General features: G+C 69.2%; 54 protein-coding genes (1 of these 54 running past the window's edge). 29 read left to right on the forward strand and 25 right to left on the reverse strand.

Going from position 1 to position 57,671, the window contains the following annotated elements; translation table 11 throughout:
- From QMG73_RS23195 to QMG73_RS23220, 6 genes are all read left to right on the forward strand, one after another.
- Positions 1–974, forward strand: a 974-nt coding sequence (locus tag QMG73_RS23195) for a carbohydrate-binding protein (RefSeq protein WP_281898942.1), incomplete at its 5' end; no start/stop codon positions are given.
- A 14-nt stretch (positions 975–988) separates the two neighbouring features.
- The gene (locus tag QMG73_RS23200; RefSeq protein WP_281898944.1) at positions 989–3,808 is read left to right on the forward strand and encodes a glycosyl hydrolase family 95 catalytic domain-containing protein; all 2,820 of its coding nucleotides are present in this window, start codon (positions 989–991) and stop codon (positions 3,806–3,808) included.
- A gap of 13 nt (positions 3,809–3,821) precedes the next feature.
- Positions 3,822–5,462 carry a cellulose binding domain-containing protein gene (locus tag QMG73_RS23205; RefSeq protein ID WP_281898946.1) on the forward strand — a complete coding sequence of 547 codons (1,641 nt, stop codon included), beginning with the start codon at positions 3,822–3,824 and terminating at the stop codon, positions 5,460–5,462.
- Between the two features lie 14 nt (positions 5,463–5,476).
- Complete coding sequence (locus QMG73_RS23210; RefSeq protein WP_281898948.1) at positions 5,477–7,507, forward strand: family 43 glycosylhydrolase; 2,031 nt, start codon at positions 5,477–5,479, stop codon at positions 7,505–7,507.
- A gap of 14 nt (positions 7,508–7,521) precedes the next feature.
- Positions 7,522–8,886, forward strand: a complete 1,365-nt coding sequence (locus QMG73_RS23215; protein ID WP_281898950.1) for an endo-1,4-beta-xylanase — start codon at positions 7,522–7,524, stop codon at positions 8,884–8,886.
- Between the two features lie 78 nt (positions 8,887–8,964).
- Positions 8,965–10,269: an extracellular catalytic domain type 1 short-chain-length polyhydroxyalkanoate depolymerase gene (locus QMG73_RS23220; RefSeq protein WP_281898953.1), complete on the forward strand. Its 1,305-nt coding sequence runs from the start codon at positions 8,965–8,967 to the stop codon at positions 10,267–10,269.
- A gap of 32 nt (positions 10,270–10,301) precedes the next feature.
- On the opposite strand, the gene QMG73_RS23225 is transcribed toward QMG73_RS23220, so the two are convergent.
- Positions 10,302–11,084, reverse strand: coding sequence for an MBL fold metallo-hydrolase (locus QMG73_RS23225; RefSeq protein ID WP_281898954.1), 783 nt, complete (start codon positions 11,082–11,084; stop codon positions 10,302–10,304).
- A gap of 143 nt (positions 11,085–11,227) precedes the next feature.
- Here QMG73_RS23225 and QMG73_RS23230 point away from each other — a divergent pair, with 143 nt between their 5' ends.
- Positions 11,228–12,535, forward strand: coding sequence for a glycoside hydrolase family 36 protein (locus QMG73_RS23230; protein WP_281898955.1), 1,308 nt, complete (start codon positions 11,228–11,230; stop codon positions 12,533–12,535).
- Between the two features lie 15 nt (positions 12,536–12,550).
- Here QMG73_RS23230 and QMG73_RS23235 read toward each other — a convergent pair whose 3' ends face one another.
- The 4 genes from QMG73_RS23235 to QMG73_RS23250 form a co-directional block, all read right to left on the reverse strand.
- Positions 12,551–13,390, reverse strand: a complete 840-nt coding sequence (locus tag QMG73_RS23235; RefSeq protein ID WP_281898956.1) for a sugar ABC transporter substrate-binding protein — start codon at positions 13,388–13,390, stop codon at positions 12,551–12,553.
- A 162-nt stretch (positions 13,391–13,552) separates the two neighbouring features.
- Complete coding sequence (locus QMG73_RS23240) at positions 13,553–14,314, reverse strand: ATP-binding cassette domain-containing protein (RefSeq protein ID WP_281898957.1); 762 nt, start codon at positions 14,312–14,314, stop codon at positions 13,553–13,555.
- Positions 14,311–15,336, reverse strand: a complete 1,026-nt coding sequence (locus tag QMG73_RS23245) for an ABC transporter permease (RefSeq protein ID WP_281898958.1) — start codon at positions 15,334–15,336, stop codon at positions 14,311–14,313. The genes QMG73_RS23240 and QMG73_RS23245 overlap by 4 nt, the downstream gene beginning before the upstream one ends.
- A gap of 202 nt (positions 15,337–15,538) precedes the next feature.
- Positions 15,539–15,748 carry a hypothetical protein gene (locus tag QMG73_RS23250; RefSeq protein WP_281898960.1) on the reverse strand — a complete coding sequence of 70 codons (210 nt, stop codon included), beginning with the start codon at positions 15,746–15,748 and terminating at the stop codon, positions 15,539–15,541.
- An 82-nt stretch (positions 15,749–15,830) separates the two neighbouring features.
- On the opposite strand from QMG73_RS23250, the gene QMG73_RS23255 reads away from it, so the two are divergent.
- Positions 15,831–15,974: a hypothetical protein gene (locus QMG73_RS23255; RefSeq protein ID WP_281898962.1), complete on the forward strand. Its 144-nt coding sequence runs from the start codon at positions 15,831–15,833 to the stop codon at positions 15,972–15,974.
- Between the two features lie 88 nt (positions 15,975–16,062).
- Here the strand turns inward: QMG73_RS23255 and QMG73_RS23260 are convergent, their stop codons facing one another.
- From QMG73_RS23260 to QMG73_RS23285, 6 genes are read right to left on the reverse strand one after another with little or no spacing between them, the layout of a single operon-like run.
- Positions 16,063–16,203 (reverse strand): hypothetical protein, encoded by a 141-nt coding sequence (locus tag QMG73_RS23260; protein WP_281898964.1) that lies wholly within the window; start codon positions 16,201–16,203, stop codon positions 16,063–16,065.
- 32 nt (positions 16,204–16,235) lie between these two features.
- A complete protein-coding gene (locus QMG73_RS23265) occupies positions 16,236–17,075 on the reverse strand; it encodes an ABC transporter permease (RefSeq protein ID WP_281898966.1) in 840 nt (279 codons plus the stop codon).
- Positions 17,072–17,965 (reverse strand): ABC transporter permease, encoded by an 894-nt coding sequence (locus QMG73_RS23270; protein ID WP_281898968.1) that lies wholly within the window; start codon positions 17,963–17,965, stop codon positions 17,072–17,074. The genes QMG73_RS23265 and QMG73_RS23270 overlap by 4 nt, the downstream gene beginning before the upstream one ends.
- Complete coding sequence (locus QMG73_RS23275) at positions 17,962–19,083, reverse strand: ABC transporter ATP-binding protein (protein ID WP_281898970.1); 1,122 nt, start codon at positions 19,081–19,083, stop codon at positions 17,962–17,964. The genes QMG73_RS23270 and QMG73_RS23275 overlap by 4 nt, the downstream gene beginning before the upstream one ends.
- Positions 19,080–20,279 (reverse strand): extracellular solute-binding protein, encoded by a 1,200-nt coding sequence (locus QMG73_RS23280; protein ID WP_281898972.1) that lies wholly within the window; start codon positions 20,277–20,279, stop codon positions 19,080–19,082. The genes QMG73_RS23275 and QMG73_RS23280 overlap by 4 nt, the downstream gene beginning before the upstream one ends.
- Positions 20,280–20,300: 21 nt before the next feature.
- Positions 20,301–22,064 carry a hypothetical protein gene (locus tag QMG73_RS23285; protein ID WP_281898975.1) on the reverse strand — a complete coding sequence of 588 codons (1,764 nt, stop codon included), beginning with the start codon at positions 22,062–22,064 and terminating at the stop codon, positions 20,301–20,303.
- 240 nt (positions 22,065–22,304) lie between these two features.
- Here QMG73_RS23285 and QMG73_RS23290 point away from each other — a divergent pair, with 240 nt between their 5' ends.
- The 4 genes from QMG73_RS23290 to QMG73_RS23305 all read left to right on the forward strand — a co-directional run bounded on the left by QMG73_RS23290 (position 22,305) and on the right by QMG73_RS23305 (position 26,429).
- Positions 22,305–23,354: a LacI family DNA-binding transcriptional regulator gene (locus QMG73_RS23290; protein WP_281898977.1), complete on the forward strand. Its 1,050-nt coding sequence runs from the start codon at positions 22,305–22,307 to the stop codon at positions 23,352–23,354.
- An 80-nt stretch (positions 23,355–23,434) separates the two neighbouring features.
- Positions 23,435–24,568, forward strand: coding sequence for a Gfo/Idh/MocA family protein (locus QMG73_RS23295; RefSeq protein ID WP_281898978.1), 1,134 nt, complete (start codon positions 23,435–23,437; stop codon positions 24,566–24,568).
- Positions 24,565–25,512: a DUF6807 domain-containing protein gene (locus tag QMG73_RS23300; protein ID WP_281898979.1), complete on the forward strand. Its 948-nt coding sequence runs from the start codon at positions 24,565–24,567 to the stop codon at positions 25,510–25,512. The genes QMG73_RS23295 and QMG73_RS23300 overlap by 4 nt, the downstream gene beginning before the upstream one ends.
- Entirely contained in the window at positions 25,509–26,429 is a 921-nt protein-coding gene (locus QMG73_RS23305) for an AraC family transcriptional regulator (protein WP_281898980.1), read from the forward strand. Before QMG73_RS23300 ends, QMG73_RS23305 begins: the two co-directional genes overlap by 4 nt.
- A gap of 10 nt (positions 26,430–26,439) precedes the next feature.
- Here the strand turns inward: QMG73_RS23305 and QMG73_RS23310 are convergent, their stop codons facing one another.
- Positions 26,440–27,480 (reverse strand): LacI family DNA-binding transcriptional regulator, encoded by a 1,041-nt coding sequence (locus QMG73_RS23310; RefSeq protein ID WP_281898982.1) that lies wholly within the window; start codon positions 27,478–27,480, stop codon positions 26,440–26,442.
- 141 nt (positions 27,481–27,621) lie between these two features.
- On the opposite strand from QMG73_RS23310, the gene QMG73_RS23315 reads away from it, so the two are divergent.
- Both QMG73_RS23315 and QMG73_RS23320 read left to right on the forward strand, forming a co-directional pair.
- Positions 27,622–29,007 (forward strand): glycoside hydrolase family 43 protein, encoded by a 1,386-nt coding sequence (locus QMG73_RS23315; protein WP_281898984.1) that lies wholly within the window; start codon positions 27,622–27,624, stop codon positions 29,005–29,007.
- Positions 29,008–29,020: 13 nt separating this feature from the next.
- On the forward strand, positions 29,021–30,394 hold the full coding sequence (locus tag QMG73_RS23320) for a glycoside hydrolase family 43 protein (RefSeq protein ID WP_281898985.1): 1,374 nt from the start codon (positions 29,021–29,023) through the stop codon (positions 30,392–30,394).
- On the opposite strand, the gene QMG73_RS23325 is transcribed toward QMG73_RS23320, so the two are convergent.
- A complete protein-coding gene (locus QMG73_RS23325; RefSeq protein WP_281898986.1) occupies positions 30,384–30,743 on the reverse strand; it encodes an STAS domain-containing protein in 360 nt (119 codons plus the stop codon). The genes QMG73_RS23320 and QMG73_RS23325 overlap by 11 nt on opposite strands.
- An 83-nt stretch (positions 30,744–30,826) precedes the next feature.
- The gene (locus QMG73_RS23330) at positions 30,827–31,516 is read right to left on the reverse strand and encodes a FadR/GntR family transcriptional regulator (protein ID WP_281898987.1); all 690 of its coding nucleotides are present in this window, start codon (positions 31,514–31,516) and stop codon (positions 30,827–30,829) included.
- A gap of 172 nt (positions 31,517–31,688) precedes the next feature.
- On the opposite strand from QMG73_RS23330, the gene QMG73_RS23335 reads away from it, so the two are divergent.
- The 3 genes from QMG73_RS23335 to QMG73_RS23345 all read left to right on the forward strand — a co-directional run bounded on the left by QMG73_RS23335 (position 31,689) and on the right by QMG73_RS23345 (position 36,025).
- Positions 31,689–33,674, forward strand: coding sequence for an alpha-L-fucosidase (locus tag QMG73_RS23335; protein ID WP_281898989.1), 1,986 nt, complete (start codon positions 31,689–31,691; stop codon positions 33,672–33,674).
- Positions 33,675–33,914: 240 nt separating this feature from the next.
- Positions 33,915–35,396, forward strand: a complete 1,482-nt coding sequence (locus tag QMG73_RS23340; RefSeq protein WP_281898991.1) for an alpha-L-fucosidase — start codon at positions 33,915–33,917, stop codon at positions 35,394–35,396.
- Between the two features lie 56 nt (positions 35,397–35,452).
- Positions 35,453–36,025 (forward strand): hypothetical protein, encoded by a 573-nt coding sequence (locus QMG73_RS23345; protein WP_281898993.1) that lies wholly within the window; start codon positions 35,453–35,455, stop codon positions 36,023–36,025.
- A gap of 70 nt (positions 36,026–36,095) precedes the next feature.
- Here the strand turns inward: QMG73_RS23345 and QMG73_RS23350 are convergent, their stop codons facing one another.
- Positions 36,096–36,905, reverse strand: a complete 810-nt coding sequence (locus QMG73_RS23350) for a hypothetical protein (RefSeq protein WP_281898995.1) — start codon at positions 36,903–36,905, stop codon at positions 36,096–36,098.
- A 207-nt stretch (positions 36,906–37,112) separates the two neighbouring features.
- Between QMG73_RS23350 and QMG73_RS23355 the strand changes: the two genes are divergently transcribed.
- Positions 37,113–40,112 carry a tetratricopeptide repeat protein gene (locus tag QMG73_RS23355; protein WP_281898997.1) on the forward strand — a complete coding sequence of 1,000 codons (3,000 nt, stop codon included), beginning with the start codon at positions 37,113–37,115 and terminating at the stop codon, positions 40,110–40,112.
- A gap of 4 nt (positions 40,113–40,116) precedes the next feature.
- On the opposite strand, the gene QMG73_RS23360 is transcribed toward QMG73_RS23355, so the two are convergent.
- Genes QMG73_RS23360 through QMG73_RS23380 form a run of 5 tightly spaced genes read right to left on the reverse strand, consistent with a single transcriptional unit; the run spans position 40,117 to position 46,181 of the window.
- A complete protein-coding gene (locus tag QMG73_RS23360) occupies positions 40,117–41,856 on the reverse strand; it encodes a putative bifunctional diguanylate cyclase/phosphodiesterase (protein WP_281898999.1) in 1,740 nt (579 codons plus the stop codon).
- A 29-nt stretch (positions 41,857–41,885) separates the two neighbouring features.
- A complete protein-coding gene (locus QMG73_RS23365; protein ID WP_281899001.1) occupies positions 41,886–42,410 on the reverse strand; it encodes a GAF domain-containing protein in 525 nt (174 codons plus the stop codon).
- Positions 42,411–42,430: 20 nt separating this feature from the next.
- Complete coding sequence (locus QMG73_RS23370) at positions 42,431–43,579, reverse strand: substrate-binding domain-containing protein (protein ID WP_281899003.1); 1,149 nt, start codon at positions 43,577–43,579, stop codon at positions 42,431–42,433.
- Positions 43,580–43,606: 27 nt separating this feature from the next.
- Positions 43,607–45,535, reverse strand: coding sequence for a putative bifunctional diguanylate cyclase/phosphodiesterase (locus tag QMG73_RS23375; RefSeq protein ID WP_281899005.1), 1,929 nt, complete (start codon positions 45,533–45,535; stop codon positions 43,607–43,609).
- 16 nt (positions 45,536–45,551) lie between these two features.
- Positions 45,552–46,181, reverse strand: coding sequence for a GtrA family protein (locus QMG73_RS23380; RefSeq protein ID WP_281899007.1), 630 nt, complete (start codon positions 46,179–46,181; stop codon positions 45,552–45,554).
- Between the two features lie 236 nt (positions 46,182–46,417).
- On the opposite strand from QMG73_RS23380, the gene QMG73_RS23385 reads away from it, so the two are divergent.
- Positions 46,418–46,786, forward strand: coding sequence for a hypothetical protein (locus QMG73_RS23385; protein ID WP_281899009.1), 369 nt, complete (start codon positions 46,418–46,420; stop codon positions 46,784–46,786).
- A gap of 103 nt (positions 46,787–46,889) precedes the next feature.
- Here the strand turns inward: QMG73_RS23385 and QMG73_RS23390 are convergent, their stop codons facing one another.
- Positions 46,890–47,693, reverse strand: coding sequence for a YhjD/YihY/BrkB family envelope integrity protein (locus tag QMG73_RS23390; RefSeq protein WP_281899010.1), 804 nt, complete (start codon positions 47,691–47,693; stop codon positions 46,890–46,892).
- Positions 47,694–47,844: 151 nt separating this feature from the next.
- Between QMG73_RS23390 and QMG73_RS23395 the strand changes: the two genes are divergently transcribed.
- From QMG73_RS23395 to QMG73_RS23420, 6 genes are all read left to right on the forward strand, one after another.
- Positions 47,845–48,570 (forward strand): methyltransferase domain-containing protein, encoded by a 726-nt coding sequence (locus QMG73_RS23395; protein WP_281899012.1) that lies wholly within the window; start codon positions 47,845–47,847, stop codon positions 48,568–48,570.
- A 299-nt stretch (positions 48,571–48,869) separates the two neighbouring features.
- Entirely contained in the window at positions 48,870–49,814 is a 945-nt protein-coding gene (locus QMG73_RS23400; protein ID WP_281899014.1) for an NAD-dependent epimerase/dehydratase family protein, read from the forward strand.
- 24 nt (positions 49,815–49,838) lie between these two features.
- Positions 49,839–50,225, forward strand: coding sequence for a DoxX family protein (locus QMG73_RS23405; protein WP_281899016.1), 387 nt, complete (start codon positions 49,839–49,841; stop codon positions 50,223–50,225).
- A gap of 23 nt (positions 50,226–50,248) precedes the next feature.
- Positions 50,249–50,713 carry a DUF1772 domain-containing protein gene (locus QMG73_RS23410; protein WP_281899018.1) on the forward strand — a complete coding sequence of 155 codons (465 nt, stop codon included), beginning with the start codon at positions 50,249–50,251 and terminating at the stop codon, positions 50,711–50,713.
- Between the two features lie 132 nt (positions 50,714–50,845).
- Positions 50,846–51,430: a type VI secretion system tube protein Hcp gene (locus QMG73_RS23415; protein WP_281899020.1), complete on the forward strand. Its 585-nt coding sequence runs from the start codon at positions 50,846–50,848 to the stop codon at positions 51,428–51,430.
- Positions 51,431–51,711: 281 nt separating this feature from the next.
- Entirely contained in the window at positions 51,712–52,119 is a 408-nt protein-coding gene (locus tag QMG73_RS23420; protein ID WP_281899022.1) for a hypothetical protein, read from the forward strand.
- A gap of 298 nt (positions 52,120–52,417) precedes the next feature.
- Here QMG73_RS23420 and QMG73_RS23425 read toward each other — a convergent pair whose 3' ends face one another.
- Positions 52,418–52,750 (reverse strand): DUF1232 domain-containing protein, encoded by a 333-nt coding sequence (locus tag QMG73_RS23425; RefSeq protein WP_281899023.1) that lies wholly within the window; start codon positions 52,748–52,750, stop codon positions 52,418–52,420.
- Positions 52,751–52,798: 48 nt separating this feature from the next.
- On the opposite strand from QMG73_RS23425, the gene QMG73_RS23430 reads away from it, so the two are divergent.
- Together QMG73_RS23430 and QMG73_RS23435 are read left to right on the forward strand one after the other, a co-directional pair.
- Positions 52,799–53,380, forward strand: a complete 582-nt coding sequence (locus QMG73_RS23430) for a hypothetical protein (protein ID WP_281899025.1) — start codon at positions 52,799–52,801, stop codon at positions 53,378–53,380.
- 17 nt (positions 53,381–53,397) lie between these two features.
- On the forward strand, positions 53,398–54,045 hold the full coding sequence (locus QMG73_RS23435; RefSeq protein WP_281899027.1) for a class I SAM-dependent methyltransferase: 648 nt from the start codon (positions 53,398–53,400) through the stop codon (positions 54,043–54,045).
- On the opposite strand, the gene QMG73_RS23440 is transcribed toward QMG73_RS23435, so the two are convergent.
- Both QMG73_RS23440 and QMG73_RS23445 read right to left on the reverse strand, forming a co-directional pair.
- Positions 54,005–55,213, reverse strand: coding sequence for an epoxide hydrolase family protein (locus QMG73_RS23440; protein WP_281899029.1), 1,209 nt, complete (start codon positions 55,211–55,213; stop codon positions 54,005–54,007). The genes QMG73_RS23435 and QMG73_RS23440 overlap by 41 nt on opposite strands.
- A 203-nt stretch (positions 55,214–55,416) precedes the next feature.
- On the reverse strand, positions 55,417–56,427 hold the full coding sequence (locus QMG73_RS23445; protein WP_281899031.1) for an ArsR/SmtB family transcription factor: 1,011 nt from the start codon (positions 56,425–56,427) through the stop codon (positions 55,417–55,419).
- A gap of 71 nt (positions 56,428–56,498) precedes the next feature.
- Between QMG73_RS23445 and QMG73_RS23450 the strand changes: the two genes are divergently transcribed.
- Together QMG73_RS23450 and QMG73_RS23455 are read left to right on the forward strand one after the other, a co-directional pair.
- Positions 56,499–57,005, forward strand: a complete 507-nt coding sequence (locus tag QMG73_RS23450; protein ID WP_281899033.1) for a hypothetical protein — start codon at positions 56,499–56,501, stop codon at positions 57,003–57,005.
- Between the two features lie 123 nt (positions 57,006–57,128).
- Positions 57,129–57,404, forward strand: a complete 276-nt coding sequence (locus QMG73_RS23455; protein ID WP_281899035.1) for a hypothetical protein — start codon at positions 57,129–57,131, stop codon at positions 57,402–57,404.
- On the opposite strand, the gene QMG73_RS23460 is transcribed toward QMG73_RS23455, so the two are convergent.
- On the reverse strand, positions 57,374–57,671 hold the 3' portion of the coding sequence (locus QMG73_RS23460) for an AfsR/SARP family transcriptional regulator (RefSeq protein ID WP_281899036.1). The gene runs 2,630 nt beyond the window's last position; only the last 298 of its 2,928 coding nucleotides appear in the window; the start codon falls outside the window, past its right edge — the gene reads right to left on this strand; the stop codon is at positions 57,374–57,376. The two genes, QMG73_RS23455 and QMG73_RS23460, sit on opposite strands and share 31 nt — an antisense overlap.

The following is a 57,671-nucleotide window of genomic DNA, read 5'->3' on the forward strand; positions in this document are numbered from 1 at the left end:
CCGGTCCGTGGACGTATCGGGGCACGGTCATGCCCAGGCAGGGCGGTAGCTTCACCAATCACGCGGGGATCGTGGACTTCGCCGGTGGGTCGTACTTCTTCTACCACAACGGCGCGCTACCGGGCGGTGGTGGCTTCACCCGATCGGTGGCGGTGGAGAAGTTCAGTTACAACGCCAACGGCACGATCCCGACGATCAACATGACGACCGCGGGGGCGCCGCAGATCGGCACCTTGAACCCGTTTGTGCGCCAGGAGGCGGAGACGATCGCCTGGGAGTCCGGTGTGGAGACCGAACCCGCCAGCGAAGGTGGCGTGAACGTCGCCCAGATCAGCAACGGCGACTACATCAAGGTCAAGGGTGTCGCTTTCGGCTCCGGCGCCGCGTCGTTCAGCGCCCGGGTGGCCTCGGCCACCAGCGGCGGAAGGATAGAGGTCCGTCTGGACAGTGCCAGCGGCCCTGTTGTTGGCACCTGCACCGTCCCAGGCACCGGTGGCTGGCAGACCTGGACCACCGTCTCCTGCGCGGTGAGCGGCGCGACCGGCACGCACGACCTGTTCCTCCGGTTCGCTGGCGGAAGCGGCAACCTGTTCAACGTCAACTGGTGGCAGTTCAACGAAACCGGTGGGCCCACGACCCCGCCGCCGAGCAGCCCGCCCCCTTCGACGCCGGGGCCAAGCGGTCCCTGTAGCGCGACCTATACCACCACGAGCTCCTGGTCGGGCGGCTTCCAGGGTGAGGTGACGGTGAAGGCCGGCTCCTCGGCGATCAGCGGCTGGACCGTGCGATGGACGCTCGCTAGTGGACAGACGATCGGCCAGGTCTGGAACGGCACAGCCACGACGACCGGATCGGCGGTGACGGTAGCCAACGCGCCATACAACGGCGCACTCGGCGCCGGCGCCTCCACGACGTTCGGCTTCATCGCGGGCGGCGCGCCATCGGCGCCGTCCCTGACCTGTACCAGCCCGTGAACGGAGAACCGACGATGTCCGAGGTGACACGCAGAAGGCTGCTCGGCGCTGGTGCGGCGGGTGCCGGAGCGGCACTGGTGCCGGCCGGGTGGACGGCGATCGCCCGCGCCGGCTCGGCCGCACCGCCACAGGTGCTGGCCGCGGGCGACCTGGCGCTCTGGTACGACGAAGGGGCCGGCGCTGACTGGCTGCGGGCGCTGCCGATCGGCAACGGGCGCCTGGGTGCGATGGTGTTCGGCAACGTCGACACCGAACGGATCCAGCTCAACGAGGACACCGTGTGGGCCGGTGGCCCGTACGACTCCGCCAACACCCGGGGTGCGGCCAACATCGCGGAGATCCGGCGGCGGGTCTTCGCCGACCAGTGGCAGTCGGCGCAGGATCTGATCAACCAGACGATGATGGGCAGCCCCGGCGGGCAGTTGGCCTACCAGCCCGTCGGAAACCTGCGCCTCGCTTTCGGCAGTGCCAGCGGTGCGTCGCAGTACAACCGGACGCTCGACCTGACGACCGCCACGGTCACCACGACGTACGTGCTGAACGGGGCCCGGTATCAGCGTGAGGTGTTCGCCAGCGCGCCGGACCAGGTGATCGTGATCCGGCTGACCGCTGACCGCGCCAACTCGATCACCTTCAACGCCACATTCGACAGTCCACAACGGACGGCGGTGTCCAGCCCTGACGGCGCCACGATCGCGATCGACGGCATCTCCGGCTCCATGGAGGGGATCACCGGGCAGGTGCGGTTCCTCGCACTGGCCAACGCCGCGGTGACCGGCGGCACGGTCAGCAGCTCCGGCGGCACGCTGCGGGTGTCCGGTGCCACCAGCGTGACGGTGCTGATCTCGATCGGCTCCAGCTACGTCAACTACCGGACCGTCAACGGCGACTACCAGGGCATCGCGCGTAGCCGGCTCAACGCGGCCCGGACGGTCGGCGTCGACCAGCTGCGCAGCCGGCACATCGCCGACTATCAGGCGCTGTTCAACCGGGTCTCGATCGACCTGGGGCGCACGGCGGCCGCCGACCAGCCGACCGACGTGCGGATCGCTCAGCACGCCAACGCGAACGACCCGCAGCTGTCCGCCCTGCTGTTCCAGTTCGGCCGGTACCTGCTCATCTCCTCGTCGCGGCCGGGCACCCAGCCGGCGAACCTGCAGGGCATCTGGAACGAGCTGATGGCACCGTCCTGGGACTCGAAATACACCATCAACGCCAACCTGCCGATGAACTACTGGCCGGCCGACACCACGAACCTGTCCGAGTGTTTCCTACCGGTGTTCGACATGATCAGGGACCTGGCGGTGACCGGCGCCCGGGTGGCCCAGGCCCAGTACGGCGCCGGCGGCTGGGTCACCCACCACAACACCGACGCCTGGCGCGGCGCCTCCGTCGTCGACGGCGCGCTGTGGGGGATGTGGCAGACCGGCGGCGCGTGGCTGTCCACATTGATCTGGGAGCACTACCTGTTCACCGGGGACGTCGACTTCCTGCGCGCGAACTACCCGGCGCTGAAGGGCGCCGCCCAGTTCTTCCTCGACACCCTGGTCGCACACCCGACGCTCGGCTACCTCGTCACCAACCCGTCGAACTCGCCGGAGCTGCCGCACCACGCGAACGTCAGCGTGTGCGCGGGACCCACCATGGACAACCAGATTCTGCGCGACCTGTTCGAGGGTGCGGCCCGCGCCAGCGAGGTGCTCGGTGTCGACACCACCTTCCGGGGCCAGGTGCGAGCGGCCAGGGACCGCCTGCCTCCGATGCGGGTCGGCTCGCGCGGCAACATCCAGGAGTGGCTGGCCGACTGGGTCGAGACAGAGCGCACCCACCGGCACGTCTCCCACCTGTACGGGCTGCATCCGAGCAACCAGATCACCAAGCGCGGCACCCCCACGCTGTACGAGGCCGCCCGGCGGACGCTCGAACTGCGCGGTGACGACGGTACGGGATGGTCCCTCGCCTGGAAGATCAACTACTGGGCGCGCCTGGAGGACGGCGCCCGGGCCCACAAGCTCATCCGCGACCTGGTGCGCACCGACCGGCTCGCGCCGAACATGTTCGACCTGCACCCGCCGTTCCAGATCGACGGCAACTTCGGCGCCACCTCCGGTATCGCCGAGATGCTGCTGCAGAGCCACAACGGCGAGCTGCACGTGCTGCCCGCGCTGCCGTCCGCCTGGCCCACCGGGCGCGTGGCGGGTCTGCGCGGCCGCGGCGGATACACCGTCGGCACGGCGTGGACCAGCGGCCAGATCGACGAGATCGTCGTCCGGGCCGACCGCGACGGCACGATGCGGCTCCGCGCCCGCCTGTTCACCGGAAGCCACACGCTCGTCGACGTCACCGACGGGACCACGCCGGCGACGACCCGCCCGGAAACCGACGTCGTGCAACTCGCCGTCCGGGCCGGGCACACGTACCGGGCGGCCCGACCCGGCGTGACCGCGTCACCGACGCTGAGTCCTACCACCTCGCCCACCCAGTCGTTTTCGCCCACACCGACCGCGACCAGCTCGCCGACCCCGCCGCCGGGCGGGGCGCGGGCGACGTACGCCATCACCAACTCGTGGTCCGGCGGCTTCCAGGCCGAGGTGACCGTGACCGCCGGCTCGTCGGCGATCCGCGGCTGGACCGTCGCCTGGACGTTCCCGAACGGGCAGGTCATCAACCAGATCTGGAGCGGTACGCACACGCAGAGCGGCGCGAACGTGACGGTGACCAACGCCGCCTACAACGGCGCCCTCGCCGCCGGCGCCTCCACCACGTTCGGCTTCATCGCCAGCGCGACCGGCGCCAACAACCCACCGGCCAGCATCACCTGCACCACCACCTGAGAGGACCACAGGGATGAGAAACCGGTTGGCGATCGCCTTCGCGGCGGCGCTGCTGGCGGTTACCGGAGCCGCCACGGTGGTGCTGCGGACCTCCGACGCGCAAGCGCTCGAGAACGGGGTGGCCAGGACGCCGCCCATGGGATGGAACAGCTGGAACACATTCGGCTGCAACATCAATGAGACCCTGATCCGCCAGATGACCGACGCGATCGTCAGCTCCGGCATGCGGGACGCCGGCTACCAGTACGTCGTCGTGGACGACTGCTGGATGAACCCGAACCGGGACTCGGCCGGCAACCTGCAAGGCGACCCGGGCCGGTTCCCCAGCGGCATGAAAGCGCTCGGCGACTACATCCACGCCCGGGGCCTGAAGTTCGGCATCTACCAGGCGCCGCTCGATCGCACCTGCGCGCAGTACTTCAACAGCTACCCCGGGCGGACCGGCGCGCAGGGCCACGAAGCCCAAGACGCCCGCCAGTTCGCCGCCTGGGGCGTCGACTACCTCAAGTACGACTGGTGCTCGCCCACCGGATCGATCGACGACCAGGTGCGCACCTTCGCCATCATGCGCGACGCGTTGCGCGCCACCGGCCGCCCGATCGTGTACAGCATCAACTCCAACAGCATCCACGACAAGACCGGTCCGCGGCGCAACTGGGGCGACGTGTCGAACATGTGGCGCACCACAGAGGACATCACCAACGCCTGGAACACCGGGCAGACCAACGGGTACCCGATGGGCATCCAGAACATCGTCAACGTCACCGTGCCACTGGCCGCGTACGCCCGGCCCGGTTCCTTCAACGACATGGACATGATGGAGGTCGGCCGGGGCGGCATGACCGACACCGAGATGCGCAGCCACTTCGCGCTGTGGGCCATCATGGCGTCACCACTGATCGCCGGCAACGACCTGCGGAACATGAACGCGGCCACCCAGACGATCCTGAAGAACGCGAACCTCATCGCCATCAGTCAGGACCCCCTCGCCCTGCAGGCCACCCAGGTGTCATTCGACGGCACCCGGCGGGTACTGGCCAAGCGACTGTCCAATGGGGATGTCGCCGTCGCGCTGTTCAACCAGGGCACCGCCACCACCACGGTCAGCACCACGGCGTCCGCGATCGGCCTGACGGGCGGCTCGTACACCCTGCGGGACGCGTGGACCAACACGATGACCACCTCGTCCGGCACGATCTCGGCCAGCGTGCCCGGTCACGGCACCGTGGTGTACCGGGTCAGCGGGATGCTCAATCCCACCACCCCGGTCACGAGTCCGCCTCCCAGCAGTCCGCCGCCCAGCACGCCGCCCCCGAGTACTCCTCCACCGGCGAGCCCGTGCCAGGTCACGTACGCGATCACCGGCCAGTGGTCGGGTGGCTTCCAGGGTGACGTGACGATCCGCAACAGCGGCACCGCGGCCGTCGACGGTTGGAGCCTGCGCTGGTCCTTCCCCAATGGCCAGCAGATCACCCAGGCGTGGAACGCGGGCTATACGCAGAGCGGCGCGGAGGTGACCGCGACCAACGTGGCGTGGAACGGATCGATAAGCCCGGGCGGGACCGCGACCTTCGGGTTCATCGCCAACTGGACCGGCGGCAATGCCAAGCCGGTGTCGTTCACCCTCAACGGCGCGGCATGCGCCAACGGTTGAGAACGGAGAGTGGCATGTTTCGAGCACGAACCCGAGCGATGCTGGCCGCCAGCGCGGCGGCCGCGCTCGTCGCGGTCGGCCTGACAGTGGCAACCGCGAACGCGGCCGCCGGCTGCCGGGTCACCTACACCGTGACGAACCAGTGGACGGGCGGCTTCGGTGCCAACGTGACCATCGACAACCTCGGTGACCCGGTCAACGGGTGGAATCTGACCTGGACATTCGGCGCCGGGCAAGCCATCACCCAGCTCTGGAACGGCACCTACACCCAGTCGGGCTCGGGCGTGACCGTGACCAACGCGAGCTGGAACGGCAACATCCCGACCAACGGCAACGCGAGCTTCGGCTTCAACGCCTCGATGAGCGGCACGAACAACCCGGTACCGGGCAGCTTCTCGCTCAACGGGACCGTGTGCAACGGCACGACGGGGCCGACGACCGCTCCGCCGACATCGCAACCGCCGGCGTCGCCGACCACGCCGCCGCCCACCACACCGCCACCCACCACACCACCGCCCAGCACGTCGGGCCCGTGGCCGCCGTCGTCGACGTTCAACAACCCGGTGCTGTGGCAGGACTTCGCGGACATCGACATCATCCGGGTCGGCGACGCGTACTACTACTCGGCATCCACGATGCACTACTCGCCGGGTGCGCCGATCCTGCGCTCGTACGACCTGGTGAACTGGGAGTTCGCCGGCCACTCGGTGCCGAACCTCGACTTCGACTCCAATGCCTACAACCTGAGTGGCGGCCGTGCCTACGTGAAGGGCATCTGGGCGTCGGCGTTCACCTACCGGCCCAGCAACCGCACGTTCTACTGGATCGGGTGCACCGAGTTCAACCGCACGTACGTGTACACGGCCACCACTGTGGAGGGTCCGTGGACGAAGCGGGCGCGGCTGAACAACTGCTACTACGACGCCGGCCTCCTGGTCGACGACAACGACACGATGTACGTGGCGTACGGCAACGGGACGATCAGCGTCGCGCAACTGACCGCTGACGGCCTTGGCCAGGTGCGGGCGCAGCAGGTCTTCCAGACACCGTCCAGCGTGGGAACGCTGGAGGGAGCCCGGTTCTACAAGCGGAACGGCTACTACTACATCTGGCTGACTAGGCCCGCGAACGGCCAGTACGTGCTGCGCTCGTCCAGCCCCTGGGGTCCGTACGAGATGCGCCAGGTCCTGCTCAACCTGCCCGGCCCGATCGCCGGCGGCGGCGTGCCACATCAGGGCGGGCTGGTGCAGACGCAGAACGGCGCCTGGTACTACCTGTCGTTTGTGGACGCCTATCCGGGCGGTCGGGTGCCGGCACTGGCTCCCGTCACGTGGAGCGCCGACGGCTGGCCGGTGCTGCAGACGGTCAACGGCCGCTGGTCGGAGACGTATCCGTACCCGAACGTGCCCCGGCCGCCGCGACAGGTGAAGCCGATGATCGGCACGGACACGTTCGCGGGTACGGCGTTGGGGCCGCAGTACGAGTGGAACCATAACCCCGACAACACTCGCTGGTCGGTGAACAACGGCCTGCGCCTGCAGACCGCGACCGTGACCAACGACCTGTATCAGGCCCGGAACACGCTGACCCACCGGATACAGGGGCCGTCGTCGACCGCGACGATCGAGTTGAACTACGCGGGCATGGCCAACGGCGACCGGGCCGGCCTTGCCATGTTGCGCGACTCGTCGGCGTGGATCGGCGTCAGACGCGACAACAACACCACCCGGGTCGTCATGACCAACGGGCTCACGATGGGCTCGAATTGGGTCACGACCGGCACCGGCGCGGAGCAAGCCGGCGCCGCCGTCTCCGGCGGCCGGATCTGGCTGCGGGTCAACGCCGACATCCGGCCCGGCTCCGGGCGGCAGGCTCGCTTCTCGTACAGCACTGACGGGACGAACTTCGTCAGTCTCGGACCGGCGTTCACGCTGAACAACGCGTGGCAGTTCTTCATGGGTTACCGGTTCGGCATCTTCAACTACGCAACCCAGGCGCTTGGCGGCTCCGTGACCGTGAACCGCTTCGCCCTCACAACCCCCTGAAAGGCATACCTCGCATGAACAGAGCCAAACGCTTGAGAGCTGGGCTGATCCTGGCCGCGGTGGGCGCGGTCGCGGCAAGTTTCACGATCGCCCTGACCTCGTCCGCCACGGCGGGAACCACGCTCGGCGGGTCGGCGGCCGAGAAGGGCCGGTACTTCGGCGCCGCCGTCGGCACCGGCAAGTTCAACGACAGCACGTACATGACCGTGCTCAACAACGAGTTCAACAGCCTCGTCGCCGAGAACGAGATGAAGTGGGATCACACCGAGCCGCAGCAGGGCCGGTTCAACTTCACCAACGGCGACCGGATCGTCAGCCACGCCCGCTCGCGGGGCATGACGGTGCGCGGCCACGCCCTGCTGTGGCACAACCAGCAGCCCGGGTGGGCGCAGGGCCTGTCCGGCACCGCGCTGCGCAACGCCGCGATCAACCACGTGACTCAGGTGGCGACCCATTTCCGCGGGCAGATCCACTCCTGGGACGTGGTGAACGAGGCGTTCGCCGACGGTGGCAGCGGTGGTCGTCGGGACTCGAACCTGCAGCGCACCGGCAACGACTGGATCGAGGCGGCGTTCCGTGCCGCGCGCGCCGCTGACCCGAATGCGAAGCTCTGCTACAACGACTACAACACCGACGGCGTCAACGCGAAGTCGACCGGCATCTACAACATGGTGCGTGACTTCAAGACCCGCGGCGTACCGATCGACTGCGTCGGTTTCCAGTCTCACCTGGGCACCTCGATTGCCGGTGACTATCAGGCGAACCTGCAACGCTTCGCGAACCTCGGCGTGGACGTGCAGATCACCGAGTTGGATGTGATGCAGGGTGGCAACCAGGCCAACGTCTTCGCGACGGTGACCCGCTCCTGCCTGGCGGTGTCGCGGTGCACGGGTATCACGGTGTGGGGCGTGCGGGACTGCGACTCGTGGCGTGGCTCGGACAACGCGCTGCTGTTCACCTGCGCCGGCGCCAAGAAGCCCGCGTACGACGCCGTGCTGAGGGAGCTGAACCAGGGCAACCCGATCCCGCCGAGCACACCCAACACGTCACCGTCGACGCCGCCCCCATCGACGCCGCCTCCGGGCCCGGGCGGGTGCACCGCCACAGCATCGGTCAACCAGTGGACCGGCGGCTTCGTCGCCAACGTACGCGTGACCGCTGGGTCCTCGGCCATCAACGGCTGGCGGGTCACCCTGACCCTGCCGTCCGGCGCGACGATCACCAGCGCGTGGAGCGCCAACCGCAGCGGTAACACCGGGACCGTCCAATTCACCAATGTGGACTACAACGGTCGCGTGGCCGCGGGCCAGTCGACCGAGTTCGGCTTCCAGGCCAACGGCACCGGCAGCGGTATCACACCATCCTGTTCGGCCACCTGACCCGACCGGGGGATGGCCGGTGCGGAGATCCGAGCCCTCCGCACCGGCCTCCGGCTCGTCCAGATAGGAGGATCCTCGATGTGCAACCGCAAACGCCTTTCCTCCGCGGTCGCCGCCCTGGCCGTCGCGTGCGTGGCGGCCGCGGGCTGGCTGCTCACGGCGTCGCCCGCGTCGGCCGCCTCGCTCGTCGAGGTCACCAACTTCGGCGCCAACCCCACCAACCTCCGCATGCACCTGTACGTGCCGGACCGGGTGGCCGCCCGCCCCGGGATCCTCGTCGCCGCGCACTACTGCACCGGCAGCGGACCGGCCTTCTACACCGGCACCGGATACAAGGCGCAGGCCGACCGGTACGGCTTCATCGTCATCTATCCATCGGTGACCCGCGCGAGCAAGTGCTGGGATGTGTCCTCGCCGCAGGCGCTGCGGCGCGGCGGCGGCAGCGACCCGGTGGGCGTCGTGTCGATGGTCGACTACGTGAAGCAGCGCTACAACGCCGACCCCGGCCGGATCTTCGCCGCGGGCGGGTCGTCCGGGTCGATGATGACCAACGTCCTGCTCGGCGACTACCCGGACGTGTTCGCGGCCGGCGCGTCGTTCGCCGGTGTGCCGTTCGCCTGCTTCGCGACGACCAACGGCTCGGAGTGGAACAGCGACTGCGCCCAGGGTCGGATCATCAAGACCCCGCAGCAGTGGGGTGACCTGGTGCGCAACGCCTACCCGGGTTACACGGGGCGGCGGCCGAGGATGCAGATCTGGCACGGCACCAACGACGACACCCTGCGCTACCCGAACTTCGGCGAGCAGGTCAAGCAGTGGACGAACGTGCACGGGCTCAACCAGACGCCCGCGTTCACGGACACACCGAAGGCCGGCTACACCCGCACCCGGTACGGCGGCACGGGCGGCACCGCGCCGGTCGAGGCGATCAGCCTGCAGGGGTGGGGGCACGGCCTGCCGGACGAGTCCGCGGAGGTGATCCGGTTCTTCGGCCTGAACTCGACGCCGCCACCGAGCAGCCGGCCGCCGAGCAGCCCGCCACCTTCCAGTCCACCGCCGAGCAGTCCACCGCCAACCGGTGGGCAGGGATGCGCCGCCACGCAGCGGATTGTCAACACCTGGCAGGGTGGCTTCCAGGCCGACGTCACCGTGGCCAACAACGCCTCCGCGGCGACCAACGGCTGGCGGGTGACCTGGACGCTGCCGAGCGGCCAGACGATCAGCCAGGTCTGGAACGGCACCCTGTCGGCCAGCGGCGGCAACGCGGCGGTGACCAATGCCAGCTACAACGGCGCGATCGCGCCGGGCGGCAGCACCACGTTCGGAATGATCGTCAACGGTACTGCCGGCTCGGCGCCCACGCTGACCTGCGCCAGCACCTGACGATCCCTGAGCCCGCCGGGGGCCACCTGTGGTCAAGCGTGACCGTTGCCGAACAGGTACCGGTTGGCGATGTCGATGACGAACGCTCCGCCGTACGCGGGATAGCGGTCCATGATCGCCTTCTTGTACGCATCGCCGTCGTCGCCCAGCAGCTCCCGCGCGTCGCTCAGGTAGCGGTGCAACTCGGCGTAGACCTCGGGCCCAGAAGGGAGGCCGTGCCCGGCCAGGATCGTGTCGTAGGAGCCGTAGGAGGCCAGTTGCCGCACCGCTGTTTGCCAGCCGGTGATGTCGTTGTTGCCCAGGAACAGGTGGATGCCGTGATAGACGAGATCCTGGGCGATCAGGATGCGCTGGTCGGGCAGCTTGATGACCAGCTCGTCGGCGGCCTCGCCGCCGGAGAGCGCCTCGTAGACGAACGGGATGTCGTCGATCACCTCGACGCCGGGTGTGATCCGCACGGTCGGGGTGACGGCGTCGACCGGGACGGCGGCTCCGGTCGGGTCCTGGCCGTCGCCTTGGGCGATGATCTGGTCTCGCACCACTGGCAGCGCGTGTACGGGCACGCCGAAGCGGGCGGCGCCGTAGTAGTGGTCCGGGTGGGCATGGGTGATGATCAGCCGATCCAGTGGCTTTCCCAGACCACGGGCGTACGCCACCACCTCGTCCGCGTAGCGCGCCAGAAACTGGGCGTCGACGGCGATCACCCGGGCCGGCGTCTCGATCAGCTGGGTCGTGACGTGGACGCTGTCGGCGGGGGACATGTAGCTGTGGATGCGGATCGGTCCCGCTTCGACGATGGTCATCGTGCCGTTCATGAGAGCGTGCTCCATCTGGTCAGTCGGCGCCTTGTCGCCGTGGTCGATCTCAAATCTCCTTCTGAAAGACCTGGCAGACCAGATGCGTAGAAGACCATTCATGGTCAGATACGGACATGGCGGCGGTGTGACATCCTCTCCTGGTGGCTTTCGAGATCATCGATGAGATCCCAGTGGACCCCGAGGTCGCGCGCGTCTACGAGGAGGGCTGGCAGTCCTGGTCGCCCACGTCGACGTACCCGGTGACGCAGCCACCGCCGCGGCCAGCGACGAAATGGCGGCGCCGCGGCAACTACCGGCCCGAGATCGCCGCGCCGGCCGGGGCCTTTCAGGGGGAAGGGCTGCTCGCCGTCGACCCCGGCGACGGCCGGCCGCAGCGGGTCTTCGCGGCGCCCGATCCGCTGACCGTACCGTCGATCAGGGCCACCCTCGCGGCGGACCGACTGGTCATCGCGGCGAACGGCCCGGTCACCGCGCGGACCGGCGGCCTCGGTGAGTGGGCCGGCGACTTCGCCGGCGGATACCGGCCGCGGACCCCGCCGACCGCATGGTGTTCCTGGTACCACTACTTCGAGCGGGTGACCGAGGCGGACATCGTCGAAAACCTCGCCGCCATCCGGAAGCACGCACTGCCGGTCGAGGTCGTCCAGGTGGACGCCGGCTGGCAGGCGGCGGTCGGCGACTGGCTCGCGCTGTCCAACCGTTTCGCGTCGCTGTCGGGGCTCGCCGCCCGGATTCGCGACGCCGGGTTCCGTGCCGGCATCTGGATCGCGCCGTTCTGGGTCGACGGCGGCAGCGAACTGTTTCGCGACCATCCAGAGTGGATGATCACTGACTCCGGCGGGCAACCCGTCTCGACCGGTGAGCACTGGGGCTCCGGTTACGCGGCTCTCGATACCACCCGTCCCGAGGCCGCCGACCACCTGCGCCGGGTCTTCGGGACTCTGGTCGACATGGGGTTCGACTACTTCAAGATTGACTTCATATACACCGCCGCGCTGGCTGGGACACGGCACAGCGGCGCCCCGCCGCTCGTGGCGTACCGGGACGCGATCGGCCTGGTACGCGAGGCGATCGGACCAGACGCCTACCTGCTCGGGTGTGGCGCGCCGATCCTGCCCAGCGTCGGTCTCTTCGACGCGATGCGGGTCTCCGGTGACACCGACCCCAGGTACGAGCCGGGCGACGGCGACCTCTCCCAGCCTTCGCAGCGCGGCGCCACACTGTCTACTGTGGCGCGGTCCTGGCAGCACGGCCGGTTCTGGGTGAACGATCCGGACTGCCTCCTGGCCCGGCCATCCGTCGAGCGCCGCGAGGAGTGGGCCGGCGTCGTGGAGAGGTACGGCGGTCTGCGGGCCAGCTCCGACCGCGTCGCCGAGTTGGACGACTGGGGCCTGTCCACCACGCGCCGCCTGCTGACCGAGGTGCCGCCCCCTACTCCCTTCCCCTGACGCCGGCCGTGCGGGTTAGGAGAACCGCGCGACGTTCTCCTTGGTCACCATCTCGGTTCCGGTGTCCACAACGGACTCCACGGTCTCGCCTCGGGCGGCCTTGACCGCTGTCTCGATACCGAGCGATCCCATCTTGGCGGGGAATTGCGCCACCGAGGCGGCCTGGTCGCCGGCCGTGATGGCGGTCAGCTCGTCCGGTGCGGCGTCGAACCCGACCACGACGACGTTGCCGGTCCTACCGGCGGCCTTGACGGCTTCGAGCGCACCGATGATGGGCGGTCCGCACGCGCCGTAGATCGCCGCCACGTCGGGGTGCGCGGTGAGGATGTCCTGCGCGGCGTTGAGGCCCTTGGTCTGGTCGCAGTCGGTGGCCGGCTCGGCGACGACGGTGGCCTTGGACCCGAAGGTCTCCTTGAAGCCCTTGATGCGGTCGTCGAGCGACGGGTTGCCCAGGCGCCCCTGGAGTAGGGCGATCTTCGAGCCCGCCGGTACCTTCTCGGCCAGCCACGTGCCGGCGAGCTTGCCGCCGGCCAGGTTGTCCGTCGCGACGAGGGACGACTTGCCGGTCCAGCCGGGGATGTCGTTGTCGATGAGTACGACCTTGATGCCGGCAGCCACGGCTTCGTCCAGAGCGGCGCTGACGTTTGGGCTCGTCGGCGTGACGGCGATCGCCTTGACGTTCTGGGTGATCATGTTTTCGATGATGGCGATGACGCCTTCGTCGTCGGTGCCGCTCTTGCCTTGGCCGTAGATGACTTCGACGTCGGCGTGCTCGGCGTCGTATTTCTTCACGGCGTCGACCATGGTGTCGTAGAAGTCGACGGGAAACTTCGTGATCAGGCCGACCTTGAGCACGGAACTGCCGGCATTCGAGGTGTTAGAGTCATCGCCGCAGGCGTTGAGTGAAAGCGGCATCGCGATGGCCAGCGTCACAATCGCCAATTTTTGGACACGTCTTATCACTGGTCGTCTCCTTTGTAGACGCCGTTGTGTCGTCGCTCTATTCAGTTGGTTGGCTCAGCCGTCACCTCCGACGATGAGCGAGACGATGCGTTCCCGGTTGTCGGCGTGGGGGATCACCTCGCCGACCTTTCGACCGCGACGCATGATCATGGCGCGGTCGGCCATCTCGATCACGTGATCCATCGCGTGCGAGATGACGATGATGGCGCGCCCCTCGTCCCGAAGGCGCCGGATGAGTTCGAGCACCCGCCTGGACTCGCGTACTCCCAGAGCGGCGGTCGGTTCGTCGAGGATGACGACGCGGGAGGCGAAGGTGGCGGCCCGCGCGACGGCGATCGCCTGGCGCTGGCCGCCGGACATCAACCCCACCGACGCGCGCGTGTCCGGGATGCCAACCTGCAGCCGGCTGAGCACCTCGGCCGTGACGCCCGCCATCGCGCCGCGTCGCATGTATCGCAGGCCGCGCGGCAGCCACCGCGGGCCGGCGACCTCGCGCCCGGCGTAGAAGTTCGCCGCCGGATCGAGATTGTCGAACAGCGCCAGATCCTGGTACACGGTCTCGATGCCGTGGGCGCGGGCGGTGGTCGGCGAGGTGATCTCCACTGGTTCGCCGTCCATGTGGATCGCGCCGCCGTCGAGCTTGTGGACGCCGCTGAGGCAGCCGATGAGCGTCGACTTGCCGGCTCCGTTGTCGCCAAGGAGGGCAAGTACCTCGCCGTGGTGAACGGCGAGGTCGACGCCGTCCAGCGCCAGCACAGCGCCGAACCGCTTGGTGGCGCCGGTGACGGCGAGCGCCGGGGGAGTCGGGTGGTTCATGTCTGTGCCGCCTTCATCACTCGCAGGCGCTGCTCGACCCTCCCGCGGACGACGTCCAGCTCGACGGCGAGCACGATGACCGCGCCGATGACGATGGGCTGCAGGAAGGCGTCGACGTTCAGCAGGTTCATCCCGTTGCGGATCACGCCGATCATGAGCGCGCCGACCAGGGCGTTGGCGATGGTGCCGCGCCCACCGAGGAAGCTCGCGCCGCCGATGACGACGGCGGCGATGGTGTCGAGCTCGGCCAGCTCGCCGAAGGTGGGTGAGCCGCCGTTGAGCCGTCCGGAGGTGATGACCGCGCCGATACCCGCGGCGAGGCCACTGAGGACGTACACGGAGATCACCACGCGGTTGACCGGTACGGCGGCGCGCCGGGCCCCGTCCGGGTTGCCGCCCACGGCGTAGATCCAGCGGCCCCAGACCAGGCGCGTGGTGAGCAGCAGGCCCAGCAGCGCCAGGCCGGCGACGAGAAACCCAGAGTAGGGAAACCAACCGAGCGATCCGCCACCGATGTCCCGGACGATCTGTGGCATCCCCTGCAACGGCTGGCCGCCGGAGAGCCAGAGTGCCAGGCCACGGGCGATGCTCAAGGTGGCCAGGGTGACGATGAAGGGATGGGGCAGCCGGCCCCAGACAAAGACCGTGCCGTTGACGGCTCCGACCAGCGCCCCGGTGGCCAGCATCGCCAGAACGACCAGCGGCCCCGACGGAGTGGACGAGAAGACCAGCGCCCCGACGACCGCGGACAGGGCCAGCGTCGAGCCGACGGACAGGTCGATTCCCCGTGTGATGATCACGAGGAGCTGGGCCAGCGCGAGCACCGCGATCACGGCCGACTGGCTGAGCACGTTGCCGATGTTGCGCGGGGTCAGGAAGACCGGTGACAGCGACGCGGCGGCGATCACCACCGCCACCAGCATCAGTCCGGGGCCGATCCGGATCGTGGTCAGAGCGAGTTGGGGAGCGTCGAAACGCCAGGGTGGTCGTCGTGCGGCGAGCACGTTATCCGTATCCGCCATCGGATCGCTCCTCGTCAGCCGTCGGCGGCGGTTCATGGATGATCTGTTACGTGCATGTGAACAAATTGAGTAGTCGCTAACTGTAGGGCTGGATACATCAGATGTCTATCCTCAATTAGGCCCGCTATCACCCCAAGATCGCGCTTTGAATCAAGATTCATCAGATGTTCGAAATCGGGATATCGCCGCAATGGTGCGCGCGTCACCAGCTGATGGATGGTCTTTCCAGCCGGACCGTCCGCGCGGGTGTGGCGGGGGGATGACCGGTCCGCACCCGGACAGGCGTGGAGGTGCGGACCGCCCGGGACCGCACCCGGTAGGTCACGCGGCCCTTGACCGCTGCCGGCGCGTCGCGGTTTGCCCCGTCGGCCGGGCTGGCGTCGTGGCCGCCGTCGTACGCCAGCCACACCACCGGACAACCGGCCCGGCACCCGGAATACGTGGTGGTGTAGTGGGTCCGGCTGTCCCTGACCGGTTCCCGCGGGTTCTGCGGGGTGCAGCCGTTGTTCCTGACGAACCTGTCGCGCAGGGAGCGTCCGGCGGAGATGTTGAGTACCCCGTCGGCGATGCCATGGGCGCCGAAGTACGCGATCGGCTGGGTGCCGCCGCTGCATCCGCTGATCTGCGCGCCCGAGTAGACCGCGACCGCGCGGAAGACGGTCGGCTGTGTTGACGCACAGGTCCGCTTCGATCTGGCGGCGGATGTCGTCGACGAAGACGACGTCTTCAGCCGGCGGAAGCCGCCAGCGTGCCGACGTCCGCCGTCGACGCTCCCGCGCTGTGCGGCACAGTGACCGCCATGGCCACCGCCAGGACCAGTGGCGTCCCGGCCGCGACAGCCTTGAGGAGTGCTCTTCGCCCCACCATTACACGTCTCCTTCCCGTGGGGGGACTGACTATCACCGTGATCGGTGCCGGGCCGTCACCGATGTGGGGTCGACGAAACGCAGCGCGACAAGCAGCAAAATCAGGGTGGTCAGCATGTAGACCACGGACATCGCGTTGATCTGCTGTGAGGCCAGGTGCCCTGCCTGCACCGCCGATCCGTACAGCGCCACGACGAGGGTTTCGCTGTTGGGTCCGGAGACGAGGAAGGTCAGCTCGAACTGGCCGACGACCCGTACCAGAATCAGCACGCCGGCGGCCAGCAGTCCCGGCACCAGCAGCGGCGCGAGAACGTGGACGAACAGGCGTGGGCTGTTCGCGCCGAAGACCCGCGCGGCGTGTTCGACGCGGGGATCCACCTGGTCGACGAACGGGATGAGCACCAGCACCGCGAACGGGATCGACGGCACCAGGTTCACCAGCACGATGCCGGCCAGGCTGTCGTTGAGCCGCAGCATGTACACCAGCGTCGCCAACGGCACCGCGTAGGTCATGATCGGGATGACCTGCGGGACGAGGAACAGCAGCAGGAGCAGGCGCTTGCCGGGAAACGTCAACCGCGACAGCACGTACGCCGTCGGCAGCGCGACGACGAGCGAGATCACCACGACGGCGACCGCGACCTCGACCGTGACCAGCAGCAGCCGTCCCAACCCGAAGTCGCTCCACGCCGCCGTGTACCACCCGGTGGTGTAGCTTTCGGGCAGCCAGCCGGTGCTGAACCGCTGGGCCAGCGAGGCGAGGACCACCGAGGCGACCGCCAGCAGCAGGCCGCCGACGAAGACCCACAGTCCGCTCCAGGTGACCGCGCCCGTCAGGGTGACGCGGTGCCGCGACCACCGGTGCCCGTTCATCCCTTGCCCCCGGTGCTCGGTCCTTTGTAGAGCAGTCCCCGGGCGGCGAGCACGAGTCCCAGTACGGCCAGCTGGACGACCGCCATGATGACGGCGGCCGCGGACGCGGTGGAGTAGTGCCCGTAGCTGTACTCGGTGTACGCGATCTTGGAGAGCACGCGGGTGGGGCCCGCGTCGTTTCCCACGAGGGTCGCCGAGGGAAACACGCCGAAGGCGAGGATGAAGGCGAGGCAGAACGTAATGGTCAAGCCGGGCAGCAGGAGGGGAAGGGCGATGTGCAGGAACCTCCTGGCGGGGCTGGCGCCCAGCACCGCGGCGGCCTGTTCCAGGGTCGGGTCGATCCCGGACGCGTAGCCGACCATGAGCAGGAAGGCGAACGGCAGGCCGGTGAACACCAGCGACAGCAGTACGCCGGTGAAGTTCCCGACCAGCTGGAGCGGCTGGTCGATGACGCCGGCGGCCAGCAGGACGCGGTTGAGCCAGCCGGCGCGGCCGAGGAACTCGTTCATCGCCGCCGCCACGAAGACCGTGCCGAGGGTCATGGGGACGAGGACGACCGCGATGAGGGCGCGCTTGGCGCGGACCGCGCCGCGCATCCGGTACGCCAGCGGCAGCGCGAGCCCGACGTTGATGAGCGATGCGGCGAACGCCAGCCGCAGTGTCACGAGGATGGACTCGCGGCTGCGGCCGTTGTTGACGAAGCCGTTGGTGAAGAAGTCGGCGTAGGCCGACAGCGGCCCGCCTTCACCCTGGAACGACAGTCCCACCCCGTAGCACAGTGGATAGACGAAGAAGACGAGCATGAACACCACGCCCGGTGCGACGAGCCACAACATCGGGGTCAGGCCGTGCCGCCGGGCCCATGCCCGCGATGCGCCGGTAAGCGTCATCCCTGCTCTCCCTGCGCGACCAACTCCAGCTCCGGAGCGGAGACCGCGGCACCCTCCGTGGCCGGGAAGACCAGCACCCGCTCGGGGTCGACACTCGCGACCGCCCGCTCGCCCGGGGTCAGCGGCCGTGCCGCCCTGCCGTGGAGGACCTGCTCTCCGGGGCCTACCGCCTCGATGGCGAACTCGCGGCCCAGGTACTCGCAGACACGCACCCGCACCGGGATGGCGTTCGGCGCCGGGGCGGCGTCGTCGGGCAGCAGGCGCAGGTCGTCCGGGCGGATCAGGGCCACCGCGCGGCCGGACTTTCCCGTGGTGCCCGGTCGCGTCCGCAGGGCCAGCGAGCCGGTATGCAGGTCGCCGGCTCGCAGGTCGCCCTCCAGCACGTTCCGGTAGCCCATGAACGCGGCGACGAATGCGTTCGCCGGCTGTTCGTACACGTCGCTGGGGGTACCGATCTGCTGCACCGCGCCGTCCTTGAGCACCACGAGCCGGTCGGCGAGCGACAGCGCTTCGGTCTGGTCGTGTGTCACGTAGATCGTGGTCAGGCCGAGCTGCTGGTGCAGGAGCCGGATCTCGGTGCGCATGTCGAGCCGCAACTTCGCGTCCAGATTGGACAGTGGCTCGTCCATGAGTACCAGGCGCGGCTCGACCACCACGGCGCGGGCGATCGCGACCCGCTGCTGCTGGCCGCCGGAGAGCTGGCCCGGGTACTTGTGGGCGTGCTCGGTCAGGCGGACCAGCGCCAGCGCCCGGCTGACCCGTTCGACGCGCTCGTGCTTGGGGCGCCTGCGCATCCGCAGGCCGAAACCCAGGTTGTCCGCCACGCTCATGTGCGGGAACAGCGCGTAGTTCTGGAAGACCATGCCGATGCCGCGCTTCTCCGAGGGCAGCCGCTCGATCCGGTGGCCGTCCAGCGTGATGGTGCCCGCCGTGGGCTCGATCAGCCCGGCGACGAGGTTCAGCGCGGTCGTCTTGCCACAGCCGGACGGTCCCAGCAGCGCCACGAACTCCCCGGCGGAGACGCGCAGGTCCAGCTTTCGCAGGGCTACGAACGCGCCGAACTCGCGGCGCAGCCCGTCGATGGCCAGCACGCCGCCGCCGGGGGAGTGGTCTGTCATTTCTTCGAACCGATCCGGTCGTTCCAGGTGTCGTACTTCAGCTCGACGTGGTCGCCGACGACCGGGTTCTGGGGTGTCGCCTCGGCTATCAGCGCGGCGTTGAACTCGGGGCTGCCGAACCGCCGGTACTGGTCCTGCGCCTCGGCCGGCGCCATGGTCAGGTCGACGCCCTTGATGGGGAAAGCGGCCCGGAACGGAATGGTCAGGGCCTGTTGCTCGGGCTGCAGCATGTGCTTGACCAGAGCCAGCACCACGGCCAGCCGGCCCGGATCGATGCCGTTCGGCACGGCCGCCCACTGCGCCACCATGATGGTGTGCGGCTTGTCGAACGCCCGCATCGCGAACTGGTCGCTCAGCGTGCCCTTCTGCTTCATCTGCACGTCCCAGCCGGTCTCGGACACCGCGATGTCCAGCGAGCCCTTGGCCAGGGCGTCGAACGTGTCGACGGTCTTGTTCGCGTACGGGGCGGTGTACTTGTTGAGTTCCTCCAGGTACGCCCAGGTCTTGGTCCAGGAGCCCGGGTCGGTGGGGTTGGCGTCACCGAGCAGGTACGGCAACGCGTCGACGAGCTGGTTGGCCGGCCCGCTGCCGGTCGGTACGGCCGCGTAGCCGAACCGGCCCGGGTGTGCCTTGGCCCAGTCCAGCAGCTGCTGCGGCGTCCGCGGCGGATCGGTCACGGTTTTGGTGTTGTACGCCAGCACCGGCCCGTCCGCCTGCCCGGAGATGATCACGCCGTTGCCGCCCAGCGCCTTTTGGAGCTTCAGTGCGCCGGGAGTCATCTGCGCGTCGAGGTCCGGTAGCGCGCCGGCGTAGTTCGGCACCAGCGGTAGGACCGTCTTCTGCTTGGACAGCAGCGACAGCCCTTCGGTGCCGGTCAGGACCAGGTCGGTGGTCAGGTTTCCGGACTGCTGCTGGGCGTACAGCTTGCCCACCACGTCCGCCGACGTGCCGCTCTCGTACGTCACCTTCGAAACCAGCTTCGGGTTCGCCTTGGCGAAGTTCTCGATGAGGGGTTTGGTCAGCACGAGCACCCCGGAGACGTCGAGGATGCGCAGCTCGACGGGGGAGGTGGGCAGTTCCGGCGCGCCGGGCGGCGCGCTCGCCGGAGCGGTTGGCTCCGGCGGCGCGCACGCGGCGGCCGAGACGAGCGCGGCGGTGAGGGCCGCGGCGACGAGCGCGAGTCTCGATGGCTTCATTTCGACGTTCCTCTGTAGCTCTCAGGTGACCGGTGTGAGGTCGAAGCGGTCGAACGTGAGCCGGTAGGACGAGGAGGAGGGGTTGCGGGCGACGCTGCGGAACTCCAGCACGTTGTTGCCCGCGGCCAGGGAGATGTTGCCGAGATCGGCGCGGTAGTACGCGAATGCGCCGTACTCGTCGCGCGGCTGGCCGTGGGCGACCCCGTTGACGTAGAGCTGGAACACGCCGCGGGCGGCCTCGCGCTTGAGGATCGCGTTGATGTTGTACACCGCCGCGCGCGAGGTCGTGACCGTGTAGCGCACGTACTGGCCGGGTGCGGTCGCGTCGAGCGCGGTCGCCTGCCCGCCGCTGGCCTGGGCCTCGACGAAAGTGCGGTGCGTGACCCCGCCGCTGGCGGAGGTGGGGAGCGACTCGGCCTCGAAGGAGGTCTTGGGCGCCGCCGCTGTCGCCGACGTGACCCTGACCCGGTATACGCCGTGGGCCGGCAGGCTGGGCAGGGACAGCGTGACGGTGTTTCCGGAGACGGTGTAGTCGGCGTCGACGACGGTGGCCGGGAACGTGGCCGACCCGGTGTTGACGATCCGGTCGGCGATGACGTGTACCTGTCCCTGGCGCTGGAGGTAGCCGGCCGAGCCCAGGTTGTTGAGCGTAAGGGTGATCTCCTTGCTGCTCGTGTCCTGGTTGCCGATCAGGATGGTGGCCCGGCCGCGGGCCGGATCCGAGTCGGCCAGGCCGTCGAGGCCGGTGCCGCGGGTGACGCCTACGCGCCGTCCGGTCATGTCCTTCACGGTGTTGTAGTTCCACCAGACAGCGCGCGGAAGGTCGGCGGACTGGACGGTCAGGTTGCCGAGGGTGGCGACGAAGTTGGAGTTGCTACCGTGCCACTCCCACGCCGAGGTCAACCCGTACGCGAGGCCGTTGGCCGCGGACCGTTCCATGCGGGCGATCCAGGAGACGTTCTGGCCGGCGTTCCAGGCGTTCGGGCAGCCGTAGCAGGTGCCCTGGTACTCCGTGATGGCGAACGGCATCGGGGTGATCCCGTTGTTGATCAGCCACTGCCGCATCTGCGCGGTGTGCCCCTCGACGTCGCTGGGGTTGGCCGTCAGCTCGTGCCAGGACAGCACGTCGGGTATGCAGTTGTTGGCCTTGCAGTAGGTGAGGAACTCGGTGAGCCGGCTGAAGTTGAACCCGGTGAGCTCGGGCGCCTGTATCCGCTGGCTCGGCGAGAGCGCCTTGACGGTCTCGTAGGCGACGTCGTGGGCCTGCAGGTAGCGGCTGAACGGGCGCTGCGCGGTGTTCCACTGGATGTCGGGCTCGTTCCAGGTGATCCAGGAGTGCACCGGGTAGCCGCGGGACACGGACTCGTTGTAGACCTCGGTGACGATGTTTCGCCAGGTCTGCCAGTCGCCGTTGTCGCCGGGCCGGTACGGGCGCCGGGGGTCGGTGGGGTCGTCGACGTAGTAGTACAGGCCGACCATCAGCTGCGCGCCGGCCGCCGACACCCGCGACTGCGTGGCGGGGTCGAACAGGCTCGGGAGGTTGGGGTGGTGGTCGGCGCCGCGCAGCGCGCGCACGTTGACGGCGTCGACCAGGTACTGGGCCGGCGAGGTGGCCTCGACGCCGTGCAGGAAGCCGCTGGCCGTGCGGGTGGAGGCTCCGTTGTCGGCGGCGAAGTTGACGGCGAACGAGGCGGGGACGGCTTGGGCGGGGACGGAGGTGGCCACCAGGGCGACCGCGCTGGCGGTGCCGGCGACGCAGAGCGCTGAAATTATCCTGCGTATCACTTTGGGCCTTTCCGAAGCGCAGGCAGGGGACGGCCGGCCGAGCCGGTCGTCGCGTGGGGCACGGATCGGTACACCGGCGCGGCATGCGGCGGCGTGGAGGTGTGATGGCGTCAGGGTCGGAATGGCGCGGTGCGTGTAACCTGCCCGACATGAACGATAAACCGAAGGTAGTGATCGTTCACTCTGCTGTCAACACCATCAATGTCTCGTCGCCCGTCTGACTGGGGAGGAGCGCGACACATGGCGTCTGTACAGGAGTCCAGCCCCGGCCGTGCGCACCGGCCAGCGACGATCCGGCAGGTCGCGCAGGCGGCCGGGGTGTCGCACCAGACCGTGTCGCGGTTTCTGCGCGACGGCGGCGTGGGACTGCGTCCGGAGACGGTCCAGCGGGTCACGGAGGCGATCGAGGAGCTGAACTACCGGCCCAACCTCGCCGCGCGTTCGATGCGTACCCGGCGTCCCAACCGGATCGCGGTCGTGCTGCCGGTCTCCACCCACCTGGTGCCGATCCGGCTGCTCAACGGCGCCGCCAGCGCGGTACACGAAGCCGGTTTCCTGCTCGACGTGGTCGGCCTGGAGGGCGACGCGGTCGCGAGGTCGGCCCGCTTGCGCACCCTCCTGCATCCGGACAATGTGGACGGGATCATCTCGTTCGCGCCGCTCGCCGAGAGCCTGGACGGCATCGACCCGATGTCGTTCACGGTGCCGGTCGTGGTCGACGGCGAGTACGACGACGACATGCGCTCGCAGGGCCTGCTGGCCGACGCCTCGTGCGTCTCGGAGATCCTCGGCCTGCTCGCCGGCGCTGGTCACCGCCGGTTCTTCCACGTCGCCGGCGACCTGAGATGGGCCTCGGCCCGCAACCGCCGGGCCGCCTACCAGGCCGCCGTCGCGCGGCTCGGGCTGGACTCCCGCGGCATCGTCGACGGCGACTGGAGTGTCCGATCGGGCTTCGAGGCCGCCACCGAGGTCATCGCCGGCAGCGGCGCGACGGCGGTGTTCGCCGCCAACGACATGGTCGCGTACGGGGTCGTGCAGGGCCTGGTGAGTCAGGGCCTGCGGGTGCCGGAGCAGGTCAGCGTGTTCGGGTGGGACGACGACGAGATCGGCCGGTACCTCCGGCCGGCGCTGTCCACCGTGAGCGTCGACCGCGAGCGCCAGGGCCGGGAGGCGGCGCTGCGGCTGCTGGCCATCCTGCGCGGTGAGACGCCGCCGCCCGCGCTGGCGCTGACCAGCCTGCACCGCATCGTGCTGCGGGACTCCACCGGACCGCCACCTGCCGCGAGCTGACCTATTGTCGCGAGGGTGATCGTTCACTATGGTGGGTGAACGATCACCCTCGCGCCGTTCCCACGTCGAAGGGCTCGCCTATGCTCCGCACCCCACCACCCGAGCGCGGCGGCACCGGCGGCGGCCCGCACCGGGTCGCGATCGTCGGCACCGGCGGGATCGCGCACACCCATGCCGCCGCGCTCCGCGAGCTCGGCGACCGGGTGCGGCTCGTCGCCGCGATCGACGTCGACACGCCACTGGCCAGGCAGTTCGCACAGCGCTGCGGCATCGCCGACACGTACGCCTCGCTCGCGGACACTCTGGCGCACGCACCACCCGACGTGGTGCACATCTGCACGCCGCCGCGGTCACACGCGGCGCTCGCCGCGGCGTGCCTGCGCGCGGGCGTGGTGCCGGTGATCGAGAAACCCCCGACGATGTCGTTGACCGAGCTTGACGAACTGGTGGCGCTGGAACGGGAGTCCGGCGTACGGGCGGCGTGCGTGTTCCAGCACCGGTTCGGCTCGGCGGCGGCACGCCTGCGCGATCTGGTCGCCGCGGGCGCGCTTGGCCGGCCCCTGGTCGCGGCCGCGAACACGTACTGGTTCCGCGACGACGCCTACTTCGCCGTGCCGTGGCGGGGCTCGTGGCAGATGGAGGGCGGCGGTCCAACGATGGGCCACGGCATCCACCAGTTCGACCTGTTGCTGTCGGTCCTAGGTGGATGGAGCGAGGTGACGGCGATCGTGGGCACCCTGGCGCGACCGACGGAGACCGAGGACGTCTCGATGGCGCTGGTGCGATTCGACAACGGCGCCATGGCCACCGTGGCGAACTCCGTGGTGTCACCGCGCGAGACCTCCTACGTGCGGGTCGACTTCGAGCGGGCCACGGTCGAGGTCGAGCACCTGTACGGCTATGACGACACCGACTGGACACTCACCCCGGCACCCGGCCATCGCGTGCCACCCCAGTGGGACAGCGGCGGTGAGGGCAACGCCAGCGGCCACGCCGCGCAGTTCCGGGCCGTCTACGACGCGCTGGACGCCGGGGCGCCGCCTCCGGTCACGCTGGCCGAAGCGCGGCTGACAATGGAACTCGTAGCGGCGATATACGCGTCGGCGTTCACGAGACGCCCTGTGCGCCGCGGAGAACTGGGCACCACGAGCCCGTTCACCGTCCACATGGGAGGCCGCCCGCAGGACCGGCACCCGGAGGTGGCGGCGGCATGAGTCACCGGTTCGACGTCGTGCACGAGGCGGGCTCGGCGATGTCGGTGCGGGCCGGCCAGATGGAGCTGTTCCGGTACACCTACGCCGCGTCCGACCCGCAGGTCGAGTCGCCTCGGCCCTACCTGCACCCGATTCGCTCGCTGGCCGGCGACGTCGTCAGCGTGTACCGGCCCTGGGACCACGTCTGGCACAAGGGGCTGGCGCTGTCGCTGCCGCACCTGGGTCCGCACAACTTCTGGGGCGGCCCCACGTTCGTGCGCGGCCGGGGCTACCAGTGGCTCGACAACAACGGCTCGATGCGGCATGACGACGCCGCCGCGGTCGACCTCGGCGATGCCGACGTGGCGATCCGCCACCACCTGACCTGGCTGACCCAGCGGGGCGACCGGGTGATCGTCGAGGGCCGCCGCCTCGTCGCCGGCCTGCTGGACACCTCGGCGTGGGTGCTCGTGTTCGAGACGAGCCTGCTCAACGTGTCCGGAGCGACGATCACCATCGGGTCGCCCACCACGGAAGGGCGCGAGAACGCCGGGTACGGGGGCCTGTTCTGGCGCGGCCCGCGCTCGTTCGAGGGCGGCCGGGTCGAGGCCGGTGGCGGACTGCGCGGCGAGACCGCGGTGATGGGCTCGCGCGCACCGTGGGCGGCGTTCGTCGGGCAGCACGACGGCTCGGCGCGCTGGTCCAGCGTCCTGTTTGTCGACGACCCGGACAACCTGCGCCACCCGGTGCCGTGGTTCGCCCGCTCGACGCCGTTCGCCTGCCTGGGCCCCGCGCCGTTCTTCGACACCGCGCACCCCATGCCTGAGGGCGACCGCCTCGACCTGCGGTACGCCTTCGTGGTCGCCGGCGGCGCCGCCGACGCCGACCGGCTCGAGAGCCTGGCCGGGCAAGCGGCGGCGGCCCTGCGGCGTACCCGCCGCGCCGACCCGATCTCCGTCCCGTGAGCACCCTGTCCGACCGGGTACGCTGCGAACCGATCATGGTCAAGCGAGGACATGCGGTCGCGATCCCACGCCTCGGTTTCCACGCGCCGGACGACCGGGTGCCCGGCTTCGAGGTCATCGAGCTGGCGACGCTGCACGACCGGATGCGCGGTCGCGATCCCGGCGGGCTGCACCGGCTCGACTTCCACACTCTCACCCTGGTCACCGAGGGCACCGGCCAGCGAATGGTCGACTTCACCACCTACCCGTACGGCCCCGGGACCCTGCTGTGGGTCCGCCCCGACCAGGTCCAGCGCTTCGACCTCGCCGGCGCGTCCAATGGCACGCATCTGCTGTTCACCGCGGCGTTCCTGCCTCGGTACGGCACGGTGGAGCGGCTGGCCAACCAGTGGTACGGGCCGGTCCGCTGGCAACTGGGCACCGGTGACCAGTACGCCATGGTGACCACCCTGCTCCACCAGATCCGCGCCGAGTACGCCCGACAACCGGACGCTGTCTCGCCCGAGATCCTCCAGTCCTTGCTCGCCACGCTGCTGTTGCAGGTCGACCGGCTGCCCCTCGATCGGGAGCCGGGCGATCCGCGCGCCGGCGGGGAGATCTACACAATGTTTCGCGCCGAGCTCGAACGCTCGTACCAGAGCACCCGGCGCGCCGAGGACTACGCCGGACGGCTGGGCTACACCGTCAAGACCCTCACGCGCGCCTGCCTGGCCGCTACCGGAAAGCCAACCAAGCAGGTCATCGACGAGCGGGTCGCCTTGGAGGCCCAGCGCCTGCTGGCACACACGAACACGCCGGTCGCGTCGATCGGGCACCGGCTCGGCTTCACCGAGGCGACCAACTTCGGCAAGTTTTTCGCCCGCCATGTCGGCACCACGCCGGGCGAGTTCCGGCGCGCGCACGGTGGTCGCGCGTGACGGCAGCCCGTCACGAGCGCGGTGGGGACCCGGTGCTGTCCCGGATGACGAGGTGCGTGTCGAGCTCGTACCTGTTCTGCGCCAGCGCCTGCCCGCTGGCGAGCGCCAGCGCGAGTCTCGCCGCAGTGCCGCCCATCTCGGCGAACGGCTGACGCACCGTGGTCAGGCGCGGCGCGAGCCGCGCCGACTGGTCGATGTCGTCGAAACCCACCACGCTCAGGTCGTCGGGGATCCGCAGGCCGGCGCGGCGCGCCGCCTCGTAGACGCCCATGGCCTGCAGGTCGTCGCCGCACACGATGGCCGTGGGACGGTCGGGCGACGCCAGCAGGTCCGCCGCCAGATCCCGGCCGCTCTCGAACGTGAACACCCCTTGGCGTTCGAGGCTGTCGTCGAAGGGGATACCGGCGTGGTCCACAGCCGCCCGGAACCCGTCGCGCCGCGCCCGTGACGACAGATCCCTGACCGGACCGGTGAGCAGGCCGAGCCGCCGGTGGCCGAGTTCGAGCAGGTGCCGGGTGGCGGCCAACGCGCCGCTCCAGTTGCTCGAACCGACGGTGGGCGTGTCGAACAGGCCGCCCAGCGGGTCGATGGCCACCATGGGGATACCGCTCGCCGCCAGTTCCTCACTGTGCTTCGCGTCGACGACCGCGGACACGGTGATGACGCCGGTCGGCCTTCGCGCTATCAGCGGTGCCACCCACGAAACGCCCGACAGGACGTGGCGCCGCACATCGGTGAAGCCGACGGTGCAGCCGTGCGCGCTGGCGACCTCGTCGACGCCACGCAGGACCTCGATCGCGATCGACCCCAGCATCCACTCGAAGACGACCTCCAGAACCTGCGTGGTACCGCCCGGCGGCGGCCGGCGGTATCCGTGGTCGCGCAGCAGGGCCTCGACGCGCTCGCGGGTCCGCCGCCCCACGCCGGGACGCCCGTTGATCACCTTCGATACCGTCGGAGGCGATACCCCCGCGAGCTCGGCGATCGTCGCGATGGGGATGTCGCCGCGGCGCGCCTTGCGGCGGGGATGCGGCGGGCCCTCCTCGATCACGACCGGAGTCTATAGCTATCCGAACCTAGCTCTACTTTCGCGAAACATTGCCGCCACATCTTGACGACCGTCGTATATATCGGCGACAGTCCATGTAAGCGATGTGCGTTAACGCTAACAATGGCTAGAAAGGTCACTATCGTGCTTCTCAGCCGACGTGCACTCGTCAAGGCCGTCGCCGCCTCGGGCGCGCTCTCCGCGCTGTCGGTGGCGGGCCTGCCCGGTGCCGCATGGGCGGCGAACACCGCCTACGTCATGGCGTACTTCACCGAGACACCGCAGTTCCAGGGTGCGGACTACGGGCTGCACCTGGCGGTCAGCCGGGACGGTCTGAACTGGACGCCGCTCAACCAGAACAACCCCGTGGCGACGCCAACGGCCGGACAGATGGGCCTGCGGGACCCGTTCGTGTTCCGCAAGCTGGACGGCACCTTCATCGTGATCGCCACGGATCTCAAGGGCACGAACTTCGGCCAGAACAGCCAGTACCTGCACGTGTGGGACTCGACGAACCTGACGAGCCTCACCGGCTACCGCCGGATCCGGATGCACACGTTCAACGCGCACACCTGGGCGCCCACCGTCTTCTGGGACGCCGCGCGGAGCCAGTACGGCATCGTGTACTCGTGCAACAGCGGCGGTGACGTGTTCATGGTCAACTACACGACCGACTTCGTCAGCGTCACCGCGCCACAGGTGTTCTTCAGCCCCGGTTTCGGCGTCCTCGACGGCGACATCGTGGTCGACGGCGGCACCACGTACCTGTATTACAAGAACCTCTCGAACGGGCTCCTCTACGGCGCCCGCTCGTCCACCGGTGCGCCGAACAGCTTCACCACCTACACGTCGGGTCTGCGCATGGGCAACGCCATCGAGGCGCCGCTGCTGGTGAAGAACAACGAGGGCAACGGCTGGCGGCTGTGGGGTGACTCGTTCAGCCCGGTCAACGCCGACTACTACATCTGGTCCACCACCAACGTCGGCGCCAACTCGTGGACCGCCATGAACCAGCGGGACTACACGCCACCGCTGAACGCCAAGCACGGCTCGATCCTCGGTATCACCGACGCCGAGTACGACGGGATGGTCGCCCGCTGGGGCACGCCGAACTGGGTGCGGCTGAAGTCGTCCAACCTGCCCGACTACTTCGTGCGCCAGAGCAACAACGTCGCCCGGATCGACCCGTACCCGTTCGATCCGTACCGGGACCAGCTGTGGCGGATGGTGCCCGGCCTCGCGGACTCCGCAGGCGTTTCGTTCGAGTCGGTCAGCGTGCCCGGCCGGTACCTGCGCCACTACAACTACGCGCTCCGGCTCGACCCCAACGACGGTTCGGCGATCTTCCGCGCCGACGCCACCTTCTACCGCACGGCCGGCCTGGCGGACGCGACGTGGAACTCGTTCCGCTCGTACAACTTCCCCGACCGGTATGTGCGGCACGCCAACAATCTGCTGCGCATCGACCCGCTCAGCGCCAGCTCCAGCGTGAATGACCGGCAGAGCGCCACCTTCCGCGTCACGTCGTAGGGGGAAGACAGTCGTGAGAAAGCCATTCGTGAGGCGAGCCGTCGCGTGCGTCGCCAGCATGATGTGCGTGGCCGCACTGGCCGCCGCTCCCGCACGGGCCGACAACCCGATAGTGCAGACGATTTATACGGCGGATCCGGCGCCGTTGGTGCACAACGGTCGGGTGTACCTGTATACGGGGCATGATGAGGATGGCTCGACGTACTTCACGATGCGTGAGTGGCGGGTGTGGTCGTCGGCTGACATGGTGAACTGGACCGATCACGGGTCTCCGATGAGCCTGGGCACGTTCAGTTGGGCGAGTGCGGATGCGTGGGCGGGTCACACGATCTACCGGAATGGCCAGTTCTATTGGTATGTGCCGGTGAAGAACCGGTCGACGGGTCGGATGGCGATCGGGGTTGGTGTTTCGAGTAGTCCGACGGGGCCGTTCCGGGATGCGTTGGGTCGTCCGTTGGTGGAGAACGGGGAGATCGATCCGGCGGCGTTCATCGACGACGACGGGCAGGCGTATCTGTACTGGGGTAATCCGAACCTGTGGTATGTGCGGTTGAACCCGGACATGGTCTCGTTTTCGGGCAGCGCGACCCGGATCCCGTTGACGACCGCTGGATTCGGCACCCGCAGCGGCAACCCGAGCCGCCCCACGCTGTATGAGGAAGCGCCGTGGGTGTTCAAGCGCAACGGCTTGTATTACAACGTCTTCGCCGCGGAGTGTTGTTCGGAGTTCATCGCGTATTCGACGGCTCCGGGTCCGACCGGTCCGTGGACGTATCGGGGCACGGTCATGCCCAGGCAGGGCGGTAGCTTCACCAATCACGCGGGGATCGTGGACTTCGCCGGTGGGTCGTATTTCTTCTACCACAACGGCGCGCTACCGGGTGGTGGTGGCTTCACCCGGTCGGTGGCGGTGGAGAAGTTTAGTTACAACGCCAACGGCACGATACCGACGATCAACATGACGACCGCGGGGGCGCCGCAGATCGGCACCTTGAACCCGTACGTGCGCCAGGAGGCGGAGACGATCGCCTGGGAGTCCGGTGTGGAGACCGAACCCTCCACCGAAGGCGGCATGAACGTCGGCTGGGTCAACAACGGCGACTACATCAAGGTCAAAGGCGTCGCGTTCGGCAATGGCGCCAGATCCTTCACCGCACGGGTCGCCTCGGCGGCCAGCGGTGGGCGCATCGAGCTGCGACTGGGCAGCGCCAGCGGGGCGGTAGTGGGTACGTGCACCGTTTCGGGTACGCGTGGCTGGCAGACCTGGGCCAGCGTCTCATGCCCGGTGGCCGGCGCGACCGGCACGCACGACCTGTATCTCCGGTTCGCTGGCGGTAGCGGCTATCTGTTCAACCTCAACTGGTGGCAGTTCAACGTCACCGCCTGACCCGACCGGGGGTGGCCGGTGCGGAAATCCGGGTCTCCGCACCGGTCTCCGGTCCGTCCAGATCGGAGTCACCGAGCATGGCAAGTCGCTGCCGCACCGCGGGGCTGGTCCGGAGGACCACGCTCACGCAGACGGCGATGGCACTGTGCGTGGCGTCGACAAGTGCCGCGGCGCCTTCGGCCGAGACGTGGTCGACCTCGGTCAGGTCGATGACTAGGACATCTGGGCAGCCGGTGAGCACCGCGCGTATCGCCTGGTAGAGGGCGTCGCCGCTCCGGTCGTCGAGCTGGCCGGAGGCGATCAGGTGTAGGCCGTCCTGGCACACCTCTACCCGGCACGAGAAATCCATGACAATCAAGATATAGCGGGACTTTTTGGTTGGCAACGCGGTCCGAACTTTCTCGACATCCGCGAAAGTTTTGCCAAACCCCTTCACGAAGGCGGGCCGGCCAGTGACTCCTCGACGCCGATCAGATGGTTGGCCATCCGGATCCGGGCGCGCTCCGGGTCGTGCGCGGCCAGCGCCTTCCAGATGGCCAGGTGCTCCTCGTGGGTGCGCCGGTCGGCGCCTTCTTCGTGCAGGCTCCGCCACAACCGGCCGCGCACCGTCCGGCCCGCGAACGCCTCGATGAGCCCTACCAGTACCGGGTTGCCGGTGTGCGCGGCGATGATGCGGTGGAACTGGATGTCGATCTCGATGATGCGCTCGTGGTCCTGCGGTGCCTGGCTCATGATTCTGGTCGCCTCGTCGAGCAGGGCGCGGGCCTCGGCGAGCGCGCTGTCGGTGATCCTGCCGGCAGCCAGGCGGGCGGCCTCGCACTCCAGTAGGCGGCGTACGGCGTGGACGTGTCGGGCGTCGCCGCGGCCTTCGAGGTCGACGACGAAGCCAAGCGGGGCAAGCAGTTGGCCCACGTCGAGGTCGGTGACGTATGTGCCGTCGCCTTGCCGGGTGTTGACGACGCCCAGGATCGACAGCGCGGAGATGCCTTCCCGCAGCGAGCCGCGCGAGACACCCAGGGACTCGGCGAGGTCCTTCTCGACGGGCAGCCGGTCGCCGGGCCGGAAGGCGCCTTCAAGGATCATCCGCTTGATGCTGTTGATCACTTCGTCGGTGCGAGACATGCACCCATGGTCCTAGATGATCCCGTCGGCGGATACATCTGATGTCTTCTTACTCTGCGGTCAGGTAGGTCACCGTAGGTGCACGTCAGAGACATTGACTAATGCCGATTCGGAACTTAACGTGTGATGACTGGTGCCGGATGCACCGAATTCTGCCGAGAGGATCTCCACGATGTCCTCGTCACAGTCTCCGTTTACGCGCCGCAGGCTCATCGCCGCCGCCGGGCTGACCGGGGCCGCCGCGGCCAGCGGCCTGGTGAGGTTCAGCCCGGCCTACGCCACCGAGGGCCCGAGCAGCTACACGCCCACCTGGTCCTCTGTGGACCAACACCCGCCGGCGCCGGAATGGTTCCAGGACGCCAAGTTTGGCATCTACTTCCACTGGGGAGTGTTCAGCGTCCCGGCGTACGCCAACGAGTGGTATCCGCGAAACATGTACTTCGCGGGGTCGAACGAGAACAACCATCATCGCAGCGTCTACGGGGAGCCGTCGGCGTGGCCGTACCACAACTTCATCCTCGGGGCGAACGACAGGTCCGGCCGGTTCACGCAGTTCGCGCCGCGGCTGCGGTCGGCCGGCGGCAACTTCGACCCGGCCGAGTGGGCGCAGCTGTTCGCCGACGCCGGTGCCAGGTTCGCCGGGCCGGTGGCCGAGCACCACGACGGCTACTCGATGTGGAACAGCCGGGTCAACGAGTGGAACTCGGTGGCCACCGGGCCACGGCTGGACCTGCTGCGCCTGCACGCCGACGCGATCCGCGCCCGCGGCCTGAAGCTGATCGTGTCGCTGCACCACGCGTTCAACTTCACCGGCTTCTACGAGCGGGTGCCGGCACAGCCCACCGCCAGCCTGCGGAAGCTGTACGGCCAGCTCAGCGCCGGCGAGCAGCAGCAACTGTGGTACGACAAGCTCAAGGAGGTCATCGACGGCTACCAGCCCGACATCGTCTGGCAAGACTTCAACCTGCCCCGGATCGACGAGTCCCGGCGGCTGCAGTTCCTGGCGTACTACTTCAACCAGGCGGTCGCCTGGAACAAGGACGTCGTCACCACCTACAAGGACGGGCTTAACAACCGGGGGTCGGTCTACGACTTCGAGCGCGGCGGCCCGGCCGGCATCCAGAGCCCGTACTGGCTCACCGACGACAGCATCTCCAGCTCCAGCTGGTGCTACACCGTGGGCATCGGCTACTACTCGCTGGGCGCGATGCTGCACTCCCTGATCGACCGGGTCAGCAAGAACGGCAACATGCTGCTCAACATCGCGCCGATGGCCGACGGCACCATCCCCGCCGGGCAGCGCACGATCCTGCTGGGCATCGGTGACTACCTGCGCCGCTTCGGCGAGTCCATCTACGCGACGCGGGCGTGGGCGGCGTACGGCGAGGGCCCGACACAGATGGGCGGCGGCTCGTTCGTCACGCCTCGACCGGGCACCAACCGGGACATCCGGTTCACGCGGAGCAAGGACAACCGCGTCCTGTACGCCACCGTGCTCGGCTGGCCGGGCGGCACCCTGAACATCACCACGCTGAGCGCGAACCGGATCAACCTCAGCACGCTCACCTCGGCGCAGCTGCTCGGCTCGGCCGCGGGCTCGTACATCGACCTGCCGAACCGCGTCCAGGACGGCGCCGGCCTGCGCCTCACCATGCCGGCCACCGCCCCATACAGCGCGCCCGCGTACGTGGTGAAGCTGACCTTCTCCGGCCCGATCCCGACGCTGGGCGGCGGCAGCACACCGACCGGCTGGTCCCGGATCACCAACGTCGCGACGGGGCTCGTGCTGGACAGCGGCGGTAACGTCGCCTCCGGCTCGGTGCTCAAGCAGTGGAACTACGACGGCAGCACCAACCTGCACTGGCAGCTGGTCGACCTGGGCACCGGCTACCACCGCCTGGTCAACCGCACCAACGGCATGGTCGCCGACAGCGGCGGCAACAGCGCGAACGGTGCCAGCGCCATCCAGGCCGCGTGGAACGGCGGCAACAACCAGCAGTGGCGGCTCACCAGCGTCGGCAACGGCCGGTACCAGATCGTCAACCGCGGCACCGGCACCTGCCTGGACAGCGGGGGAGTGGCCACCGCCGGCTCGACCGTCAAGCTATGGACGCCCGACTCCAGCACCAACCTCCAATGGACGATCACCGCTGTCTGAACGGGGCACCCGGCGGGTCGATCGTGAACCGCGCAGGGTGAGGCCGCGGGAGCAGCGGTCCGCACCGCGACGAGCGTCGCGGTAGCTCAAAGCCCGATCTTGATCTTGTGACATGTCACCGCAGTCATCCCATGTGTCCATGGCTCCATGTGTGATCTTGGTAGCGCGAACTCCGTGTTCACCTGGCGAATCCCGGCAGGCGCTGGACACAGATGGATCTAGCGGCTATAAATCCATCCCATGGCTCGTAACAGTGCTCGGGCGGCCGAACTCACCTACCGGCCGTCCTGGCGCTCGGTCGACCGGCACCTGCCGGCTCCGGAGTGGTTCCAGGACGCGAAGTTCGGCATCTACTTCCACTGGGGCGTGTTCAGCGTGCCGGCCTACGACAGCGAGTGGTACCCGCGGCACATGCACATCGACGGCCATGCCGCACGCACGCACCACGTGGCGACCTACGGCGACCCCTCGGAGTGGCCGTACCACCACTTCATCGACGGCGCGCCGGACCTGGCGGGCAACGACGTGGAGTTCGCGCCGAGGCTGACGTCGGCCGGCGGCAACTTCGACCCCGACGAGTGGGCGCAGCTGTTCGTCGACGCCGGCGCCAGGTTCGCCGGTCCGGTGGCGGAGCACCACGACGGCTACTCGATGTGGGACAGTGACGTCAACGAGTGGAACTCCGTCGCCAAGGGCCCGGGCCTGGACCTGCTGCGGCTGTTCACCACCGCGATCCGCGCCAAGAACCTGAAGCTGCTCGTCGCGATGCACCACGCGTACCACTACAACGGCTTCTTCGAACACGTCCCGGCCCAGTCGACGCCGACCCTGCGAAAGCTGTACGGGCAGCTGGAACGGGCGCGGCAGGACCGGCTGTGGTACGAGCGGCTCAAGGAGGTCATCGACCGCGCGCGCCCCGACATCATCTGGCAGGACTTCAAGCTGGACGCGGTCGACGAGAGGCAACGGCTCAAGTTCCTGGCGTACTACTACAACCAGGCCGAGACGTGGGGCGCGGAGGTCGTCGCCACCTACAAGGACGGGTTCAACGACAAGGGCGAGGTCTACGACTACGAGCGCGGCGGCCCGGCCGACATCACCGCCCCGTACTGGCTCACCGACGACAGCATCTCCAGTTCCAGCTGGTGCTACACCGAGGGCATCGGCTACTACACGCTCCCGCAGATGCTGCACTCGCTGATCGACCGGGTCAGCAAGAACGGCAACATGCTGCTCAACATCGCGCCCATGGCGGACGGCACGATTCCCCAGGCGCAGAAGGACATCCTGCTCGGCATCGGCGACTACCTGCGGCGCTTCGGCGAGTCGATCTACTCGACCCGGGCCTGGACCGTGTACGGCGAGGGGCCGACGAAGATGGGTGGCGGCTCGTTCATCGCTCCGGAGGCCGGTACGGCCCGCGACATCCGGTTCACCCGCGAGAAGGCGAACACCGCCCTGTACGCGACGGTGTTGGGATGGCCGGGCAGCTCGCTGACGATCACGACGCTCCGCGCGGGCCGGATCAACCTCGATTCGCTGGCGTCGGTGCGGCTGCTGAGCTCGGCGGCCGGCACGTATCTCAACCTGCCCACCCCGACACAGGACGCGGCTGGGCTGCACGTGACGCTGCCCGAGGCCGCGCCGTTCGCCGCCGACGCGTACGTGCTCAAGCTCTCGTTCTCTGGCCAGATCCCCGACCTGGACGTTCGCCCAGTCTGACGCGTCACGCGATCGTGTAATTGAAGCCGATCTATCTCTGTCACTAGCCTGCCCACATGGAGCTGTCACGCCACCCTCGGTGGCGGCGCCCGGCCCTCATCATCGCCGGCACCGCCCTCGTGGCCGCCGTCTTCACCCAGGTGGGTGCGGCCGCGGCCACGGGAACCCCCAACACCGGCACATCGCCCTCGCCCTCACCGACGAAGCCTTCACCGTCACCGACGAAGCCGCCGAACCATCCACCCGTCTGCTCCGCGGTGACCGTCAGCCCGGACTCGCTCTGGCCGCCGAACCACAAGTTCGTGGCGGTCACCCTCACCGGCGCCACCGACCCGGACGGAGACAAGACCACCCTCACCATCACCGGCGTCACCCAGGACGAGCCGCTCGACGGCCTCGGCGACGGCGACACGGCGCCTGACGCTGCGGTGGTGGCCGGTCGCACCGACCAGGTCCAGCTCCGCGCGGAACGCAGCGGCACCGGCGACGGCCGGGTCTACCGCATCTCCTTCACCGTCTCCGACGGCAAGGACAGGTGCACCGGCACGGTGTACGTCGGCGTGCCGCACGACCAATCCGGCGACCCGGCGGTGGACACCAAGTCCGTGGTCGTCAACTCGTTCGGCTAGCGCCTGAAATTGGCAGCACGGCCCTCCCGCCGCGATCGGCGGGAGGGCCGTGATCTAGACAGCGACGGGCTCAGAGCGGCTGCGGCTCCGCGTAGAGGAAGTCGTCCATCACGACGACATCCCAGCTACCCCCGTCGTTGTTGGTCGCGCTGAGCGGCCTGTTCCCGGTGGTGATCCGGACCTCGTAGATGTCGGCATCGGTCTTCACGCCGAGGAACGACAGGCTCTTGTTGGCCTGCTGACCCCGCGGCACGTGCTGCCACCAGATCAGTCCACCCCACTGGTCGTACAGCTCGATCTTCGTGCTGTTGGCCAGGTCGACGTCGGTGAAGACCGCACCGAACCCCTTGACCGTCGCCGGCCAGTTGCTGCCGGGCTGGAAGAAGTTGATCCGCATCTGGTTGGTACCGACCGGCGTGAAGAGCCGCTCGGGGCTGAACGTGCCGAAGATGTTCGGGTACTGCGGGTTCAGGTTCCCGAAGCGCACCGGCGTGTTGGTCGGGTTGGCGCTGTCCGCGCTGACCTGGAACCGGTTGTTGCTGCTGGAGAAGACCACACCACGCGGGGCGGTCGTGTTGAAGAAGTCGCGCGGCAGCGCGTTGGGCGCGGACTGCGCGTCCGGCGTACCGTCCCAGTTGATCTCGCGGCGACCAGCGGGCTGGCTTCCCAGGGCGCTGCCGTTGTTGGGGTCACCGAGCAGGGTGCGGTACAGGTTGACGGTCGTCGCGAGCCCGGCGGCGTCGGCGGCCGTACCCTCGATCTTGGTGACCGCGGCGGACGCCGGCGGCGCCAGCGCCACGACTCCGACCGACGCGGCCGCCGCGGTGGCGGCCGCCAGCCCGAGGAGGCGCCGGCGGAGTACCCGGGTGTTCTGTCGCATGAGGATGTTCCCCCCGAAGTAGGACGTGCCCGTGTTGGACGTGCCCGGACTGTCCAGGCCGGTAAAGCGTCCGCCAGGGGTGCGGGGTGAGATGCGGGGTGCCGCGGGGGGAAACGCTGAAGACACTGGTCAGGGCCTGATACGTGGCGGCGAGAAACCGACAATTCAATTGACCTCGCGCGCTGCCCGCATCGATGCTGAGGAATCGTGTCTCCAGTCCTGCAAGCAGTCCGCCGGCCATCGGAGCGTGAGGGTGACGCGGTCGGCCTGGGCGCGGCCGTGCCGCTCACCCGCTTCGTCGGCCGGGTCAACGAGGTCGCCGCCCTGACCCGGCGACTGGACGAAGCACGGCTGGTGACCCTGACCGGGCCGGGCGGCGGCGGCAAGACCAGGCTGGCCCACGCCGTGTGCGACCGCCTGCGCGCCAGCCAGCCGCAACTGTCCTGGGTGGAGCTCGCCGAACTCGACGACCCGGCATTGCTGGCGCAGACCGTCGCGACCGCCGTTGGAGTGACCGACGCGCTGAAACTGGCACCGGACCGCGCGCTCGTACGCCACTTCCACGAGCGGGCGGCCCTGCTCGTGCTCGACAACTGCGAGCACCTGATCGACGCGGTCGCCGGGCTGGTCGGACGCCTGCTGCGGGCCTGTCCCCAGCTACGGGTGCTGGCCACCAGCCGCGAGCCGCTCGCCGTCGCGGGCGAGACGACCTGGGCGGTCGGCGGGCTGTCGCTGCCCACCGCCGGGGCGGCGGTGTCCGCCAGCGATCTGGCCGGCAGCGAAGCGGTGCAGCTGTTCGTGGATCGCGCGCGCCTGGTCCACCCGACGTTCGACGTCACCGACCGCAACGCCGGGACGATCGCCCAGCTCTGCCGCTGGCTCGACGGGATGCCACTGGCGCTGGAACTCGCCGCGGCCCGGTTGCGTGTCCTGCCACTCCGGCAGGTCGTCGACCGGCTCGACGACGCCTTCAGCCTTCTGGTGGCGGGCATGCGGGACGCCTCACCGCGACACCAGACGATGCGGGCGACCCTGAACTGGAGCTACGACCTGCTCTCACCGCCGGAGCGGGAGCTCTTCGCCACGCTGTCGGTGTTCCGGGGCGGCTTCACCGCGGAGGCGGCCGAGGCGGTCGCCGCGCCGGCCGGCCGTGATCAGGCGTTCGGCGATCAGGTGTTCGGCGTGCTCGCCCGGCTCGTCGAGAAGTCGCTGGTACAGGTGCACAGCGAGGGCGACGAGCGGTACCGGCTGCTGGACGTCGTCCGGCAGTACGCGGAGCAGCGGCTCGGTCCGGGCGGGCCCGATGCCGCCAGGCGGCACGCGGCCTGGTACCTGCAGGTCGCGGAGCGGGCCGACGCCCAGCTGGCCACCGACGACCAGGCGCTCTGGCTCGACCGGCTGTACCGCGATCAGGACAACCTGCGGGCCGCGCTGGCCTGGGCCCGGCGGCACGACCCGCCACTCGGCGTCCGCCTCGCCGCCGCGCTCGGCCGGTACTGCCGGGTCCGGGGCAACTACGCGGAGGGCCGGGAGTGGCTCCAGGCCGCGGTCGCGGCGGTCGACAGCGGTACACCGCCGGCGGTACACGCCAAGGTGCTGCTCGGGCTGGGCATGCTCGAATTCCTGCTGTGCGAGTACGACCGGGCGGCGGCGCGACTGCGCCAGGCACTGGACCTCTACGACCCGGCCGAGGAGCCCCGGGTCGTCGCGTCGGCTCTGCACGTGCTCGGCAGCATCGCCCGGGAGCAGGGGCGGTACGCGGCCGCGCGAGCCCGGCACGAGGAGTGCCTCGCGACGTGGCGCCGGCTCGACGACCCGGCCGGCATCGCCCGCTCGCTCAAGTCGCTAGGCTTCACGGCCTGGCTGGAGGCCGACTACCCGCGGGCCCACCAGCTCACCAGCGAAGCCCTGCGCCGGTTTCGCGACCTCGGCGACGGTGAGGGCATCGTCGGCGCCCTTGTCGACCTCGGCGCGATCACGTACCGCCAAGGCGATCACGCGGCGGCCCGGCTGCTGCTGCGGGAGAGCCTCGAGCGGTCCGAGCGGCTCGGCTCCCGCGAGGGTACGGCGTGGTCGATGGAGCACCTGGGGCTGCTCGCGGCCGCCGGCGCCGACCACCCCACGGCGGTCCGCCTGCTGCGCGGCAGCCTCATCGCGCACTACGAACTGGGCGACCGCTGCCGGACCGCCAGCGTCCTGGAGGAGCTGGCCGGCGAGCTGGCCCTCGGGCCGGACGCCCGAACCGCGGCGCGCCTGTTCGCCGCGGCGACGGAGCTGCGCACCGCCATCGGTTCACCGGTACCGCCGTGCGACCGCGACGAGCACGAGCGGCGGCGCCGCGCGATCGAGGCCGCGGCCGGACCGTCCGAAGTGGAGAGCGCGGTGGTGGCCGTGCGAGCGATGCCCTTCGACCAGGCGGTCGCGGAGGCGGTGGCGGCGGCCGACAACCTTTTGCGCGCGCCCGCGCGGGTGGCGCCGGCCGCGCCTTCCGGGCTGCGGGTCACCGCACTGGGACGGGCGCGCGTGGAGGTGGCCGGCCGCGTCGTGGGTGCCGAGGACTGGACGTACGGCAAACCGCGCGAACTCTTCTATTACCTGCTGACCAGGCCCGGCGCGACCAAAGCCGAGGTCGGTCTGGCGCTGTGGCCAGACGCCTCCGCGAAGGAGCTGCGCAACAGCTTCCACACCGGGATGAAGCATCTGCGCCGGGCACTGGGCGGCCAGCGGTGGGTGCGCTTCGTCGACGGCGGCTACCTCATCGACCGCGCGCAGGGGGTCTGGTACGACGTCGACGAGTACGAGCGCGCGGCCGAGCAGGGGTTGGCCACCGGCACGATCGCGGCGCTCGACGCGGCGGCGAGCCGCTATCCCGGCGACTTCCTCACCGACGTGGTCGTGGGCGGCTGGGCGGACGCCCCGCGCGAGCGGCTGCGCCGGCGACACGAGCAGGTGATGCTCACGCTGGGCCACCGGCAGGGGCAGGACCGCCGGTACGCCGACGCGGCGGAGACGTTCGCCCGGTTGGTGGCGCACGACCCGTTCCTGGAGGCCGCCCATCGCGGCCTGATGCGCTGCCATATCGCCCTCGGCAACCGGGCGCGCGCCATCCGGCAGTACCAGGATCTGGTCGAGCTGCTCGGCACCGGCATCGGGACCACACCCGGCCCGGAAACCACGGCGCTGTACGCCAGGCTCCGCGGGGAGTGACGGGTTACCCGGCGTGCGTTCCCGGATCGAGTACCGGCCTGCCGATGAGGTATCCCTGGCCGTACCCGCAACCGATCTCGGCCGAGATGTCGCGCTGCTGCGGGGTCTCGATGCCCTCGGCAACGACGTCGAGGTCGAGACTGCGCGCGAGGCGCACGATCCCCGCCACCAGGTCACGCTGGCGCGCCGAGGTGGCCAGCTGGCTGATGAAGAGCCGATCCAGCTTCAGGATGTCGAGTGGAGCGTGGCGCAGATAGCTCAGGGCCGAGTAGCCGGTGCCGAAGTCGTCGATCGCGATCCGCACGCCGAGGACGCGCAGGGACTGCAGGTCGTCCCACGCCTTGTCGTCGTCGCGGAGGAGCGAGCTCTCGGTCACCTCCAGGACGAGCCGGTGCGGTGGCAGGCCGGTCGTGGCGAGCACACCGTGGACGGTGTCGACGAACCCCGCCGGCTGGAACTGCCGCGGCGACACGTTGACGCTGACGTACGGCGCGTCCGCCCCCGCCGCGGCCGTCCAGCGCCGGGCCGATCGGGCCGCGGTCGCGAGTACCCAATCGCCGATCGGCACGATCAGGCCGGACTCTTCGGCGATGCCGATGAACTCGTCCGGGCTCAGCCGCCCGCGGGTCGGATGCCGCCAGCGCAGCAAAGCTTCGAAACCGGCGATGTGGCCGGTGCTCAACGCGGCGATCGGCTGATAGTCCAATGTGAGCGATCCGTCCTTGGTGGCTCCGCCCAGCGCTATCCGATCCGTCAGGGCGCTGGCCATCGACGGGTCGTAGGCGCGCCATCGCCCGAGGCCGCCCGCCTTCGCCGCGACGAGCGCGTGGTCGGCGTGCTGTAGCAACTCCGCTGCGCTGCTCGCGCCGGCGGACGTGGCGACCCCGATGCTGGCGCTGCAGGACACCGGGCCGCCGTCGAGGTCGATCGGATGTGCCAGCGCGCCGGCCACCCGGGCCGCCACCCGATCCGGCGGGTTCGCCGTGACATCGCGGATCAGGACCGCGAATTCGTCGTCGCCGAGACGTGCCGCGACACCGTCGCGCCCGACGGTTTCGCTGATGCGACGGCCCACCGCTGTCAGGACGGCGTCGCCAGCGGCCTGCCCGAGACCGTCATTGATGGCACGGAAGCCATCGAGGTCCACGAGCAGCACGCCCACGGGATCAGCCTCTGTCGCGATGGCGTGGCCGACGCGTTCGTAGAAGCGCTGCCGGTTGGGTAGACCCGTGAGCGGGTCGTGAAACCGCTGCCTTGTCAGTTCCCGCTCGAGATCGCGCTGCGCGGTGACATCCCGCAGGCTGACGACCAGCCCGCTGAATCCGCTCGCGAGCGGCAGCGGGCGGCAGGACGCCTCGACGTGCACCTTGCGGCCGTCCCGGGCGTGGATCGTCCAGTCGGCGCGACTCAACCGCGGCGGCGCGTGCGGGTCGCCGGCGCGAGCGTGGTTCAAGAGGTACTCGGCTGTTCGCCGCTCGGCTCGATCGACCAGATCGGGCAACGGGATGTCGTCGAGCACCGTCGTGCCGAAGACCGCGCGAGCGGATGGGCTCGCGTACCGGATCCGGTTGCCGTCGTCGACGATGAGAACGGCGTCGGCGGTCGGCCCGATCTGGGCGCCGAGCTCATAGGGGCTGGTGCTCCGCCCGACCGCGGTGAGCTGCCGCCGCGCGAGGAACCAGGTCGCCGCCGCCACGATCACGGCGGTGGTGACCACGGTGAGAAGGATGGACGTGGCACCCACGGGCCCGCACCCCTTTCGCGCGCGGCCGGCTACCCGGTGCGGACTCGGCCCGCCCTCGCCGGGTGCTCGGGCAAGGTGAGGATCCGCCGCAACGCACGCCCCGCGGCCTCGGCGAGGGCCTCCAGCACCGCGACCTCGCGGTCAGCGGCGCGATGCGGGTACGACCAGTACGCGCCCACCGCGCCGACCGGATACCCGTCGCCGACCATGATGGGCACCATGACGAGACTTCGCACGAACGTCGGCCGGTACGCGTCCTGCGGGACGCGCTCGTCGAGCGACGTGTCGGGGATGACGACGGTTTCCCGGTGCAGCATGGCCCATCCGCTGATGCACGAGGTGACCGGAAACCGCTCGCCCTTCCACAACGGGCTCACCGCGTCTTCGTCGGAGTAGTGGCACTGGTCGCCGTCGAGCTCCACCACCGTCGCGCCTTGAGCCTGCACAGCCGCGCGAGCACTCGTCTTCAGGATGACCTGAACCTCTTGGACGGTTTGGGCGCCATCCAGCATCGCTATCGCCCAACCAACTGAAGCTTCCGCTTTGGCACTCATGTCAACGTCCTTACCTTCCTTCATCTGCCCCAGATCGCCATGTACCTGTTCCGGTAGTCGTTGTCTGGTTCCCAGTACGTCGCGGCTCCCACGTTGGCGGTGGTCGTCAGGTGGACCGGCGGGACGAAACCGCTACTCGGTTGCTTCCCGATCGCCCGGTTCAGCTCGTCGATGACCTGCCAGCCCTGTGCCAGCAACGGTTCCGGTACGGTGGCCGCTTCGTACTGCCGGCCGCGGATCCGGTCGAACGCCACCGGATCACCGTCGCCCGCCCCGATGTTGTACGGAGGACCGCCTCCCTCCTTGCCGGCCTTGCGTAGTGCGGGCGCCGCGTCGGCGAAGTAGAGATCGTTGATGGCCACGGAATGCGTCCACGCGTCGCCGAAGCGCTCGATCAGCGATGAGACGTGTCGCGGCGTACGCGTGTTACCTTCCGGGATCGGGATGTCCTCAATGGACAGTATTCGTACTCCGCGGCATTCCCGGAGCGCGGCGCCGATCAGTTCGGACTTGTGTTTGGCGAACGGGATCGACGCGTCGGTGACGATGACCACGCCCGCGGTTCCGCCGGAGTGGCTGATGATCCACTGAGCGCTGATCCGCGCGACGTCGGCGACCTGCGTGGTGACATTGGTGAACAGTTTCGGGTTCTCGCTGGGCCCGGGGGAGCCGACCGCGTGCCAACCGACCACCGGTACACCTCGGGCGTTCGCCTCCCGCAGCTGGAGCAGCGCGACGTTGGGGTCGAACCCTCCGATGACGATCCCGTCCGGATCCAGGGCCAGAGCGTGCGTGAACGCGCTCTGGATTCCAGCGGTCGAACCTTGCCCGTCGATCAGATGCAGGTCCCATCCGGCCGCGTGAGCGGCCTCGACGGCTCCCTTGGCCACGCCCGCGACGCCGGGGTTGGTCATTGTCTGCGCGATGAACACGACGGTCTTTCCGGTCGGAGCGGTCGGGCCGGTGGTCGGGCCGGTCCACGGGACCATGGTCCCCTCGGCCGCGGCGACGGCCGCCTTCGCGTCGGCGAACGCTTCCGGGCACGCCGCCCCGTCGCCAGCCGCGGACGGCGGTGACGCATCGCCGCCGGAGCCGCTGGTGCAGCCGGTCAGCGCCGCGACGGCAACGGCGATGACGGCGCGGGCCAGTCGAGCCCGGGTCATCCGCATGTCCGCCTCCTCCACAGCAGCCGCCGACTATCCGGGACCGGCGTGCGCGCTGGGTCGCGCGAGCCACCTGGTCAGCTCCGCCGCCGGCATGGGGCGGCCGATCCCGAACCCCTGCATCTCGTCGCAGCCGAGGTCGACCAGGCACCGCGACGCTTCGGGGGTCTCGACACCCTGCGCGACGACCGTCAGACCCAGCTGGTGCGCGACCCGTATCCAGCCGCCGACGATCGCTCTGGCGAGCGGGAACTCCACGGCGGTTCCGGTGAACCTCTGGTCGATCTTCACCCGCTGTATCGGGGCCTCCGCCAGCACCGACACCGCACCGTATTCGGCGCCGAACTTGTCCACGCAGAAGCCCACGCCGGCGTCGCGCAGGCGGAGCATCGCCGGGATGGCCCGCGCCGATTCGCGTACCAGGATCGCCTCGGCCACCTCCAGTTCGAGCGCGGACAGCGGCAGGCCGTACTCGGCCGCGACGGTGCGGATCACGTCCGGCAGCGCGTCGTTGTACAGCGTGCGCGCCGATACGTTGACCGACACGCTGACCTGTACGCCGTCGGCGCGCCACTCGGCGACCTGCCGGGCGGCCTGCCGCAGCACCCACGTCGTCAACGCCGTCGCCACGGATGTGTGCGCCACGGCCGGGATGAACATGCCGGCTTCGAGCAGTCCGCGCTGCGGGTGGTGCCACCGGGGCAGGGCCTCGACGGATTTCACGGCGGCGTCCGCACCGCGGACGGGTTGGTAGAACAGCTCCAGTTCGTGCCCGGCCAGCGCCCGGCCGAGCTGCGACAGCGTGGTGACCCGCGGGTCCGGTGGCGACGTCTCGGGTGTCGCGGCATACTCGGCCACCCCGCTGCCGGAGTACTTGGCGTAGTACATCGCCTTGTCGGCCCTGCTCAACAGGTCGCTCAGTTCCGCACCGTCGGTCGGCGCCCACGCCATGCCGACGCTGGCGCCCACCTCCAGCTCGCTCCCCGCGACCATCAGCGGCTGGCGTATGCGTTTCCGGATCTCGTTCGCCACGTCGCGCGCCACGCCACGGCCGGACAGCGGCCCCAGGAGTACGGCGAACTCGTCCCCACCGAACCTGACCACGACACCCGCCGGACCGCTCGCCTCCCGGATCAGGTCGGCAGCGGCCACCAGCAACTCGTCACCGGCGGCGTGCCCCAGGGCGTCGTTGACCGGTTTGAAGTTGTCCAGGTCGATGAGCAGGAGTGCGGCCGGCCGCTCCGGTGTGGCGCGGGCCAGCGTGGGCGGCGCGACGCGGCGCAGCAACAGGCGGTTGCCGAGGCCGGTCAGGGCGTCGTGCACAGCGGCGTGATCCTGGCGCAGCTGGTGCCGGCGGACCTGGAGGATGCCGGCCAGCGCGAGCAGGAGCACGAGCGCACCGCTGGCGTAGACGAGGTTCATGGAGTGCGCCACCGGTCCGTCGACCCGGTCGCGCGGCAGCATCACCTCGGCGACGGCGTCCATGGTGCCGTCGCCGTTGGCGTCGTACGGGTGGTAGACGATGACGGTGTCTGTGGCCGCTTCCTTGTCGGTCACCGCGAACGCGTCGCCCTTCCGGGCCCGTGCCATGACATCCGGTGGCGGCGCCTCGATCGCGCTCGGCTCGACATCGCTGTACACGAGCTGCGAGGTCGCGAGGGACCAGATCGACAGGTTGACCACCTCGCCGCGGCGCTTGAGCATGATCACATCGGCGTTCAGCGCGGCGGCGTTGATCGGGTTCGTTCCGTGCGTGATGTCCGTCAGCGTCAAGCTCTGATCGATGACGAGCGAGCTGACGATCTCCACACCGTGTACCGCGTTCTGCAGGGCCCGGGACCGGATCTGCGCACGTACGGCCAGCGTGGCGGCGGCCACCGTCAAGATCACCAACGCGACCACCGCCACCAGGACCCGCCACGACGTCAGGGCCCGTGGTTCCGGCAAGGCGGCAGATCCCACATGCAAACAGTACGACTTATTGGGGTTTGATAAGAGCTAACGTTTCATGCCGTTTGCCCGAATATTGCGGCGCGTGACCGGTGCTCAGCGACGCGCTCCGCGGCCCGGAGTGCGCTCGTTGGCGGCGAGGAGCCCGGCCCGCGGTCGACCGGGCCTTGGTGGGGCCCTCGCACGCGCGACGGACGTCGGCTGCCGGCGTGCCGCCTCGGGCGAATACGAACAGCCGCAACACCAGGAAACGCCCGATCCCGGCGAGCCCGGAGGCGGCGATGTAGACGACCTGCTCCCGGAGCGTGCCGGCGGCCGGCTGCACCACGTGCAGGATGAGAATCGCGGCCGAGGTCACCAGGTAGGCGGCGCCGGCCGAGCTGGCTGACTGGATGTGCTGGCGCCATCCCGCGAACCTCCCGGTGCCGAAGGTGAACCGCGCGTGCAGTTCGGTGCCCAGCACGGTCGACGCGACGGTGATCAGCGCGTTCGCGACCGCCCAGGGCATGAGCGCGGCGAGCAGCGGCACCGCGGCGCTGGAGGCGAGCCCGAGGCCACCGCCGAAGATCACGAACCTGGCAAACGAGGCGATCGCACCGCGACCCGCTGCCCGTGGCGCGGACGCCATGGCGGGCTCCGGTGAAAGCAGCGAGGTCACGGGCGTTCCTTCCAGATCAGTTCGTGTTTCCGATGCTGGAAAGGCTACGTTGCGTTCAAGGATTGGGCAACGAGCTTGTTGCGTTGCCTCTGAATATGCCCAGCTCAAGACCAGGATTTCATTGCAACGGTGATGTGCTAAAGCAACGAAAGCCGGTCTGGACCGTTGCATTGGACTAGAGGTGAAGGCTACGGCGGGCTGACGGCGGGTGTCGCCGAACCCATATGCTGCGCCGGGTGACCGCCCGGAGCGCCGAAGACGAACCACTCAGCGCCGCCGAGCTCGGCGTCCTGTCCGAAGCCGGTCTGGCCGTGTTCGCCGGCCGGGTCGTGCTGGATGCCCAGCCAGGGATCGACGACGCGACCCTCGCGGCCGTGGGCGAGCGGTGCGCCGGGACGCTACCCATGCCGCTGGTGGCCCTGTGGCGGAGCAGCTTTGGCGGGCGGCTCGACTACGACCTGCGGGCAGACCTCGGCCCCTGGACCAGGACCCGTGGAATGCGGAAGACCCGGACTCCGGCGAGGAGCTGCGCGAGGCCGTGGACGCGCTCGCCGAAGGTGAGGACCCGGCAGCCCGGTCCGCCGCGGGCAAGCTGCGGCGGTTGATACAGGCAGCGGTGCTGGACTGGCGCGGTGCGCTGGAGGGAACCCGGACGCGGGGGTTTCGCTCTTTCTGGCCAACAGCGGCCATGAGGGCGCCGGTCTCGGGTCAGGTGTCATCGGCGGCCAGGGTGGTGACGTAGCCGACCAGCACGATCACGTGGAACAGGTACAGCCAGAGCAGCATCGCGACCACCGCTCCGACGGGATCGAAGCCGCCGAACGGCGCTCCGAGCGGCAAGGGAAGCGACGTGAACAGCACGAGCCCGTGGAGGAATCCGGAGATGTTCGCGGCCGTGAATGAGCCGGCCACCGCGGTCGCCAGCCCGCCGGGCCGGCCCGGGCCGATCACTCGGTAGACCCAGAACAGCACCGGGCTGAGCGCGAGCCAGCAGACCAGGAACGAGAGCACGATCCCGAGTACGGCCGACCAGCCGCCGTTTTCGACGAGGTGGGTAGTGAGTGGGAGCGTGCCGAGTACGGCTAGAAGGAGCGCCGGAGCGAGCCCCAGCAGGGGCAGCAGCCGCAACCGTCCCCGCCAGCCGACGAGCCGTTGCGGGGCGGCGGGGTCGGTCAGCGATACGAACGCGCGGCGGAGCCCCTCGCCGTAGAAGGTGGCTGGCAGGAGCGCGGCCAGGGCGGACGCGGGCGTGAGGTCCAGGCCGGCGTGCAGCACCGCGGCCATGGCCCGGTCGGCGCCGATCTCGCCAGGCAGCGACTCGACGGCGGTCATGCCGAGCCGTCGCAGCCGGTCCGCTCCGCCGAGCAGACCCGCCATCCAGATGGTCAGCAGCATGACCGGGACTACGGCGATCGCCGCGTAGAACGTGATCGCGGCGGCGTGCAGTGAAACGTCACGCCGGCGCAACCGCCGTCCGGCGGTGCCGACGATTTCCCACAGCTGCCGGATCATCGCCGTCCCATTTCCCTACCGAGCACGGCCCTACTCCCGGGCAACTGGCCACTCGGCGGAATTCTGGTTGGAACCGGTCCGAGTGGTCGCGCGTGTACCTCTTGACCGCGCCGTCGCGTAGGTCCCTCGGAACACTGATGTTTGGAGAGGTATGCCGATCGTTTTGGACCCAAGCCCGCTGGCGAAACTGCCGGTGTCGAGGCCGGTCGATCGCTATGACTACATCCGTGCCAGATCTGCTGGCCGGCGGGTCCTGGACCTCGGCGCGTACGACGAGACCGAGATCGTCAAGAGTCAGCACCGTTCGTGGCGGTGGCTGCACGCGCAGATCGCCGACGTCGCCTCCGACGTGCTGGGCGTCGACGCGGCTCCGCAACTGCGCGAGAAAGGCCACATCGACACGCCGGTCGGCACCCGCATCGTCTACGGCTCGGTCGACGACCTATCGGCGGTGGTCGCGGACTTCCGGCCCGACCTGATCGTGGCCGGCGAGCTGATCGAACACACGCAGCACACGCTTGGCTGGCTTTCGAGCCTTGCCAGTCAGACGCCCGGTGTGGAGTTCGTGGCCACCACGCCGAACACCACATCGGCGGTGAACGCACTGCTGGCTCTGCTGAAACGAGAAAACAACCACCCCGATCATCTGCACGTGTACTCGTACCGCACGCTCGCCACGCTGGCCAGCCGGGTTCCCTTGCGCGACACGACGATCCGGCCGTACTACTACGACCCGCACCTGTTCTACGGGCGGATGCCGGCGTGGGCGGCTCCCGCGGTGACGGCTTTCAACCGCGCTTTCCTGCGCCCGGTGCAGTGGACATGGCCGCTGACGTCCTTCGGCCTGATCCTCGACGGAAGGCTCGGCACCAGATGACCGCACCGAAGAAGACAACGATCGTAGACTTCCTACTGCATCTGCTCGCCTTCGTTTGGTATGCCGTCGCCCGAGCGCTCGGCCTGTACGGACCGGAGACCGGCCGGACGAGCAGGAACCATAAGCCTGGGTAATCGCTGCGCTGCGATCTTCGCCGTTGATCGGAACGTCTGGGCGCGCTGACGATGGTCTCCAGCAGCGCGAGCCCGCCCGGCCCACATAGTGACGTGGACAACGACATGTCACGCGGGGCCCGGAGCGACTCGTCTCCATGACATGCGCGAACAGACGGAGACGTCATGAAGATTTTCCTCGCCGGTGCCTCCGGCGCGATCGGCAGCGAGATCGTTTCCCAGCTCGTGGCGCGCGGTCACGAGGTCGTCGGCACGACGCGGTCGGCTGACAAGACCGCGCGCCTGCGGGCGCTGGGCGCCGAACCGGTCATCGTCGACGCGCTCGACCGGCGCTCGGTGGTCGACGCGGTCGCCAGGGCCGAGCCCGAGGTGGTCGTGCATCAGCTGACCGCGCTGAGCGGACCGATGGACCTGCGAAGCGCCAAGCAGATGCTGGCCGCCACCAACCGGCTGCGCGTCGACGGCACCGACAACCTCGTGGCCGCCGCCCGCGCCGCCGGCGCACGCAGGTTCGTGGCGCAGAGCAACTCGCTCTGGATGGAGCGTGCCGGCGGACCGATCGTCGACGAGAACAGCCGGCTTGAGCCGAGGCCGCCCGCGGACGCCGAGCAGACCGTGGCCGCCCTGCGCCATCTGGAGAGGGTGGTGACGGGCATCAGTTGGGCCGACGGCATCGTGCTTCGCTACGGCAGCTTCTACGGTCCCGGTACCGGCGTCAGCGCCGCCTCGGACGCCGTGACCTCCGCGCAGATCCGCCAGCGGAAGTTTCCCATTGTCGGCAAGGGTACTGGCGTGTGGTCACTGGTGCACATCGCCGATGCGGCATCGGCGACGGTCGCCGCCATCGAGCGCGGAAAGCCCGGGATCTATCACGTGGCGGACGCCGAGCCGGCGCTGGTGAGCGACTGGCTGCCGCACCTGGCCCGCGCGCTCGGCGCCAAGCCGCCCCGTCGCGTACCGGCCTGGCTCGCCGGCCTGGTGGGCGGCAAGGCCGCGGTGGACATGATGCTCCGGGCTCGCGGCATCTCCAGCGAGAAGATCCGGCGCGATCTGGGCTGGGCACCGCGGTTCCCTAGCTGGCGCATGGGTTTCACGGACGGAATGCGCTGATCCTCGGCTTGAAAGGAAACGCTCGTGAACACTGCACTGTGGATCGTCGCCGGGTTGCTGGCCACTGTCCTGCTGATCAGTACGTCCAAGATGTTCGTGCCCAGAGAGAAGATCGCCGCCGTGGGCGGCACCGCCGCGCAGTGGGTCCTCGACTTCAGCCCGGGTGCCCTGAAGGCTATCGGCGCCCTGGAACTGCTCGCCGCGGCTGGCCTGATCCTGCCGGCCGTGCTCGACATCGCGCCGGTCCTGGTGCCGGTGACAGCCACCTGTGTGGCGTTGCTGTTCACCGGCGCGGTGGTCATGCGCCTGCGCCGTGGTGAGAAAGCCGCCGTCGTGCTGGACCTGTTCTATCTCGCGCTGGCCGTCTTCGTGGCCTGGGGCCGATTTGGCCCCGAGTCCTTCACCGGCTGACCCACCGACCACAAGGGAGCATTGTGCTGACCAGGTACGCGCATTCCGTCGCGCTTCTGTTCGCGGGACTGTTCGCGGGGTTCCTCACCGCGGTCCTGGTTCTGGAGCTGTCGTTGCGAAGCTTCGACGGCGCTGTCTACACCCAGGTCCGGTTGGTGGAGCTCGACTCGCTCGACAAGCTCGCCATCGCCACGTTGCTGCCGGCGTTGATAGCCACAGTGGTGCTGGTTTTCCGGACGTTCCGCACGAACACGAGATGGTGGACCGTGGGTGCGCTGGCCCTGCTGGTCTTCGTCTTCGGAATCACCATCGTGGTCAACCTTCCGATCAACTCCGACCAGCTCGGCTGGGACGTGCAGTCGCCGCCGTCCGACTGGGCCGACGTGCGCGACCGCTGGCAGACCGCTCACGCGTTGCGGACGGTGGCCGCGTCCGTCGCGTTCGTGGCGCTCGGCTTGGCGGCCCTGCGCCCCGCCCGCAACCGATAGGCACGTTCCGCGTCGCGAAGCCGACAGTAAGAAATCCGCGGCTGGCGGTGACCCGGGGGCGCCGCATCGTCGTATGGGAGTTGGCCGCCCTCGCATGGACGGCCAGGTGCCCGGAGGGATGCGGAGATGAGCGTGAGTGGACGGATAGGCAACCGCGGTGTGCTGGTGTCCGCGGTGGTCGTGTTGGCGGCCGGGCTGGCCGTTGGCGGGGTACAGGCGGCGAACGCTTCCAAAGCGGGCCTGCCCGCGGCCGCGCCGGTCCCGGCCGCGCTGGCGGTGCCGGCCGCCGGAGTGGTGCTGGGCGGGATCGTGCTCGACGGCGTCACGGGTGAGGGCACCGCGATCGCCGGTGGCATCGACGTGGTCGGCTTCTCCGACCTGGTCAAGGCGCCGGTCGCGGCCGGCGGTGGCGGTGCCGGCAAACCGCAGGTGGCCGACCTGCAGGTGACCGGGGTGCTGGACGCGGGATACCCGGTGCTGTTCCGCAATGTCACCACCGGCCGGCACCTGCGCACCGTCGCGCTGACGCTGTGCACCGACGCCAAGCGGTGCGCGGCAACGGCGTACCTCGGGGTCGATCTCGCCGACGCGGTCGTCACGCAGGTCGCGATCGGTGCCGACGGCCAGGTCGAGTTCTTCTTCGCCTTCCGGCAGATCACCTGGAAGTTCCTGCGCAACGGCACGGTGGTCAGCCAGAGCCAATACACCGTGGTGTGATGGATCGCTTGCAGAATGACGCAACAATTTCGGGACATTCGGCGCACGGCGCTGATCTTGCGTTGTGACGCCTAGGAATTGACGGCTATACCTTCCTCCTGCTCGTGCACTGTGGGGGAGGGGCCATCGTGACCCAATGTCGTTGCTTCGGCGTGCGGTTGGACGCGGCGAACGGATACGCCAAGACGCGCACTGAGACGACGCTGACGCCACCCAGAGATCCCTGTGGAAACCTCCCGCACGTCGCCAACTCGGGCGACCAGCACCATGGAGGAATCCCCATGAGATACCTGACCCGCGCCGCCGCGCTCGCGTTCGCCCTGACCGCGGGCGCGGTGGCGGTCACGGCCGCGCCGGCCCAGGCAAACCACGTGTGCAACCTGGAGGTCGTCAGCCTCACGTCCTGGGAACTGAACGACAACGACGGCAACGACGAAATCAAGATCGGGCTCGGAGACGACATCTACGGCCCCTGGGACATGCCCGACAACTGGCTGCGCAACGCCTCGCTCGGCCAGCCCGACGAGGACTTCGTCGGCAGCATCGACGTGACCCTCTACGAGCAGGACCTCACCCGGCAGACAATCGACACCGACACGGTCACCTGCAACATCCTCGGGAACCTCACGCTGTCGCTCGACGGCCGCGGCGCCATCTACGACATGGTCGTCAACGTCACCGAGCGCTAGCACCGTCCGGGCCGCGCCGTCCGCGGCCGCCCGCGCGGTGCGCGGCGCGCCCTGCGCGCCGATCAAGGCCATTCGCATCGATCAAGGGCAAATGCACGCGGAAAAGAGATCCAACCACGTGCGTTCGCCCTTGATCGGCGGAAGCGGCGTGGCGACACGCCGTGCCGGGCCGGCCTGGGGGCGGACGCACGCGGAAAAGAGATCCAACCACGTGCGTTCGCCCTTGATCGGGAACAGAACAAAGCGATTCCGAGCTACCGCGACGCCCGCCGCGCGCAAGACCGCCGCTCCCGCGGCCTCACCCGCCGCCGTCCCACGACCCCCGCGTGTCGACCCGGCCGCGCGAAACGGACCGTGCCGCGCGCTGACGGCGTACCAGGTGCGTCAGGTAGAGGAGCGACCCGGCCAGGATGCCCATGTCGTCCAGGTAGATCGGATCGGGCAGCAGGTCGACGGGCAGGATCGTGTAGGCGAGCGCGCCGTAGAACGCCACCTTGCCGCCGGCACCCAACTCCCCGAGCAGCTTGCGGGTGCGCCACACCCGTACGGCCAGCACGATGGCGCCGATGAGCGCGGCCACCGCGACGACCGCACCGAGTACACCGACCGCGATCCAGGCCTCGCGCGACATGCCGCCACCGTAACCGAAGCCAACGAAACCCGCTTATCATCTGTTTCGATGCTCATCGAGGAGCGCGAACTGCACTACTCGCCGCACTCGCCCCTGCGCGCCTGGCGGCTGTTTCGGGTGCGCGTGTCCGATGCGGATGTTCTGCTCTCCTCGCCGATGTACCACGACCCCGACCCGCCGGCCTGGCCCGACGTCGGCAGCGTCGCCGCCTGCCACGAAGGTCACCCCGCGCCGGCACCCGGCTGCCGCTGCGGCATCTACGCCGCGGTTCGAGGAACCCTCGATTCGCTGCCCGGCTATCTGCTCGACACCGCCTACGACGGCGACCTGTGGGCGTACGCCGAGATCGCCTGCAGCGGCCGCGTCTTCGTCGACATGCGCGGCGTGCGTGCCGAATGCGCCGAGATCGTGCGCCTCGCCCTGCCGGACTCGTACTGGTCGGACTCCTACTGGTCGAACGAGGCGGCGGCGCTCGACACCGTGGAGCGGATGCTGCGCGAGCGCTACGGCGTCCCGGTCGGCGGCCTTGGCGACGTGCCTGAGTGGGTGATCAGCAACCAGCGCGATGCCGGGCGGCCACCCGACGAGGTGAGCCTCGCCCTCGACCTGGATCGGCTCGACCTGGGCTAGCGCCTATAGTTCCGGCGGTGAACATGGAGACGGTCCAGCAGGCGTACTCGTCGAAGGCGGAGCTCTACATCGAGCTGTTCGGTACCAGCCAGCAGGTGCACGCCGACGACCTCGCCTTCATCGGGAAGCATCTGGCGAGCCGGCCCGGGACGGTACTCGATCTGGGGTGCGGGCCCGGCCAGATCACCGGTTACCTTCATTCGCTGGGCGTCGACGCGAAGGGGATCGACATGGTCCCCGAGTTCATCGCCTACGCGCGGGCGTCCCATCCGAGCGTGGAGTTCCGCCTCGGGTCGTTCGAAAGCCTTGACGTCGCCGACCACTCCGTGGCCGGCATCCTGGCGTGGGGTTCGCTGATCCACCTGCCGCCGCGGGACCTCGATGGCGTGCTCGCCGAGTTCCGGCGCGCGATGGCACCGGGCGGGGCGCTGGTGGCCGCCATCTTCGTGGGTGACGAGGTGGCCGCCTTCGACCACAAGGTGGTGACCGCCTATCGCTGGCCCGTCGAGGAGTTCTCCGAGCGACTCAGCCGAGCCGGTTTCACGGAGGTCGAACGCCTGCAACGGCCCAGCGAAGGCGGTCTTCGGCCGTTTGCCGCCATCGCGGCGGTCGCGGCGGATGGGTTCAGCGGAGCAGGCGAGCGAAGCGCCGCAACTCTTCGGTGAAGATTTCGGGCTGCTCGAAAGCCGCGAAGTGGCCGCCGCGATCGACCTTGTTGAAGTAGATCAGTTGGGACTTGTAGACGCGTTCGGCCCAGACTCTCGGCGTGGGCACGATTTCGCGGGGAAAGACCGTGAACCCGACCGGAACGGCGAACTCGTCGCCGGTGGCGGCGGCTCGCGCGTCTTCCCAGTAGATCCGCGCGGTGGAGGCGGCGGTGGCGGGGAGCCAGTACAGCATGATGTCGTCGAGCATCCGGTCCATGCCCAGGACCTGTTCGGGCCGGCCGCCGCTGTCGGTCCACTCGACGAACTTCTCCAGAATCCACGCCGCCTGGCCCGCGGGGGAGTCGGTCAGCCCGTAGCCCACCGTCTGGGGGCGGGTGGACTGCTGGTACACGAATCCGGCCCCGTCGTTGAAGAACCGCTGGAGCTTCGCTACCGCCTCCTGCTCCTCCGGCGTCGGCGGGTCGCCGACCGGCGGCTGGAACACGGGGAAGAAGTTGAGGTGGATTCCGGCGAGCCCGGCCGGTCCGAGCTTGGCGAGCTCGTGGGTCACGGAGCCGCCGAAGTCGCCACCCTGTGCGAGCCAGCGGCGGTAGCCGAGGCGGGTCATGAGCTGCGCCCAGGCTTTCGCGATGCGTTCGACGTTCCAGCCCGTCGTGGTCGGCTTGTCGGAGAACCCGAAGCCCGGCATGGACGGTACGACGACGTGGAACGCGTCAGCGGCGCTTCCGCCGAACGCCGTGGGGTCCGTCAACGGCTTGATGACGTCGAGGAACTCCACCACCGAACCCGGCCATCCGTGCGTCAACACCACCGGTATCGCGTTGCTGTGCCGGGAGCGTACGTGCAGGAAGTGGATTCCCAGCCCGTCGATCTGCGTGCGGAACTGCCCGAACCCGTTCAGTCGCGCTTCCAGCCGCCGCCAGTCGTACTTCGTGCGCCACCAGTCCAGCAGGCCGCGCATCCGGTCGAGCTGGACGCCCTGCGATCCATCTTGGACGGTCTCGCGCTCCGGCAGCCGGGTCGCCGCCAGGCGCCGCTGGAGGTCCCGCAGGCTGCTGTCCGGCACGGACAGCCGGAACGATGCCACCTCGGTCGTGGCCGCCGGAAGCTCGATACCGGATTCCACCAGTGCCGGCTCCGCCGATGCGGGTGATGCCGTGCCCATCGCCACTCCGAACGGTGCCGCGGCCGCCCCCACCGTAGCGGCTGTTCCCAGGACGCTGCGACGCGTCAGGCCACGCCTTGTCTCCTTACCCACGTTCCCGCCTTCCCCTTGTTGGGCTCCGCTGCCGGGTTTCGCTCTCGCGTGGCATCACGGTCGCAAACCGCCCGTCGGGGGCCAACGATTCGAGGGTGCTGGAATCCAGTTCAGCCAGGCACGGCAGAGCCGTGGGCGGTCTCCGGGCCACCGGCCGCGACCAACCCACTGGCCAGCGGTGTGCGCCGGTACAGCACGCGACGCCCGGATCGCCACGATGTCACCAGGCCGCTGCGGCGCAGCACCGACAGGTGGAAGCTGACCGACGGCATGCTCTGCCCGAGTTCGCGGGCCAGTTCGGTGGTCGACTTGGGCAACTCCAGTCGGCTCAGGATCGCCGCGCGGCTGTGCCCGAGCAGCGCGCCCAGCGCGTCGTCGCCAGCGGTGTCCTGGGAGGCGCCTCCCCACAGCGTGCCGATGCCGCGGCAGGCGTAGAGGAGGCTCGCGGGCCGATCGGGCGCCTTGTCGACCACGAGACCCGGCCAGGCGAACACGGACGGCATCAACAGCAGCCCGTCACCGGCCAGGTCGTGCTCCACGGAGTGCCGGGGCTTGTCGATCTGGAGTACCTCGTCGCGCACGCTGATCTCCGGGTGCAGGGTCGACAGCAGCGAGTCGACACCGCCGCCGGTCAGCCGGCCGGCCCGCCAGGCCAGGTCGTCCTCCAGTACCGAGCGGATCTCGCGCCAGTGGGGTTCGAGCGCCGCGGACCAGTACCGCCACAGCGTGTCGGCCAACCGCCGGGCTCCCGCCGCCCCCTCGGCGAGCAACTCCCGTGCGGGCGGCGGCACGGGCTCCGGCCCCCACACCGCTTCCACGTCGGCGCGTACCCGGTCCGCCGGCGTCTCGGCGACCAGCCGCAGCTGCGCGTCGATGCCGCCGGGGTCGCTGGCCGCCGCGAAGAGGAAGTCGGCCACGTACGCGCCCGCTGGCACCACGGCGGTCAGCAGCGCCATGTCGACGCCGCGCAGACCGTCGCGGGTGGCCTCCAGCCAGCCCTGGTGCAGCGAGGACACCCGTCGCGACGACAGCCGGTACAGGCTCTCGATCACCTCAGCGAGTGGCGAGAGCGCAAACCGCACCCTCGCCACATCGGCCACACCCATCCGCAGCCGGATCACGCCCCGATCCTACGTGCCGCGTCCGCCTTGATCATTTGACGTACGCTGATGGCCGATCGAGAGGGCACCGAGTGATCCTGTACTTCGTTCTGCTGGGCGCTGTGGTGCTCGGCACCATCGTGGGCCTCGTGCTGTACTTCAGGTGGCTCATCGCGCTGCCGCCCGGCCGCAGGACCGCGTTGCACCAGTTCGCTCCGGCGCCCATGTTCGTGGTGCTGTTCTGCGGAGTTGCCGGCATCATGCTCGGACTCGACATCGAGACCGATGGCATGGATCCGCTGACAGACCGCGAGATCCGTGCCGGCCGGCCGTGCGGCGCCACCGTGCTGTCCGTCTCGGATCCCAACAGATCCACCAGCAAGGGCGTCGACACTTTCGACTTCAAGCTGCGGGTGCGTCCCCTGGACGGTACGCCCTACGAGGTGGACTTCCGGGACGAGGTGAACGCGGTCGAGGCCGGTCGGATCGGCACGCCCGGGGCCGAATTCCGATGCGTCGCCGACCGGGACGAACCGTCTCGACTGCACGTGTTTTGGCTCGAGCCCGCCTCGACGAGCCCCACCGTCACCCCCACGTAGGCGATACCATCCGGGCGCGAGCATTTAAAGCTTTCAATCCTGGGAGGCGTGATGACCCTGCGGGCCCGGCGGCTGTTGGCACATCTGGGTGTTGCTCTTGCTCTAACTATTGCCGGTGCCGTGGTGGCACCGAGCGGGGCCGCTGCCGCGTCGAGCGCGCCCGTCATCACGTCGTTCTACTGTTTCCAGAGCTCGGGTTGGTACGGGTGCCTGCTGAGCTACTCGTCGCCGACGCCCGTGCAGATCCATTGGGACGGCCAGTACGGTCCGCTGCCCGCGTACGACAATCAGACCTCCATGTCCAACACGTGCGTGTTCGGCACCGAGTCCTGGGCGGGCGTGGCGGTTTCCAACGAGTACGGCACCGCTTACGCGTCCTGGAGTTCGCCCTGCTGGTGAGCGGTGGCTTGCGCGAGTACGGCCTCGGCTTTGGCTCTGAGTAGCGGCACGCACGCTGCGTCCGATGTGGACAGTAGAGTGTGGAGGTGAGCGGCGGCTCCCGGTGAGTCGCCGCCCGCCAGTAGCGCTTCCGCGAGCCGCATGTTCGCGAGAAACACCCCTCGGGGGTCGCCCACCTCGACCATGAGCCGGAGCGCCTCGCGCGCCTCCGCCATGGCGGCCGGCACGTCGCCGTTCGCGCACTGCAACCGGCTGTGGTGTACCAGC

It is taken from the genome of Phytohabitans aurantiacus (assembly GCF_027923225.1).
In the GTDB taxonomy this organism is placed as follows: domain Bacteria; phylum Actinomycetota; class Actinomycetes; order Mycobacteriales; family Micromonosporaceae; genus Phytohabitans; species Phytohabitans aurantiacus.

Bases quoted from the DNA above. Each gene is read 5' to 3' on its own strand.
- QMG73_RS23280 (WP_281898972.1), bottom strand. From the start codon at position 20,279: ATGAAGCCATCGAGACTCGCGCTCGTCGCCGCGGCCCTCACCGCCGCG.
- QMG73_RS23300 (WP_281898979.1), top strand. From the start codon at position 24,565: ATGAGTCACCGGTTCGACGTCGTGCACGAGGCGGGCTCGGCGATGTCG.
- QMG73_RS23240 (WP_281898957.1), bottom strand. From the start codon at position 14,314: ATGAACCACCCGACTCCCCCGGCGCTCGCCGTCACCGGCGCCACCAAG.
- QMG73_RS23425 (WP_281899023.1), bottom strand. From the start codon at position 52,750: ATGTCGCGCGAGGCCTGGATCGCGGTCGGTGTACTCGGTGCGGTCGTC.
- QMG73_RS23245 (WP_281898958.1), bottom strand. From the start codon at position 15,336: ATGGCGGATACGGATAACGTGCTCGCCGCACGACGACCACCCTGGCGT.
- QMG73_RS23200 (WP_281898944.1), top strand. From the start codon at position 989: ATGTCCGAGGTGACACGCAGAAGGCTGCTCGGCGCTGGTGCGGCGGGT.
- QMG73_RS23260 (WP_281898964.1), bottom strand. From the start codon at position 16,203: ATGGTGGGGCGAAGAGCACTCCTCAAGGCTGTCGCGGCCGGGACGCCA.
- QMG73_RS23290 (WP_281898977.1), top strand. From the start codon at position 22,305: ATGGCGTCTGTACAGGAGTCCAGCCCCGGCCGTGCGCACCGGCCAGCG.
- QMG73_RS23270 (WP_281898968.1), bottom strand. From the start codon at position 17,965: ATGACGCTTACCGGCGCATCGCGGGCATGGGCCCGGCGGCACGGCCTG.
- QMG73_RS23440 (WP_281899029.1), bottom strand. From the start codon at position 55,213: ATGGGCACGGCATCACCCGCATCGGCGGAGCCGGCACTGGTGGAATCC.
- QMG73_RS23430 (WP_281899025.1), top strand. From the start codon at position 52,799: ATGCTCATCGAGGAGCGCGAACTGCACTACTCGCCGCACTCGCCCCTG.
- QMG73_RS23275 (WP_281898970.1), bottom strand. From the start codon at position 19,083: ATGACAGACCACTCCCCCGGCGGCGGCGTGCTGGCCATCGACGGGCTG.
- QMG73_RS23225 (WP_281898954.1), bottom strand. From the start codon at position 11,084: ATGAACGGCACGATGACCATCGTCGAAGCGGGACCGATCCGCATCCAC.
- QMG73_RS23370 (WP_281899003.1), bottom strand. From the start codon at position 43,579: ATGCGGATGACCCGGGCTCGACTGGCCCGCGCCGTCATCGCCGTTGCC.
- QMG73_RS23295 (WP_281898978.1), top strand. From the start codon at position 23,435: ATGCTCCGCACCCCACCACCCGAGCGCGGCGGCACCGGCGGCGGCCCG.
- QMG73_RS23365 (WP_281899001.1), bottom strand. From the start codon at position 42,410: ATGAGTGCCAAAGCGGAAGCTTCAGTTGGTTGGGCGATAGCGATGCTG.
- QMG73_RS23325 (WP_281898986.1), bottom strand. From the start codon at position 30,743: ATGGATTTCTCGTGCCGGGTAGAGGTGTGCCAGGACGGCCTACACCTG.
- QMG73_RS23330 (WP_281898987.1), bottom strand. From the start codon at position 31,516: ATGTCTCGCACCGACGAAGTGATCAACAGCATCAAGCGGATGATCCTT.
- QMG73_RS23335 (WP_281898989.1), top strand. From the start codon at position 31,689: ATGTCCTCGTCACAGTCTCCGTTTACGCGCCGCAGGCTCATCGCCGCC.
- QMG73_RS23350 (WP_281898995.1), bottom strand. From the start codon at position 36,905: ATGCGACAGAACACCCGGGTACTCCGCCGGCGCCTCCTCGGGCTGGCG.
- QMG73_RS23390 (WP_281899010.1), bottom strand. From the start codon at position 47,693: ATGATCCGGCAGCTGTGGGAAATCGTCGGCACCGCCGGACGGCGGTTG.
- QMG73_RS23210 (WP_281898948.1), top strand. From the start codon at position 5,477: ATGTTTCGAGCACGAACCCGAGCGATGCTGGCCGCCAGCGCGGCGGCC.
- QMG73_RS23400 (WP_281899014.1), top strand. From the start codon at position 48,870: ATGAAGATTTTCCTCGCCGGTGCCTCCGGCGCGATCGGCAGCGAGATC.
- QMG73_RS23345 (WP_281898993.1), top strand. From the start codon at position 35,453: ATGGAGCTGTCACGCCACCCTCGGTGGCGGCGCCCGGCCCTCATCATC.
- QMG73_RS23215 (WP_281898950.1), top strand. From the start codon at position 7,522: ATGAACAGAGCCAAACGCTTGAGAGCTGGGCTGATCCTGGCCGCGGTG.
- QMG73_RS23395 (WP_281899012.1), top strand. From the start codon at position 47,845: ATGCCGATCGTTTTGGACCCAAGCCCGCTGGCGAAACTGCCGGTGTCG.
- QMG73_RS23420 (WP_281899022.1), top strand. From the start codon at position 51,712: ATGAGATACCTGACCCGCGCCGCCGCGCTCGCGTTCGCCCTGACCGCG.
- QMG73_RS23220 (WP_281898953.1), top strand. From the start codon at position 8,965: ATGTGCAACCGCAAACGCCTTTCCTCCGCGGTCGCCGCCCTGGCCGTC.
- QMG73_RS23340 (WP_281898991.1), top strand. From the start codon at position 33,915: ATGGCTCGTAACAGTGCTCGGGCGGCCGAACTCACCTACCGGCCGTCC.
- QMG73_RS23265 (WP_281898966.1), bottom strand. From the start codon at position 17,075: ATGAACGGGCACCGGTGGTCGCGGCACCGCGTCACCCTGACGGGCGCG.
- QMG73_RS23205 (WP_281898946.1), top strand. From the start codon at position 3,822: ATGAGAAACCGGTTGGCGATCGCCTTCGCGGCGGCGCTGCTGGCGGTT.